The sequence below is a fragment of the Deltaproteobacteria bacterium genome (assembly GCA_029210625.1).
Taxonomy (GTDB): Bacteria; Myxococcota; Myxococcia; order SLRQ01; family SLRQ01; genus JARGFU01.
Genome location: JARGFU010000011.1, coordinates 1 through 56,270 on the forward strand (window position 1 = coordinate 1; position 56,270 = coordinate 56,270).

The 56,270-nt window shown below is 71.2% G+C and carries 50 protein-coding genes (1 of these 50 running past the window's edge); 30 read left to right on the forward strand and 20 right to left on the reverse strand.

The window, feature by feature from the left end; translation table 11 throughout:
- On the reverse strand, positions 1–219 hold a 219-nt coding region (locus tag P1V51_11695), incomplete at its 3' end, for a zinc-ribbon domain-containing protein (GenBank protein MDF1563699.1).
- A gap of 203 nt (positions 220–422) precedes the next feature.
- Between P1V51_11695 and P1V51_11700 the strand changes: the two genes are divergently transcribed.
- Entirely contained in the window at positions 423–1,010 is a 588-nt protein-coding gene (locus P1V51_11700) for a polyhydroxyalkanoate synthesis regulator DNA-binding domain-containing protein (GenBank protein MDF1563700.1), read from the forward strand.
- Between the two features lie 11 nt (positions 1,011–1,021).
- On the opposite strand, the gene P1V51_11705 is transcribed toward P1V51_11700, so the two are convergent.
- Complete coding sequence (locus tag P1V51_11705; protein MDF1563701.1) at positions 1,022–1,783, reverse strand: ParA family protein; 762 nt, start codon at positions 1,781–1,783, stop codon at positions 1,022–1,024.
- A 123-nt stretch (positions 1,784–1,906) separates the two neighbouring features.
- On the opposite strand from P1V51_11705, the gene P1V51_11710 reads away from it, so the two are divergent.
- The 4 genes from P1V51_11710 to P1V51_11725 are packed head-to-tail and all read left to right on the forward strand — an operon-like array spanning position 1,907 to position 6,603.
- The gene (locus tag P1V51_11710) at positions 1,907–2,881 is read left to right on the forward strand and encodes an ArsA-related P-loop ATPase (protein ID MDF1563702.1); all 975 of its coding nucleotides are present in this window, start codon (positions 1,907–1,909) and stop codon (positions 2,879–2,881) included.
- Positions 2,878–4,068 carry an ArsA family ATPase gene (locus P1V51_11715; GenBank protein MDF1563703.1) on the forward strand — a complete coding sequence of 397 codons (1,191 nt, stop codon included), beginning with the start codon at positions 2,878–2,880 and terminating at the stop codon, positions 4,066–4,068. The genes P1V51_11710 and P1V51_11715 overlap by 4 nt, the downstream gene beginning before the upstream one ends.
- Positions 4,065–5,222: a hypothetical protein gene (locus tag P1V51_11720; protein MDF1563704.1), complete on the forward strand. Its 1,158-nt coding sequence runs from the start codon at positions 4,065–4,067 to the stop codon at positions 5,220–5,222. The genes P1V51_11715 and P1V51_11720 overlap by 4 nt, the downstream gene beginning before the upstream one ends.
- Entirely contained in the window at positions 5,206–6,603 is a 1,398-nt protein-coding gene (locus tag P1V51_11725) for a M48 family metalloprotease (protein ID MDF1563705.1), read from the forward strand. Before P1V51_11720 ends, P1V51_11725 begins: the two co-directional genes overlap by 17 nt.
- On the opposite strand, the gene P1V51_11730 is transcribed toward P1V51_11725, so the two are convergent.
- The gene (locus P1V51_11730; protein ID MDF1563706.1) at positions 6,549–7,097 is read right to left on the reverse strand and encodes a hypothetical protein; all 549 of its coding nucleotides are present in this window, start codon (positions 7,095–7,097) and stop codon (positions 6,549–6,551) included. The genes P1V51_11725 and P1V51_11730 overlap by 55 nt on opposite strands.
- A gap of 7 nt (positions 7,098–7,104) precedes the next feature.
- On the reverse strand, positions 7,105–7,911 hold the full coding sequence (locus tag P1V51_11735; protein MDF1563707.1) for a hypothetical protein: 807 nt from the start codon (positions 7,909–7,911) through the stop codon (positions 7,105–7,107).
- Between the two features lie 205 nt (positions 7,912–8,116).
- On the opposite strand from P1V51_11735, the gene ruvX reads away from it, so the two are divergent.
- The 4 genes from ruvX to P1V51_11755 are packed head-to-tail and all read left to right on the forward strand — an operon-like array spanning position 8,117 to position 11,173.
- Positions 8,117–8,554: a Holliday junction resolvase RuvX gene (ruvX, locus tag P1V51_11740; GenBank protein MDF1563708.1), complete on the forward strand. Its 438-nt coding sequence runs from the start codon at positions 8,117–8,119 to the stop codon at positions 8,552–8,554.
- Positions 8,551–9,594 (forward strand): endolytic transglycosylase MltG, encoded by a 1,044-nt coding sequence (gene mltG, locus P1V51_11745; protein MDF1563709.1) that lies wholly within the window; start codon positions 8,551–8,553, stop codon positions 9,592–9,594. The genes ruvX and mltG overlap by 4 nt, the downstream gene beginning before the upstream one ends.
- Entirely contained in the window at positions 9,591–10,358 is a 768-nt protein-coding gene (locus P1V51_11750) for an ABC transporter ATP-binding protein (GenBank protein MDF1563710.1), read from the forward strand. Before mltG ends, P1V51_11750 begins: the two co-directional genes overlap by 4 nt.
- The gene (locus P1V51_11755; GenBank protein ID MDF1563711.1) at positions 10,355–11,173 is read left to right on the forward strand and encodes an ABC transporter permease; all 819 of its coding nucleotides are present in this window, start codon (positions 10,355–10,357) and stop codon (positions 11,171–11,173) included. The genes P1V51_11750 and P1V51_11755 overlap by 4 nt, the downstream gene beginning before the upstream one ends.
- Before the next feature lie 57 nt (positions 11,174–11,230).
- On the opposite strand, the gene P1V51_11760 is transcribed toward P1V51_11755, so the two are convergent.
- The gene (locus P1V51_11760) at positions 11,231–11,851 is read right to left on the reverse strand and encodes a hypothetical protein (protein MDF1563712.1); all 621 of its coding nucleotides are present in this window, start codon (positions 11,849–11,851) and stop codon (positions 11,231–11,233) included.
- Positions 11,852–11,865: 14 nt separating this feature from the next.
- Positions 11,866–12,285 (reverse strand): hypothetical protein, encoded by a 420-nt coding sequence (locus P1V51_11765; protein ID MDF1563713.1) that lies wholly within the window; start codon positions 12,283–12,285, stop codon positions 11,866–11,868.
- A 68-nt stretch (positions 12,286–12,353) separates the two neighbouring features.
- Here P1V51_11765 and P1V51_11770 point away from each other — a divergent pair, with 68 nt between their 5' ends.
- The gene (locus P1V51_11770; protein MDF1563714.1) at positions 12,354–13,601 is read left to right on the forward strand and encodes a hypothetical protein; all 1,248 of its coding nucleotides are present in this window, start codon (positions 12,354–12,356) and stop codon (positions 13,599–13,601) included.
- Between the two features lie 18 nt (positions 13,602–13,619).
- On the opposite strand, the gene P1V51_11775 is transcribed toward P1V51_11770, so the two are convergent.
- From P1V51_11775 to P1V51_11785, 3 genes are all read right to left on the reverse strand, one after another.
- Complete coding sequence (locus P1V51_11775) at positions 13,620–15,167, reverse strand: hypothetical protein (protein ID MDF1563715.1); 1,548 nt, start codon at positions 15,165–15,167, stop codon at positions 13,620–13,622.
- Positions 15,168–15,402: 235 nt separating this feature from the next.
- Positions 15,403–16,074, reverse strand: coding sequence for a hypothetical protein (locus tag P1V51_11780; protein ID MDF1563716.1), 672 nt, complete (start codon positions 16,072–16,074; stop codon positions 15,403–15,405).
- Positions 16,071–17,096 (reverse strand): nucleotidyltransferase domain-containing protein, encoded by a 1,026-nt coding sequence (locus tag P1V51_11785; protein MDF1563717.1) that lies wholly within the window; start codon positions 17,094–17,096, stop codon positions 16,071–16,073. The genes P1V51_11780 and P1V51_11785 overlap by 4 nt, the downstream gene beginning before the upstream one ends.
- Positions 17,097–17,775: 679 nt before the next feature.
- Here P1V51_11785 and P1V51_11790 point away from each other — a divergent pair.
- The 4 genes from P1V51_11790 to P1V51_11805 all read left to right on the forward strand — a co-directional run bounded on the left by P1V51_11790 (position 17,776) and on the right by P1V51_11805 (position 23,091).
- Positions 17,776–18,252 carry a hypothetical protein gene (locus P1V51_11790; GenBank protein MDF1563718.1) on the forward strand — a complete coding sequence of 159 codons (477 nt, stop codon included), beginning with the start codon at positions 17,776–17,778 and terminating at the stop codon, positions 18,250–18,252.
- Positions 18,253–18,471: 219 nt separating this feature from the next.
- Entirely contained in the window at positions 18,472–20,490 is a 2,019-nt protein-coding gene (locus P1V51_11795; GenBank protein ID MDF1563719.1) for a serine protein kinase, read from the forward strand.
- Positions 20,491–20,494: 4 nt separating this feature from the next.
- Entirely contained in the window at positions 20,495–21,601 is a 1,107-nt protein-coding gene (locus tag P1V51_11800; GenBank protein MDF1563720.1) for a DUF444 family protein, read from the forward strand.
- A complete protein-coding gene (locus tag P1V51_11805) occupies positions 21,601–23,091 on the forward strand; it encodes a SpoVR family protein (protein MDF1563721.1) in 1,491 nt (496 codons plus the stop codon). Before P1V51_11800 ends, P1V51_11805 begins: the two co-directional genes overlap by 1 nt.
- Here the strand turns inward: P1V51_11805 and P1V51_11810 are convergent, their stop codons facing one another.
- Positions 23,092–23,436, reverse strand: a complete 345-nt coding sequence (locus P1V51_11810; GenBank protein MDF1563722.1) for a PqqD family protein — start codon at positions 23,434–23,436, stop codon at positions 23,092–23,094.
- Between the two features lie 385 nt (positions 23,437–23,821).
- Here P1V51_11810 and P1V51_11815 point away from each other — a divergent pair, with 385 nt between their 5' ends.
- Together P1V51_11815 and P1V51_11820 are read left to right on the forward strand one after the other, a co-directional pair.
- A complete protein-coding gene (locus tag P1V51_11815; GenBank protein MDF1563723.1) occupies positions 23,822–25,261 on the forward strand; it encodes a peptidoglycan DD-metalloendopeptidase family protein in 1,440 nt (479 codons plus the stop codon).
- 2 nt (positions 25,262–25,263) lie between these two features.
- Complete coding sequence (locus tag P1V51_11820) at positions 25,264–27,174, forward strand: glycoside hydrolase family 3 protein (protein ID MDF1563724.1); 1,911 nt, start codon at positions 25,264–25,266, stop codon at positions 27,172–27,174.
- A 12-nt stretch (positions 27,175–27,186) separates the two neighbouring features.
- On the opposite strand, the gene hutG is transcribed toward P1V51_11820, so the two are convergent.
- The 3 genes from hutG to P1V51_11835 are packed head-to-tail and all read right to left on the reverse strand — an operon-like array spanning position 27,187 to position 31,520.
- A complete protein-coding gene (gene hutG / locus P1V51_11825; protein ID MDF1563725.1) occupies positions 27,187–27,987 on the reverse strand; it encodes an N-formylglutamate deformylase in 801 nt (266 codons plus the stop codon).
- Entirely contained in the window at positions 27,984–29,378 is a 1,395-nt protein-coding gene (locus P1V51_11830; protein ID MDF1563726.1) for a formimidoylglutamate deiminase, read from the reverse strand. Before P1V51_11830 ends, hutG begins: the two co-directional genes overlap by 4 nt.
- A 24-nt stretch (positions 29,379–29,402) precedes the next feature.
- The gene (locus P1V51_11835; protein ID MDF1563727.1) at positions 29,403–31,520 is read right to left on the reverse strand and encodes a DEAD/DEAH box helicase; all 2,118 of its coding nucleotides are present in this window, start codon (positions 31,518–31,520) and stop codon (positions 29,403–29,405) included.
- A 180-nt stretch (positions 31,521–31,700) separates the two neighbouring features.
- On the opposite strand from P1V51_11835, the gene P1V51_11840 reads away from it, so the two are divergent.
- Entirely contained in the window at positions 31,701–32,609 is a 909-nt protein-coding gene (locus P1V51_11840) for an RNA polymerase factor sigma-32 (protein ID MDF1563728.1), read from the forward strand.
- Positions 32,606–33,232, forward strand: a complete 627-nt coding sequence (locus tag P1V51_11845) for a hypothetical protein (protein ID MDF1563729.1) — start codon at positions 32,606–32,608, stop codon at positions 33,230–33,232. Before P1V51_11840 ends, P1V51_11845 begins: the two co-directional genes overlap by 4 nt.
- Before the next feature lie 15 nt (positions 33,233–33,247).
- Here the strand turns inward: P1V51_11845 and P1V51_11850 are convergent, their stop codons facing one another.
- Both P1V51_11850 and P1V51_11855 read right to left on the reverse strand, forming a co-directional pair.
- Positions 33,248–33,934: a hypothetical protein gene (locus P1V51_11850; protein MDF1563730.1), complete on the reverse strand. Its 687-nt coding sequence runs from the start codon at positions 33,932–33,934 to the stop codon at positions 33,248–33,250.
- 2 nt (positions 33,935–33,936) lie between these two features.
- Positions 33,937–34,206: a hypothetical protein gene (locus tag P1V51_11855; GenBank protein MDF1563731.1), complete on the reverse strand. Its 270-nt coding sequence runs from the start codon at positions 34,204–34,206 to the stop codon at positions 33,937–33,939.
- Between the two features lie 87 nt (positions 34,207–34,293).
- On the opposite strand from P1V51_11855, the gene P1V51_11860 reads away from it, so the two are divergent.
- The 5 genes from P1V51_11860 (at position 34,294) to P1V51_11880 (ending at position 39,655) form a co-directional block, all read left to right on the forward strand.
- On the forward strand, positions 34,294–34,533 hold the full coding sequence (locus P1V51_11860; protein ID MDF1563732.1) for a hypothetical protein: 240 nt from the start codon (positions 34,294–34,296) through the stop codon (positions 34,531–34,533).
- Between the two features lie 39 nt (positions 34,534–34,572).
- Positions 34,573–35,418 (forward strand): hypothetical protein, encoded by an 846-nt coding sequence (locus tag P1V51_11865; GenBank protein MDF1563733.1) that lies wholly within the window; start codon positions 34,573–34,575, stop codon positions 35,416–35,418.
- On the forward strand, positions 35,408–36,175 hold the full coding sequence (locus tag P1V51_11870; GenBank protein MDF1563734.1) for a DUF4159 domain-containing protein: 768 nt from the start codon (positions 35,408–35,410) through the stop codon (positions 36,173–36,175). The genes P1V51_11865 and P1V51_11870 overlap by 11 nt, the downstream gene beginning before the upstream one ends.
- Positions 36,175–38,472 (forward strand): glutamine amidotransferase, encoded by a 2,298-nt coding sequence (locus P1V51_11875; GenBank protein MDF1563735.1) that lies wholly within the window; start codon positions 36,175–36,177, stop codon positions 38,470–38,472. The genes P1V51_11870 and P1V51_11875 overlap by 1 nt, the downstream gene beginning before the upstream one ends.
- A gap of 220 nt (positions 38,473–38,692) precedes the next feature.
- Positions 38,693–39,655, forward strand: coding sequence for a hypothetical protein (locus tag P1V51_11880; protein ID MDF1563736.1), 963 nt, complete (start codon positions 38,693–38,695; stop codon positions 39,653–39,655).
- A 402-nt stretch (positions 39,656–40,057) separates the two neighbouring features.
- On the opposite strand, the gene P1V51_11885 is transcribed toward P1V51_11880, so the two are convergent.
- Complete coding sequence (locus tag P1V51_11885) at positions 40,058–40,468, reverse strand: hypothetical protein (GenBank protein MDF1563737.1); 411 nt, start codon at positions 40,466–40,468, stop codon at positions 40,058–40,060.
- A gap of 91 nt (positions 40,469–40,559) precedes the next feature.
- Between P1V51_11885 and P1V51_11890 the strand changes: the two genes are divergently transcribed.
- Both P1V51_11890 and P1V51_11895 read left to right on the forward strand, forming a co-directional pair.
- Positions 40,560–41,165 (forward strand): class I SAM-dependent methyltransferase, encoded by a 606-nt coding sequence (locus tag P1V51_11890; protein ID MDF1563738.1) that lies wholly within the window; start codon positions 40,560–40,562, stop codon positions 41,163–41,165.
- Positions 41,162–42,244, forward strand: coding sequence for an NADH:flavin oxidoreductase (locus P1V51_11895; protein ID MDF1563739.1), 1,083 nt, complete (start codon positions 41,162–41,164; stop codon positions 42,242–42,244). The genes P1V51_11890 and P1V51_11895 overlap by 4 nt, the downstream gene beginning before the upstream one ends.
- Before the next feature lie 16 nt (positions 42,245–42,260).
- On the opposite strand, the gene P1V51_11900 is transcribed toward P1V51_11895, so the two are convergent.
- A complete protein-coding gene (locus P1V51_11900; GenBank protein MDF1563740.1) occupies positions 42,261–43,706 on the reverse strand; it encodes a hypothetical protein in 1,446 nt (481 codons plus the stop codon).
- Positions 43,707–44,133: 427 nt separating this feature from the next.
- On the opposite strand from P1V51_11900, the gene P1V51_11905 reads away from it, so the two are divergent.
- Positions 44,134–45,261 (forward strand): hypothetical protein, encoded by a 1,128-nt coding sequence (locus P1V51_11905; GenBank protein MDF1563741.1) that lies wholly within the window; start codon positions 44,134–44,136, stop codon positions 45,259–45,261.
- Positions 45,262–45,321: 60 nt separating this feature from the next.
- Entirely contained in the window at positions 45,322–47,550 is a 2,229-nt protein-coding gene (locus P1V51_11910; GenBank protein MDF1563742.1) for a PAS domain S-box protein, read from the forward strand.
- Between the two features lie 9 nt (positions 47,551–47,559).
- Here the strand turns inward: P1V51_11910 and P1V51_11915 are convergent, their stop codons facing one another.
- Positions 47,560–47,754 (reverse strand): hypothetical protein, encoded by a 195-nt coding sequence (locus P1V51_11915; GenBank protein ID MDF1563743.1) that lies wholly within the window; start codon positions 47,752–47,754, stop codon positions 47,560–47,562.
- Between the two features lie 55 nt (positions 47,755–47,809).
- On the opposite strand from P1V51_11915, the gene P1V51_11920 reads away from it, so the two are divergent.
- On the forward strand, positions 47,810–50,017 hold the full coding sequence (locus tag P1V51_11920; GenBank protein ID MDF1563744.1) for a M48 family metalloprotease: 2,208 nt from the start codon (positions 47,810–47,812) through the stop codon (positions 50,015–50,017).
- A gap of 158 nt (positions 50,018–50,175) precedes the next feature.
- On the opposite strand, the gene P1V51_11925 is transcribed toward P1V51_11920, so the two are convergent.
- Positions 50,176–50,700 (reverse strand): hypothetical protein, encoded by a 525-nt coding sequence (locus tag P1V51_11925; GenBank protein ID MDF1563745.1) that lies wholly within the window; start codon positions 50,698–50,700, stop codon positions 50,176–50,178.
- 155 nt (positions 50,701–50,855) lie between these two features.
- Positions 50,856–51,818 carry a tRNA-dihydrouridine synthase family protein gene (locus tag P1V51_11930; protein MDF1563746.1) on the reverse strand — a complete coding sequence of 321 codons (963 nt, stop codon included), beginning with the start codon at positions 51,816–51,818 and terminating at the stop codon, positions 50,856–50,858.
- A gap of 145 nt (positions 51,819–51,963) precedes the next feature.
- On the opposite strand from P1V51_11930, the gene P1V51_11935 reads away from it, so the two are divergent.
- The gene (locus tag P1V51_11935; GenBank protein MDF1563747.1) at positions 51,964–53,472 is read left to right on the forward strand and encodes a hypothetical protein; all 1,509 of its coding nucleotides are present in this window, start codon (positions 51,964–51,966) and stop codon (positions 53,470–53,472) included.
- Positions 53,472–56,270: the 5' portion of a hypothetical protein gene (locus P1V51_11940; GenBank protein ID MDF1563748.1), read on the forward strand. 393 nt of this gene lie beyond the right edge of the window; only the first 2,799 of its 3,192 coding nucleotides appear in the window; it begins with the start codon at positions 53,472–53,474; the stop codon falls past the right edge of the window. The genes P1V51_11935 and P1V51_11940 overlap by 1 nt, the downstream gene beginning before the upstream one ends.

Sequence of the window (56,270 nt, forward strand, 5' to 3'; positions counted from 1 at the left end):
CGCGGCGGCCGGGTTGGCGATCAGCGCCGCCAGCTCGGCCTCGGCGGCGGCCTCGGCAGCGGCCCGCTCGGGATCGACCTCGACCTCCTGCTCCTCGATGGCGCGCCGGACCACGAAGGTGTGCTCGCACTTCGTGCACCGGACCCGCACCCCCTTGGGGCTGATCTTGTCGTCGGCGAGCTTGAAGCGCGCCTTGCACTTGTCACACTGAATGATCATGGGGCCTTAGCCGGTGGCCGGAGCGAGTCATTATCCTCGTCACCCCTGGCGCCGATCAAGAACCCCCCGCTCCGGCCCCCCAGAAGCGGCCCGGGCCATTGGCTCTGGCGCATCGCGTCGTAAGTGGCTATGAAGGCGCGGTGAGCAGCAGCAAGGAAAAGAATGGGGCTGGGGCCAGGGACAAGGGCGAGTCCACCGGTTCGGTGAAGATCATCAAGCGGTACACGAACCGGAAGCTCTACGACACCGTGGAGAGCCGCTACGTGACCCTCGAGGAGATCGCCGAGATGATCCGCGCCGGCGGTGACGTCCGGATCATCGACAACCGCACGAAGGAAGACCTGACCAGCGTGACGCTGGCGCAGATCATCTTCGAGCAGGAGAAGAAGAAGGCCCGGATGCCCCTCGACATGCTCAAGGGCATGGTCCGCAGCGGCGGCGACACCCTCCAGGGCTTCATCTCCCGCGAGATCCAGCCCCGGGTCGACGCCATCCGCGAGGAGGCCGAGCACCGCATCCCCCGGCTCTTCCGCAAGGGCCACGAGGGGCAGGATCCCAAGGCCATGGCCGAGGAGATGCTCTCCCAGCTGAAGGCCAACGTCGAGGAGTGGCAGGCCTGGATCGATGGCCGGGTGCACGACGCCACCTCGGCCGTGAACCTGCCGGCCCTCCAGGCCGAGCTCGAGCGGCTGCGCACCCGGGTCGAGGAGATGCGGCTGAAGGTCGTGGCCGGCCGGGGCGAGGCCGACAAGGGCGGCAAGGGCGAAGAGACCGCCAAGAAGGGCGAGTAGCCCCTCCCCCTTCAGGCCACGACGGTCCGCGCGATCGCGTCGAGCATCTGGGCGCCCCGCGACCAGGGGGCGTACTCCCAGATCGTCTGCCCGTGGCTCTGGGCCTCGTCGATCTGCACGTTGAAGCCGAGGGTCGGCGTGACCTGCCCGTCGAAGTAGTCCGCGAGCTTGGCCATCACCTCCTCGGCCAGCCGGGTGCGGCGGTAGAGGGTCGGCACCACGTGGGTGACCCGCAGGTCCTCGTGCCCGTGCTCCTGGCGCAGCGACTCCACCGTCTGCACGACCTCGGCGCAGCCGTCGAGGGCGAGGTAGGTCACCGAGACCGGCACCACGATCTCGTTGGCGGCGAGCATCACGTTGCGGGTGAGCAGGCCCATCGAGGGCGGCGCGTCGAAGACGACGAAGGCGTAGCCCCGGGCGGCCTCGGCGGCCTCGATCACCCTGCGCAGGCGCTCGTAGCGGTCGTCCTGCATCCCCATCCGCTCGGGGAGATCGGCGAGGTCCTTGTTCCCGGGGAGGAGATCGAGCCCCTCCACCCCGGAGGTCACGAGGACCTCGTCCAGGGAGAGGCTCTCGTCCAGGAGGAGATCCCCCACGTTGTGGGAGAGCTCCCGGACGTCGATGCCGAGGGTCTTCCCGGCGTGGCCCTGCATGTCCACGTCCACCAGGAGGGTGCGGTGCCCGTGGTTGGCGAGCCAGGCCGCGGTGTGGACCGCGAGGGTCGTCTTGCAGGTCCCGCCCTTCTCGTTCACGAACGCCAGCCGCCGGGCCATCGCCTCTCCCTTCGTCGCCGTGGGGGAGTCCACCCGGGCGATCACCGCCGCCATGCTACGGCCTGGCCCGGTGGGGTCAAGGGCGGATTGACCCCGATGGAAGCTCTCCGTTACGACATACCGATGCCCTCGCTCTTCGAGCGACGACTCCTGGTCGTCACCGGAAAAGGCGGTGTGGGGAAGTCCACCCTCTCCGCCGCGCTGGCCTCTGCCGCGCACGCGCAGGGCAAGCGAGTGCTGGTCTGCGAGGTCGGGATGACCCGGCGCCTGCCGCCGCTCCTCGGCGCGCCGACGGGTGGCACGGATCGGGACGCGATGCTCGAGGTGCGGCCCGGCCTCTTCACCCAGGCCATCCGCCCCGAGCCGGCGATGCGCGAGTACGCGCTGATGAAGCTCAAGTTCCAGACCATCTACCGGGCGGTCTTCGAGAACCGCCTGGTGCGCGCCTTCCTGCGAATGATCCCCTCGCTGGCCGAGACCGTCGTGCTCGGCAAGGTCTGGTTCGAGGTGCAGGCGCGGGAGGGCTCGGGCTGGCGCTGGGATCTGGTCATCCTCGACGCGCCCGCCACCGGCCACGGCATCTCGCTCCTGCGCGTGCCGCAGACCCTGCTGGAGACGCTGCCCCCGGGCGCCATGCGGGACGACGCCGAGCAGATGCACGCGACGCTCACCGACCCGAAGACGACCTCCCTGCAGATCGTCACCCTCCCCGAGGAGACGCCGGTGGTGGAGGCGATCGAGCTCTTCGGCCAGGTCCGCGACGATCTCCAGATCCCGGTGGGCCAGATCTTCCTCAACAGCTTCCACGAGCAGCGCTTCGACGAGGCCGCCACCGCGCGCTTCGAGGAGGCCCTCGCCGCCGCCGGCCGGAAGATCAGCCCCGCCGCCGCCATCGCCGCGGTGAGCCTGCACCAGATCCGCCGGGCCGAGCGCTCGGCGCAGCTGCGGCAGCGCCTCGAGGTCCAGCTCCCCGGGGTGCCCGTCCACCTCCTCCCCTACCTCGCCCTGCCGACCTGGGGTCCCGAGGCCATCGAGCTCCTGGCCCGCGAGATCCGGCCGGAGCGGGTGCGTGAGTATCCGGAGGTGCCGACCCCATGAGCGATCGCCTCGGCCCGGCCATCGAGGGGCGCTCGGTGGTCGTCTGCGTCGGCTCCGGGGGCGTGGGCAAGACCACCGTCGCCGCCAGCATCGCCCTGCGCGCGGCGCAGGAGGGGAAGCGCGCGCTGGTGGTGACCATCGATCCGGCGCGGCGCCTGGCGAGCAGCATGGGGGTCAGCGCCCTGGGCAACGTCGGGACCCGGATCAGCGCCGAGCGGCTGGCCGTCTCCGGGGTGGAGGCCAGCGGGGAGCTCGAGGCCCTGATGCTGGACGTGAAGCGCACCTGCGACGAGCTGATCCTGCGCCACGCCCCCAGCCGCGATCAGGCCGACGACATCCTTCACAACCGCTTCTACCAGACCGCCTCCACCGTCCTCGCCGGCTCCCAGGAGTACATGGGGATGGAGAAGCTCTACGAGCTGCACTCCTCCGGTGCGTACGACCTCATCGTCCTGGACACGCCGCCCACCACCAACGCCCTGGAGTTCCTCGAGGCCCCCAACCGCCTCCTCGACGCCTTCGGCAACGACGCCCTGAAGTGGATCGCCACCCCGGCGGTCGCCGCGGGCCGGATCGGGATGCAGGCGATGGGGCTGGGGAGCGGCTACCTCGTGAGGCAACTTTCCAAGCTCACCGGTGTCGAGACCCTGCAGGCCCTGGCGGAGTTCCTGCTCTCGATGCGTGGCATGTACGACGGCTTCAAGGATCGCGCGGCCGAAGTGAAGGCCCTCCTCTCCTCGGAGCAGGCGGCCTTCGTGCTGGTGACCTCGCCCAAGCTGATGGTCCTCGACGAGGCCCGCTACTTCTATGGCGTGCTCCACCAGAACGACATCCACGTCCCGGCGATCGTGGTGAACCGGGTGGAGCCCGACTGGACCGGCGCCGCCGGCCTCGACACCTCCGCCGAGGGCTTCTCCGACGCCTCCCTCACCACCCTCTTCGGGGCGCAGTGCGTGGCGCCGATCCGGAAGACCCTCGAGGAGCAGCAGCTGCGCGCCCGCGCCGACGCCGAGCAGGCCCGGGGCCTCTTCGCCGACCTCGAGCAGGACGTCGCCCGGGTGCTGGTCCCCACCCTCCTCGACGACATCCACGACCTCGCCGGCCTGGCCTCCCTGGCCACCTACCTCTTCGACCTCGAGCGGCCCCTCCCGGCCCAGGCCCTCCCGGTCCTGGAAGAGCGCTCATGAGCCTCGCCCGCGCCGCGCTCCTGGCCTCCCTGGGCCTCGCGGCCGGCTGCGCGACGACGACCACCACCGGGCAGGCGCGAGAGCTCGAGCTGCCGGCCGTCGAGGTCCGCGCCGGCTCCCCCGAGCGGGTGGCTCTGGCCGCCCTCAACGTGGAGGAGCTCTTCCAGGTGGGCATGGCCGCCCACACCCGCGGCGACTACGAGCGCGCCGCCATGGCCTTCGAGTCGGTGATCGCCGGGCACCCCGACTCCCCCCGGGTCGCCGACGCGCACTTCAACGCGGGCCTCTCCTGGGAGCGGATGGGCGAGAGCCTCAGGGCGGTCGATCACTTCCTCCTCCTCCTCGGCCACCAGGACGGCAGCGCCTGGGAGGGGGCGGCCCTGCGGGCCTCGGACAACCTCTACCACCTCGAGGCCTACGCCGACGCGGCGGCCCTCCTCCACGAGCTGGCCGAGCGCAGCCGCCACGATCCCGACCTGCGCATCGAGGCCCTGGTGAAGGAGGGCGTCTGCCTCCTGGAGATGGGGCGAGACGTCGACGCCGAGAGCCGCCTGCGCCAGGCCCTCGGCCGCTACCACCTCGAGCGCCGGGAGGACGAGGACAGCCTCGACACCCTCTACCCCGCCCAGGGGCAGTTCTTCCTCGGCGAGGTCTACCGCCTGCGCTTCGAGTCGGGAGAGCTCGACGCCGCCCAGAGCCTCGAGGGGCTCGAGGCCGACCTCACCGCCAAGGGCGCCCTGCTCCTCTCGGCGCAGGGGCACTACCTGCGGGCGATCCGCATGGGCGAGGCGAAGTGGGCGGCCGCCGCCGGCTACGAGCTCGGCCGCCTCTACGAGATCTTCCACCGGCAGATCACCCGGGCGCGCCTCCCCCTGGAGCTGAAGGATCCGGCCGAGCGCCTGGCCTACCAGCAGGTGCTGCAGGCCGAGGTGAGGGCGCTGCTGGAGAAGGCCCTCTCGGCCTACGAGCGCACCCTCGCCACCGCCGAGCGCATCGGCGTGCAGGGTCGCTGGCGGGAGCGGATCGAGGCGGGGCTGGACCGGGTGCGCTCGCTCCTGCTGGAGGAGACCCTCGCCCCCGAGCCCGAGCCCGAGCCGCCGACCGGGACCGTGCCCACCGAGGGCGAGGGCGAGGGTGATGTCCCGGCGGCCTGAAGCACGGCGCCGCGCGCGGCCCGCCCGGCTCCTCTTCCTCCTCGTCGCCGCGCTCCTCCTCCTGCCTCCCCTGGCCGGCGCGCAGGCGAGCGGCCCGGGCTGGCATCCGGATCCGGTGGCGGCCACCGACTACTTCACGGCCGCCGAGGTCGCCGCCTGGAGGGACCACGCCCGCTCCCTGCGCCTGATCTCCCTGGCGCGCACGACCCTCTCCCTCGGCTTCCTCCTCGCCCTCCTCTTCTCCCCTCTGGGCGCCTGGCTCTGGCGAGTGGGTGAGCGCGTCGCCGGCGCCCTGGCCGCCACCGCGGCCGGGCGGGCGGGCGTCTCCCGCCGCCTCGCGGCCCTGGCGGCGCGGGTCTTCGGCCCGGACTGGGGCGCCTCCCTCGCCTACGCCTACGCCTTCCTCTTCCTGCAGCTGCTCCTCTTCCTGCCCCTGCGGATCACCGCCGAGCTGCTGCGCAAGGCCGAGGGGCTCTCGACCTACACCCCCGGCGCCTGGGTCTGGGATCTCGTGAAGGCCGAGCTGCTCTCCGCGCTGGTCTTCGCCTTCCTGATCTTCGGGCTCTTCGGGCTCATCCGCCGGGTGCCCCGCTACTGGTGGCTGCTCCTGGGCCTGCCCACCGGCCTGCTCCTCTTCGGCTACGGGGTGGTCGCCCCCTACCGGGCGCGGGTCTTCAGCGAGTTCTCTCCCCTCGAGGACGCCCGCCTCGCCCGGCGCCTGGAGGCGATGGCCCGGGCCGAGGGCCTGGAGCTCACCGCCATCAAGGTCATCGACGCCAGCCGGACCACCCGGGCCCTGAACGCCTACATCACCGGGGTGGGCCCGAGCCGCGAGCTGGTCCTCTTCGACACCCTGCTCGCGGCGATGACGCCGGAGGAGGTGATGGCGGTCGTCGCCCACGAGCTGGGCCACCACCGGCGGCGCGACGTGCTGCTGCGCTACGGCCTCTCGGCGGGCTTCATCGTCCTGGGCCTGGCCGTGCTGGCGCCCCTCCTGCGCCGGGGCAGCGACCGCTTCGGCCTCCCCGGCCCCGGAGACGTGCGCAACCTCCCCTGGCTGCTCCTCCTCTACGCCCTCTTCAACCTGGCGGTGCGGCCGGCGAGCAACGCCTACGGGAGGCACGAAGAGCAGCTCGCGGACCTCGCGGCGCTCGAGATCCACGGCGACGCGGAGGCCACCGTGGGGATGATGGTGAAGCTCGCCCGGGAGAACCACGCCGACGTGGATCCCCCGGGCTGGGCCGTCTTCTGGTTCGCCTCCCACCCGCCCCTGCTGGAGCGGATCGGGGTCGCCCTGCGGGCCGGGCGGGAGGGGTGGTTTCCCCTTCAGGCCGAGGCGGGCGGCAGGCCGTCGGCCGCGAGCGCCGCCGACGCCCCCTGACGGGCCGCGCCCCGCAGGCGCTCGAGGAGCACCTCGGCCCGGGAGCGGTAGCTCGCCCCCGGGGGCGCGAGGTCGAGGGCCCGCTCGAGGTCGATGACGCCCTCCCCCACCGCGTCCCGCAGCAGGCGCAGCTCTCCGCGCCGGGCGAGCACCCAGGGGTTGCGGGCCTTCAGCCCCAGGCAGAGGTCGTAGTGCGCCTCCGCCTCCTCCCGCCGCTCCTCCCGCTCGGCGATGGCCCCGAGGATCTGGTGGGGATAGGGATCGAGGGGGTTCAGCGCGCACATCCCCTCGAAGAGCACGCGGGCGTCGTGGAGCCGGCCGCGGCGGAAGAGCTCGTGGCCCAGATCGGCCAGGCGCCGCGCCTCGCGCTCGCCGAGGCCCTCGAGCTGGGCGAAGGTGAGCTCGCCCCGGACGAAGCGGCGCAGCAGGCCCTTCTCGTCGGCGTCGAAGGCGGGCGACGCGAGAGGGCGCAGGCGGGTGGTCTTGGTCTCCATGGTGACCTCAGCGGATGTTGGCGATGGTCTGCATCGCCGACTGGTGGCTCATGCCCAGGATGTTCGAGAGCAGCGACTGCATCTGGCTGCGCCGCTGCATCAGGATCTGCAGCTCGGAGGAGAGGCGGCTGATGTCCGCCGCGCTCGCCTCACCGCCCTTCGCCGGCTTGCCCTTCGCGCCCGACTCCGAGCGCTCCTTGGCCGCCTGCTTGTCGTGGAGGGCGTCCATCTTGCCCTCGATCTCGCCGTCGAGCCCGCCGAGGAGCTCGCCGAAGATCAGGGCGATCTTGTCCTCGAGGGAGAGGGAGGGATCGTTCAGGATGGCCCCGAGCTTCGCCGCGAGGCTCTCGCGCGCCCCGGAGGCCGCACCGGTGGGCTCGCTCCAGCCGGTGCGCACCTCGACCTCCACGTCGACCTCCACGCCGCCGCGGGGCTGCACCGTGACGTCGACGTCGACGGCCGGCATCCGGTCGAAGCGGGACTCGAGCTCCGCCGCGGCCTCCCGGGCGGCGCTCTCCGCCACCCGGGCCGTCTCGCTGAAGGGCGAGGGCTCGCCCTGCCGGACGGTGACCTCCACCTCGACCTCGGCCTGCGCCTCCTCGTAGGTGGGGCAGGCCTCGGCGGGGTGGTTGGCCTGCTGCTGCAGGTCGTCGATGAGCTGCATCCCCTCCTCGATGGCCCCGATGTAGTTGCCGGTGGCCATGTTCACGACCAGCCCGGCGGCGTCGCCGAGGACCTCGCTGCCGGTCAGCCCGGTCACCAGATCGTCCACGGCCCGGCCCACGAAGTTCACCACACCCATCACGTCGGTCATCTCGCTCTCCTCTCCCCCTCGGGGATCTCTGGTTGGTTGGATGCCGGGTCCGGAGTGCGGACTGCGTGCCAGCCGGCGGATCCCCCGGATCCCGGGGGCTTCGCCGCCAGGCCCGCGGGGGCCCGGGCCGACCCCCGGCCACCGGTCCAGGGACCGGACCACGGAATTCACCCGCTCCCCCACTTGGTTTAGGGTCTCGCAGCCCATGCGCGCCCTCGGCCTCGACATCGGAGAGAAGACCATCGGCGTGGCGGTGACCGACGAGCTCGGCATCACCGCCCACGGCGTGACGGTCATCCGCCGCAAGGGCGGGCTCCACGACCTTGAGGCCCTGGCCCGGGTGGCCCGGGAGACCGGGGCCGACCGGCTGGTCTACGGCTACCCCCTCCAGGAGGACGGGCAGGAGGGGCCGAGCGCCCGCCGCGCCCGGATCTTCGCCGAGAAGGCCGGCGCCCACCTGGGCCTGCCCATCGAGCCCCACGACGAGAGCCACTCCACGGTCGCCGCGGAGGCGGCCCTCCTGGAGGCGGACGTCTCGCGCAAGAAGCGAAAGCAGGTCATCGATCAGGTGGCCGCGGTGGTGATCCTGCGCGACTGGCTGGCCTGTCGCGAGGCGACCCGTCCCGAGGAGGACGAAACGTGAAGAAGATCCTGCGCCTCTTTCTCGTGCTGACCTTCCTGGCGGGGCTGGCCGCGGCCTACGGCTCCTGGACGGTGATGACCTTCGTCGACGGCGAGGTCACGCCCCCCGGCGGGCGGGCCGAGCTCACCATCGCCCCGGGCAGCTCCCTGCGGACGATCGCCAAGGACCTCGACGCCGCCGGCGTGATCGAGGACACCCGGATGCCCGGCGTCGGCTCGGTCTTCCACCTCTGGGCCCACCGCCTCGAGCGGGCCGGCCCGAAGGTGAAGGCCGGCGAGTACCTCTTCGAGGGGCCCGCCTCCCCCCGGAAGGTCCTGGAGATCATCACCAAGGGGCAGGTGCGCACCTACCAGGTGACCATCCCCGAGGGCCTGCGCCTCGACGAGATCATGCCCCTCTTCGAGGCCGCGGGCCTCGGCAAGGCCGACGCGCTGCTGGCCGTCGCCCGGGACCGCGACTTCGTGCGCTCCCTCGGCATCCCGGCCGACGACCTCGAGGGCTACGTCTACCCGGAGACCTACACCTTCGCGAAGGGCGTCTCGGCGAAGAAGATCCTCGCCCGCACGGTCGAGCGCTTCGACGCCGCCTACGAGCGGGCCGCCGCCGGGGCCAACCCGCCGGTGAAGCTCGACCGGCACGAGATGGTCACCCTGGCCTCGATCGTCGAGAAGGAGACCGGCGCCCCCGAGGAGCGCCCCCGGATCGCCTGCGTCTTCTACAACCGCCTGCAGCAGGACTGGAAGCTGCAGACCGATCCCACCGTGATCTACGCCAAGATCCTCTGGAGCGGCGGCACCTGGGACGGCAACCTCTCCCGCGCCGACCTCGAGCGCGACCACCCCTACAGCACCTACGCCCGCAAGGGGCTGCCCCCGGGGCCCATCGCCTCGCCGGGCGGGAAGGCCCTCGAGGCGGTGATGAACCCGATGAAGTGCAAGGACATGTTCTTCGTCGCGAAGGGCGGCGGCCTCCACGAGTTCTGCGTGGACTACGCCTGCCACCTCAAGGCCATCGACCGCTACCAGAAGCTGGGCAAGTGAGCGCCGGCGGGGCGATCGAGGTTCGCGGCCTCGGCAAGACCTTCACCCGCCGCCGCCCGCTGATCCGCGCCCTGCGAGCGCCCCTGGCCCGGGACCGCCTCGCCGCCCTGAAGGGGCTCGATCTGCGGGTCGGGCCCGGAGAGGTCTGCGGGATCATCGGGCCCAACGGCGCGGGCAAGACCACCCTCCTGAAGATCCTCGCCGGGCTGATCCTCCCGGAGGAGGGCGAGGTCCGGATCGCCGGCCACGCCGCCGGCAGCCGCGACGCCCGGGCCGCGCTGGGGCTGGTGACCACCGAGGAGCGCTCCTTCTACTGGCGCCTCTCGGCCCGCGAGAACCTGCGCTTCTTCGGCGCCCTCCACGACCTCGACGCCGACACCCTCGCCGGGCGCATCGAGGCGCTGGCCGGGGTCTTCTCCCTCGGCGAGGTCCTCGACCGGCCGGTGCGGGAGCTCTCGAGCGGCAACCGCGGACGCCTGGCCCTGGCCCGGGGCCTGCTCCACCGGCCGCGGGTGCTCCTCCTCGACGAGGTGGCGCGCAGCCTCGACCCCGGCGCGGCGCGGAAGCTGCGGACCCACCTGCGCAAGCTGGTCGAGGAGGAGGGCCTGGCCGCCGTCTACGCCTCCCACGACCTCGCCGAGGTCGAGCGGCTCTGCCACCGGGTGGTGCTCCTCTCGGGGGGCGTGCCCGTCGCCGCCGGCACCTGGGAGGAGGTCCGCCCCGAGGCCGAGCGGATCTTCGAGCTGGAGGAGGAGGCAGCGTGAGGGCGCTCTCGCGGTGGGCTCGCTGGAGCCTGGCCTTCTACCGGAGGGATCTGCTCACCGAGCTCTCCTACCGGACCAACTTCTTCTTCGGCCTCGCCGGCGGGCTCTTCTCGATCCTGACCTTCTACTTCCTCTCCTTCGTCGTCGAGTCGGGGGCCCCCGGCCTCTCCCGCTTCCGGGGCGGCTACTTCGCCTTCGTCCTCCTGGGCCTGGCCGCCTCGGCGCTGCTGCGCGAGGCCCTCGGCGGCTTCGCCGCGCGCGTGCGGCAGGCCCAGCTCACCGGCACCCTCGAGGTGGTGCTGGCCACGCCCATCTCGCCGGCGGCGGTGATCCTCTGCGCCTCGATCTACCCGCTCTGGTCGGCCTCCCTGCGCGCCGGCCTCTACCTCGTCTTCGGCTGGGCCCTCTTCTCGGCCGAGCTCTCCCTGGCCCACTGGCCCGCGGCCCTCGCCGCCCTGGCGCTGGGGGTCACCAGCTTCGCCGCCATCGGGATCCTCTCGGCCAGCGCGACGATGATCCTCAAGCGGGGCGATCCGGTCGCCTGGTCGGTGGGCGCCCTCTCGCTGCTCCTGGGCGGCGTCTACTACCCGGTCGAGATCCTCCCCGAGCCCCTGCGCTCCCTGGCGGACTGGCTGCCCATCACCCACACCCTCACTGCCCTGCGCGAGGCCCTCCTGGGCCAGGCGGGACCGGCCCTGCCCCGGGCGCTGCTGCTGCTCGCCCTCTTCTGCGTCGTCCTGCTGCCGGTGGCGCTGGTGGCGTTCACGCTGGCGGTGCGGCGGGCGCGGCGGGAGGGGTCGCTGACGCACTTCTGAGCTACGAGCTGCGAGCTACGAGCTGCGAGCTACGAGCTGCGAGCTACGAGCTGCGAGCTACGAGGCTTCGGCGAGGAGGTGGTCGAGGGCGCGGGAGGGCTGGCCGAAGCGGTGGAGGAAAGCCTGCTCCGAGGTGACCAGAGCGCGGGCGATCTCGGCCATCGTGATCACGCCGTGGGCGAGGGCCTCGCGGGCCCCCTCGACGTGAGCCCGGTCCTCGTCCCTCGCCTCCACCCGCCGCAGGCCGCCGCGGCCCTCCTCCAGCCAGGCGTCCCGGCGCACGTGGGAGAGGTCGTGGAAGGCCCAGAAAGACGAGCCCTCGGAGACGTAGCGGGCGCGGGCGGGCCCGCCGGCGGCGGCGAGGAGCGCCAGGATCATGATGCTGGTGTCGGCGTCCTGCAGCTCGACCCAGGGCTCTCCGCTCTCGAGGGCGTCGTCGATCTCGTCCCAGAGCGGCTTGCCGAGGTGCTCCCCGCCGACCTCGGCGTAGAGGTGCCGGAACTCTCCGGGGACCACCCGCCGCAGCGCGTCGATCGGGAAGGACCAGAAGCCCAGGCGGGTGAGATCCCCGGCCGAGCGCTGCTCGCTGCCGCAGCGCAGCTCGAGCTCGAGGGTGGCCCCGCCGAGCTCGAGGGTGATGATCCGCTCCAGGGACATGGCCCGGCCAGGATCGCCCATCCGCACGGGCGGCGTCAGCCCGCCGGCTGCCCCGCCGCCCCGGAGAGATCCGAGAGGGCCCGCTTCACCAGCGCGTGCTCCCGCCGCTCGTGGCCGCGCAGCTCGTTCCCCAGCTCGAGGGTGGCCGCGTGGATCAGCGGCGAGCGGGGCCGGTCGAGCGACTCGATGGCCTCGGCCACCGTCGCGATCGCGTCCCGCAGCCGCTCGTGATCGGCGAGGACCGCCCGGGCGCCCCGCAGGTGGAGGCCGAGGCTCTCGTAGAGGCCGCCGGGCCCCTCCTCCTGCCGGAAGTGCTTCTCGAGCTCCGTCTGCAGGTGCCAGAGCGCGGTGAGGGCCGAGAGCTGGTCCTCGGCGGCCTCCAGGACGTTGAAGAGGAGGCGGATCTTGCGGTGCCCGCCCTCGAGCTCGGTCCAGGCCTGGTACAGAGGTGACATGCGTCAGAAGATGGGTACTCCTGGCCCATCGTGCCAGTGAGCCCCGCACCGGCCCCCACAGGAGCGAGATGCTCGACATCACCAGCTACCTCCATCGCCAAGAGCTGACCGAGATCCTGAGCCGGTGGATGGTCGACCACCCGGAGCCGGGCGACGTCCGGCGCCTCAAGACGATCGTCAACTTCAACGTCTACGGCGCGCGGCTCTGGATCGACCGGTTGGTGCGGGACCTGATCACGGGCCTGCACGGAGAGGCGCCCGCCTCGGTCGTGCTGCGCACCAAGGGCCAGCTGAAGGACTTCAGCGCCGATCACCTGCCCTTCACCAACCCGAACATCGAGCGGATGGTCGCCCACTACCGGCGCTTCCCCGAGGACTACTACCGGGAGACCCCGGTGGACGGCGTCTACTACACCCTGCAGAGGGCGGGCGGGGAGCCGTGGCTGGCCGGCCTCTCCCGCATCAAGCGCTTCCGGCGCATCGCCGAGAAGGGCTCCCGGCGGATCGTCGACTTCATGCTCGCGCGCATCCGCACGGCGGCCGAGGAGCTGGCCAGCGAGCGCGCCGCCAGGCTCGGGATCCCCGCCCACCTGCTGGTGACGGGCCCCGAGCAGATGGCCGCCGAGTTCGCCCACGCCGAGCGGCGGGTGATCAAGAGCATCAAGCAGGGGACGATCCGCGAGGCCCTGCCCGCCCTGGAGATCCCGGACGCGGTGGGGATGAAGCTGATCCTGGAGCGCGACCGGCTCGAGGAGCTCCTGGGCCTGCTCGAGGCCCACCCGGCCTGCACGCTCACCGAGGTCGAGGAGCACACGGGGGCCTACGCCGCCACCAACCTCCACGTGAGCCTCGAGCTGCCCTTCGAGCTGCTGCGGGCCCACCCCCCCACCGGCCGCTACCTGCAGGTCCTCGTCTCCCGGGGCTTCGACCCGGCGGCGGTGCCGGGCGAGTGGGCGCGCTTCCTCGAGGAGAGCGAGGGCCGCGCCAGCTTCGAGATCATCGTGGCGGGCTTCGAGGCCTACCTGGAGTCGGAGATCGGCCAGACGATGCACGAGGCGCGCATCCTCTCGCAGCGGGCGAGCCCGGACTACCACGGCCCGCTGGCGACGAACGTCCGCTACCTCGTGAACTACGTCTTCGCCCTCTGCCGGGCGCCCCGGATGGAGGACTACGAGAGCCTGCCGATCAAGCTCTGGTCCCGCTACATGCCCGACACCGTCGGCTACCTGGTGCGGGCGCTGACGGTCTCGGAGGATCTCTCCTTCGACGCCGCCCCCGAGGTGGAGGCGATCGGAGTCGCGGCCGGCGAGCCCTGAAGCCCGGGGGCCGCCCCCCTACTGGTGCTCGAGGCGCAGGATGCCGTCCCGGTCGACGACGATCCGCAGGTGCTCGAGCTTCGGGGGGACCTTCCGGTCGAGCGCCCTGAGGCGCAGCACCAGGTTGATGTGGTAGACGCGCGGCAGGCGCAGGGTCTCGAGCTGACCCGTCTCTCCGTTCAGCCAGTGGGCGCTCTTGCCGGGATCGTCGCAGCGGGCGAGCCACCCGCCCAGACCGAGGCGGATGATGTCGTTGACGTCGCTCAGGCGCCGCCGGCCGCCGTCGACCGCCTCGCCCCGGATGTTCACGACCTTCCGGTAGTGGAGGACCGACTCGTGCTTGCTCTTGCGCTCGGTGGCGCTCGTCGCCCGGGCGTGGCGCTTCGCCATCACCTCGTGCGGCACCGCCCGCTCCGGCAGGAAGGAGACCCCCTCCCGGCAGTGGCCGATGGAGTGGCCGGTGAGCGGGTCGTGGATCTTCACGCTGTAGTCCGCGAGGAAGGGCGCCAGCCTCGAGGCGAAGAACTGCCGCAGCCACTCCTTGAGCCGGTCCTTGACCATGTAGGCGGCGACCAGCGCGAGGACGAAGGGGAGCGTGTTCAGGCCGTAGAGCTGCTGCGCCAGGATGGCGGCGACCGTCGCCACGACCATCGCGACCGCGGCGGCGCCCGCCGCCGCGACGTCACCGGCCCGCCGCCCCTCCTTCTCCTTCTTCACCTCGAGGTAGAGGACGCTGTTCACGAACTTCTTGAGCAGCCCCCGGCGGTACTCCAGATGCTCGTTGGAGCCCCCGGGCTCCACCACCGTCTCGTAGCCCGCCGAGCGCCGGTGCGCCTGCTCCCGCCGGATGGCGGCCGCGAGCCGCCCCCGCACCTCGGCCAGCCCCTCCCCGGGGAGGGTCGCGCCGTCGAGCGCCGCGACCAGGCGGGTGAGGTACTCCTCGGTCATCAGGCTCAGGTACTCGTCGGTGAAGGTGTAGGCCTCCCGGAACCAGCCCGGGAGATCCTGCCGGGCGTAGTCCGGGCGCAGGGCCCGGAAGGCCTCCAGCACCGCCCGCGTGTCGTCGTCGAGGGAGCGCACGCCCTCGAGGAAGTCGCCCAGCACCAGGTCCGGGACGGAGGTCCGCCCCGAGAGCGCGCCGATCTTCTCGATCAACAGATTGGAGCGGTCGCGGATGCGCACCCGCACCAGGCAGCCGAAGAGGCGCATCTCCTCGGTGATGGCGTTCGTCCGCCGCCGGTCCCCGGTCCAGGCCGCCACCTCGCGCTTCCACTTCTGGAGGCGGGTGAGGGGTGAGATCTCGTTCGCCGGATCCAGCATCGCCGGCATCGTCTGCTCCGGCGTCTTGAAGCGGATGTGAGCCTGGACGTCCTCGTAGAAGTGGTCCCGCGAGTAGGTGTCCGAGGTGATCCCCAGCGAGCGCGGGATGAAGAAGAAGGCGTCGACCCGGTAGCGGTTGCGCCGCCGCTGCGGATCCACCGCGTAGTCGAGCTTGACCTCGACCCGGTAGCGGTCATGAACGCCCGCGCGTCCCTCGATGAGCTCTTCGATGTCCAGCGTGTCCAAGGTGGGCGACGAGACTGCCACTCCGGCCGGATCCCGTCGAGCCCGTTCCTTCACCCTCGGACGCGCCGGCGCCCTAAACCAGAAATCACGATTCCCGATCACGCCTGGCTTGCAGGCCGCACCCGTCTGCAGCGTCAGGCCTCGGTCACCTAGCTAAGGCTAGGCTCCCTCACCCTTCCTCGCATCCGGGCACGTCCGCGGCGCCATCCGCTGTTCGGGAATCATGATCTCTGGTTTAGAAGCCCGGGCTCCGCCGGTAGCGGCTGCCGGAGCGGTCGCGGCCGACCTCGGTGATCACCTCCAGGGCCCGGAGGCAGTAGACCATCCGCTGGGCCACCGCCCGCGGGGCGCCCAGCCGGGCCGCCAGGGAGGAGGTGGTGAACTCCCGGGGCAGGTCGGCGGGCAGGAGGGCCGCCAGGTCTCCGGCGCCCCCGAAGTGGTGGGTCTCCAGGATCTCCCGGAGCTCGCGGTCGACGGTCCGGAAGCCCCCCCGACCGCGCCGCGCCCGCGCGTCGGGCACCTGCACCTGGGTGACCGACACCAGCACCACGTCCAGGGAGAGGTTCGGGTGATCCAGGAGCGTGGGGATGCTGACCAGCTCCTCGAAGAGGTCGTAGAGGGAGCCCCGCTTCGGCGACCGGCGCTCCCGCTGGCCCGGGCGCCTCAGATAGGTGCGGAGGGCGATGGGGTGGACCAGGAGGATGCGGTGCTCCTCCAGGAGCCGGTCGAACTTGCGGCCCATCGCCCCGAAGGAGCCGGTCTGGATCTCCACCAGCTGCCCGGGCCGGCGAATGTCGATGACGAAGCCCTCGAGGGGGACCTCGAACTCGTCCCCCGGCCGGGCATAGTGGTCCTTCAGGGCCGCGTGGAGCGCGCCTTCGTTCAGGGTTCCGATCTTGGGAGTCATCGAAGTGCGTCGCCCAAGGCCCGGATCCGGTCAGGAAGCGCCTCCAGGGCCGGGTCGTCGAAGGAGAGCTGGAGGTAGTGGTCGCAGAGGGCTGCGACCGCCCGGGCCTGGGCAAGGTCGCGGCTGCTCTTCACCGGATCCCGGGACGGCCGCTGCGAAACCCAGACCTTGTGCAGGGCGAAGGCTCGGGGATCGACGGTGACGATGCGCACCGGATGACCGTCGTCCGCCACGGCCACCACGTCCAGCCGCGGTGCATTGATCAGCCACTGCAATCCCTCGATCGGGGCGCCGTGGAGGTCGTCGCCTCGATCCCCGATCGTCCGCCGAGAGTGCGGTGCGGCGAGACGCTCGTCTTCCTCGCGGATGAGATCCACGAAGAAACCATCGGCGTTGAAGGCCCGGAAGTCTCGCGGCCCCCGCAGCTGGAACGAGCGGTCGAGCTTCTGGAGGAGGCCGAGGATCCCCTCGGCCCGGACGGCATCATCGAGGAGCTCGATTCCCTGGCGCGCGTCCCAGAGCAGGTCGGCGTCGCCCGTCGCGAGCAGGTCGGACTCCAGGTGGCCACCGGCCCGGGCCTCGTAGGCGAAGAGGGCGTTGGTGCCCACCAGCAACAGGTGGGTGCCCAGGAGCCCCTCCCGATCGAGGCGGCGGAGGATGCGGGCGGTCAGGGTGGGCACCCGCCCGAGCTCGAGCGCCCGGTTGACCGGCGCCATCTGGTCGAGCCTCGCCTCGAGCCGTTTCAGATCCGCACGCGCTGCCTCCCGCCCGGTGAGGAAGGCCTCGTAGATCGCCTCGGTCTCCGGCGAGCGAGGGCCGAGCGAGCGCTCCCGGTTGCCCCGCTTGCGGTGGAGATAGTCGCGCCCTCGACGGGTCAGCCAGCGCATGCTCCCGGAGAAGTCCTGCCCCAGCCGCTGCTCCACGGTCCTGTGAGCCTCGTGGACCTGCCGGAGGTCGACCAGCTGCCTGCGCTGCTCGGCGCGCAGTTCGACGAAGCGCAGGTCGTTCCCACTCTCACTCATGATTTCCAATCATAGAGTGGGAATCGCAATAAATACAGTAAGTTGTTTGGAGAGATGGAAAGGTCCAACGGGCTCCATCGTGGCGCCACGCTTGCATCCTCGTACGCCGAGATGGCGAGGAGCGGAGATTCCGGGTCAGAAGGTGACGGTTTCCGTCATCTGGCTGACGGAATGCAGCAAGGTGAGGAGAGAGGTGCGGAGCCGGGCCTGGTGCCCGGGCGGGCCTTCCTCTTGCTGGCCTGGCGGCTGGTCGTCGTCGCGTGGCTTGGATTCTGGGCGGCGAGATCGGCCGGCCTGCCGAGGTGGTTCGTCTCCTGGTGGTCCGAGCACGACCCACAGCTCTACTTCTCGGTGGCCCTACCGCTGATCCTCCTCGGTGGCGGGATGGTCGCCGCCGGGATCATCTGTGTGCGCCGGGGAGTGCCGCTGCGGCGAGCCCTCTCACGAGGGCTGCAGGAGGGCGTGTTCCTCATCCTGGCCGGCCCTCTCTTCGGCTTCCTCGCCCAGTACAAGGAGCCCTCCTGGATCTGGTCCACCTTCACGTCCATCGTCCTCGGAGGCGCCCTCCTCTTTACGCCGCTCCACCGGGGGGCCCCCGCCTGGAGCCTCGGTCACTGGCTCGGCGTCTTCCCCGGGACGTTCCGCCCGAGCCAGGCCGCCATGGATGAAGCGGGGGCTGATGGCTTCTTCCGCTTCAACCAGGAGGTCCATCGCTTCGAGCTTCGGGTCGGCCGCTCGGCCCGGGCCCGTTGCCAGCGACTCCGCGCGCTGGCCGCCGAGCTCCACGGCCGAGTCCTTCCTGGAGACCCGCCTGCTCTGGGCGGACGACGCGGAGGGCCTGCGGACCCTCTCGCACCTCGTGCGGGAGATGCACTGGTCGAGCATCGCCGGGTACCCCGATCACCTGCAGATCATCAACCAGCGCAAGGGCGATCCAGACGGGATCCGGCTCTATCACTTCCTGCACGAGACCCGTGACGGCGCCGGCTGCGGCCCCGCCGCCGAGGAGGCCGGCCTCGCGGCGATCGAGGCTCGCTACGCCCGGGACTCCTGGAGCGGACTGCCGGTGGTGACCGACTGGCTGGAGAGGCGGCGGGCAGCGCCACGAGATCGCTGGGGTCCGATCAGCTGCCTCGACGACCCGGTCTGCGAATAGGACCGCGAACGTACACGTTCACGTACACGTCCACGGCTTTTCCCGGGTGTCCTCCCTTGCGCCCGGCCCGAAGGTTCTGGGGTATGATCGAGCCAAGAGGGGCCAGCGGAAACATTCCGCGAAGCTCCCCTGTTCTCGATCGCGAACACCAAGCCGAGGGAAGGCGCCATGAGCCCACCGACCGACGACACCCGCTCGCTGGTCACTGCCATCGCGAAGATGCAGGACCTGGACGACTACGAGGCCCAGCACTGGGAGGGGAGCCTCGAGGACTACCTCGGCATCGTCAGGGAGCGGCCGGCGGTGACCCGCACGGCCTACCAGCGCCTCTACGACATGGTCCTCTCCCACGGGAAGAGCGAGTACGTCGACAACAAGAAGAGGCTGGTCCACTACCGCTTCTTCGATGACCCCCTGGGCAAGGGGAAGGACGCCATCTACGGCCTCGACGTCCCGCTGATGAAGCTGGTGAACGTCTTCCGCTCGGCCGCCGAGAAGTACGGCACCGAGAAGCGCGTCATCCTCCTCCACGGTCCGGTGGGCTCCTCGAAGTCGACCATCGCCCGCCTGCTGAAGAAGGGCCTGGAGCACTACTCCCGCACCGACGAGGGCGCCCTCTACACCTTCCGCTGGAAGTTCGATCGCAAGCGCGTGGACGGCGTGATGGTGGAAGAGGAGATGCCCTGCCCGATGCACGAGGAGCCCCTCCACCTCATCCCCGAGGACCTGCGCGGCAAGGTCTTCCGGGACCTGCTGCCCCCCGACAGCAACCAGGGGCTGCAGGTGACCGGCGACCTCTGCCCGGCCTGCCGCTTCGTCTACAACGACCTGATGGAGCGCTACCGGGGCGACTGGGCCAAGGTGATGAGCCACGTCACCGTCACCCGGCTCATCCTCTCGGAGAAGAACCGGATCGGCATCGGCACCTTCCAGCCCAAGGACGAGAAGAACCAGGACTCGACCGAGCTCACCGGCGACATCAACTACCGGAAGATCGCCGAGTACGGGTCGGACTCCGACCCCCGCGCCTTCAACTTCGACGGCGAGTTCAACATCGCCAACCGCGGCCTGGTCGAGTTCATCGAGGTCCTCAAGCTGGACGTCGCCTTCCTCTACGACCTCCTGGGCGCCTCCCAGGAGCACAAGATCAAGCCGAAGAAGTTCCCCCAGACCGACATCGACGAGGTCATCATCGGGCACACCAACGAGCCCGAGTACCGCAAGCTCCAGAACAACGAGTTCATGGAGGCGCTGCGCGACCGGACCGTGAAGCTCGACGTCCCCTACATCACCCGCCTCTCCGAGGAGGTGAAGATCTACGAGAAGGACTACAACTCCGGCTCGATCAAGGGGAAGCACATCGCGCCGCACACCATCGAGATGGCCGCGATGTGGGCCGTGCTCACCCGCCTGGAAGAGCCCAAGAACCAGAGCCTGACCACCCTGCAGAAGCTCAAGCTCTACAACGGCAAGACCCTGCCCGGCTTCACCGAGGACAGCATCAAGGAGCTGCGCAAGACCGCCACCCGCGAGGGCCTCGACGGGATCTCGCCCCGCTACGTGCAGGACAAGATCAGCAACGCCCTGGTGAGCGACAAGTCGGAGGGCTGCATCAACCCCTTCCTGGTGCTCAACGAGCTGGACGCGGGCCTGCGCACCCACTCGCTGATCAGCAGCGAGGAGCAGCGCAAGACCTTCCGCGAGCTGCTCTCGGTGGTGAAGCAGGAGTACGAGGACGTCGTGAAGAACGAGGTCCAGCGCGCCATCAGCGCCGACGACGACGCCATCGACAAGCTCTGCGCCAACTACATCGACAACGTGAAGGCCTACACCCAGAAGGAGAAGGTCAAGAACCGCTACACCGGCCAGGACGAGGAGCCGGACGAGCGGCTGATGCGCAGCATCGAGGAGAAGATCGACATCCCCGAGTCCCGCAAGGACGACTTCCGCCGGGAGATCATGAACTACATCGGCGCCCTGGCCGTCGAGGGCAAGCAGTTCAACTTCCGGACCAACGAGCGCCTGCAGAAGGCCCTCGAGCTGAAGCTCTTCGAGGATCAGAAGGACTCGATCAAGCTCAAGAACCTCATCTCCAACGTCGTCGACAAGGACACCCAGGAGAAGATCGACGTCGTGAAGCAGCGCATGATCGAAGATCACGGCTACTGCGAGATCTGCAGCACCGACGTCCTCAACTTCGTGGCCAGCATCTTCGCCCGGGGTGACGCGAAGGACTGATCCCTTGTCGAGCTCGATCAAACAGGACCACGCCCGCTTCCGGGAGATCGTCCGCGGACGGATCAAGCAGAACCTCCGCAAGTACATCTCCAAGGGCGAGCTCATCGGCCGCCAGGGCAAGGATCTGATCTCGATCCCCCTGCCCCAGATCGACGTCCCGCGCTTCCGCTTCGGGCAGAAGCAACAGGGGGGCGTCGGCTCGGGTGAGGGCGAGCCCGGGGACACGATGGGCCAGGGCGAGCCGCAGCCCGGCAGCGGCGAGGCGGGCGAGGGCGAGGGGCAGCACGTCCTGGAGATGGACGTCAGCCTCGACGAGCTGGCCTCCATCCTGGGAGAGGATCTCGAGCTCCCCCGCATCGAGCCGAAGGGCAAGAAGAGCATCGAGTCGGTGAAGCTGCGCTACAGCGGCATCCACCACGTCGGCCCCAACGCCCTGCGGCACTTCCGGCGCAGCTTCAAGCAGGCCCTCAAGCGCTCGATCGCGGCGGGCACCTACGACGCGAAGAACCCGATCATCATCCCGATCCGCGACGACCTGCGCTTCCGCTCCTGGAAGGAGATCCGGCAGCCCGAGTCGAACGCGGTGATCATCCTGATGATGGACGTGTCGGGCTCGATGGGAGACGACCAGAAGGAGCTCGTGCGGATCGAGACCTTCTGGATCGACACCTGGCTGCGCAGCCAGTACGAGGGCATCGAGACCCGATACATCATCCACGACGCCGTCGCCCGAGAGGTCGACCGGGACACCTTCTTCCACACCCGCGAGTCGGGCGGGACGATGATCTCGAGCGCCTACAAGCTCTGCAAGGAGATCATCGAGGCCGAGTACGACCCGGAGAGCTGGAACATCTACCCCTTCCACTTCTCCGACGGTGACAACTGGTCCGCCGAGGACTCGCGCCTCTGCCTCTCGCTCCTCAAGGAGTCGCTGGTCCCCTGGTCCAACATGTTCTGCTACGGCCAGGTCGACAGCCCGTACGGCTCCGGGCAGTTCATCAAGGACCTCAAGGAGGCCTTCCCCCAGGAGGAGAAGGTCATCTGGTCCGAGATCCCCGACCGGGACGGCATCTACCGCAGCATCAAGGACTTCCTGGGGAAGGGGAAGTAATGCCCAAGCGCCTCACCCCACGCCTCACCGAGCTGCAGGTGGAGATCGAGGGCTACGCCCGGGACTACGGCCTCGAGCCCTTCTCGCAGATCTTCGAGGTCGTCACCTACGAGGAGATGAACATGGTGGCCGCCTACGGCGGCTTCCCCAAGCGCTACCCTCACTGGCGCTTCGGCATGGAGTACGAGCGGCTCTCGAAGAGCTACGCCTACGGGCTCTCGAAGATCTACGAGCTCGTGATCAACAACGACCCCTGCTACGCCTACCTCCTCGACACCAACTCGGACGTCGACTCGAAGACGGTGATGGCCCACGTCTACGGCCACAACGACTTCTTCAAGAACAACTTCTCCTTCGCGCACACCAACCGGAAGATGCTCGACGCGATGGGTAACCACTCGACCCGGGTGCGGCGCCTCATCGACAAGCACGGCATCGAGGCGGTGGAGACCTTCATCGACCGCTGCTACTCCCTCGAGAACCTCATCGACCCCCACTCCCCCTTCATCCGGCGGGTGGCCGCGGAGTCCGACGAGACCGAGGCCAGCCCCCGCGACCCGATCCACAAGCTGAAGGTCGAGCGGGAGTACATGAGCGGGTACATCAACCCGGAAGCGTTCATCGCCGAGCAGCGCGAGCGGGCCAAGGTCGAGCGAGAGCAGGCCCGGCGCTTCCCGCCCGAGCCGCGCCGGGACGTGCTGCACTTCCTGCTCGCGCACGCCCCCCTCGAGCCCTGGGAGCTCGACCTGCTCGAGATCATCCGCGAGGAGGCCTACTACTTCGCGCCACAGGGCCAGACCAAGATCCTCAACGAGGGCTGGGCCACCTACTGGCACTCGAAGATCATGACCCAGCGGGCCGTCCGCGACGACGAGATCATCGACTACGCCAACGCCCACGCCGGGGTGCTCGCGACCTCGGGCCGCCAGCTCAACCCCTACAAGCTCGGCCTCGAGCTCCTGCGCGACATCGAGCACCGCTGGGACACCGGCCGCTTCGGCAAGGAGTTCGACGAGTGCCGCGACATGGCCGAGCGGCGCAACTGGAACCGCCAGCTGGGGCTGGGCCGGGAGAAGCTCTTCGAGGTCCGGAAGCACTACAACGACGTCACCTTCATCGACGCCTTCCTCACGCCCGAGTTCTGCATCGACCAGAAGCTCTTCACCTTCGAGTGGAAGGAGAAGGGCGACCGCTGGGAGATCGTCACCCGGGCCTTCCGGGAGGTGAAGCAGAAGCTCCTGGGGATGCTCACCAACTTCGGGCAGCCCATCATCGAGGTGCTCGACGGCAACCACGAGAACCGGGGCGAGCTGCTCCTCGTGCACCGCCACGAGGGCGTGGACCTCAAGCAGGACCACGCCCACGACACCCTCGAGAACCTCGCGGCCCTCTGGCGCCGGCCAGTGCACCTCCACACCCTCGTCGACGAGAAGGGCATGCTCCTCTCCTTCGACGGCCGGGAGCACGCCGAGAAGGCGCTGGAGTTCTAGCTAGGTCCGCAGGACGCCGGCCCGCAGGAGGGTGAGCACCGCCCCGGCGACCTCGGGCAGGACCCGCCCCGGGGGCTCGTCGTAGCGCTCGCTCAGGTGAGCGGCGATCTCGGCCACCGTCCGGCTCCCGTCGCAGTGCTCCAGGATCTCCCGGGCCGTCGGGTTGAGGGCGAGCCGGGCCCCCTCGGCGGTGCGGACCTCGATCTCGGCCGCCCCGGGCCTCACCTCGAAGGCCAGCCCGGCCCGGAGCCGCGGCCGGCGCGAGGCGAGGCGTCGGGGCTCCCAGCCGGTGCCGAGGACCACCGCCAGGCCCCCGAGGCCACGCAGCAGGGCCCGCCGGCTCACGCGCCCGCGTGCCGGGGCTCGGCGCCCTCCTGTGACCTCTCGCTTCACCCTGATGCCCTCTCCTTCGGGGTCCTCCAGGCCTCGTGGAGCACCCCCAGGGCCGGAAGAGAGCAAGATCGCTGCCAGTCGCCCGATCTGGGGGGGTAAGCGCCGGCAAGCGCCGGATCCGGCCGATCCCGGGAGATCCGACCCGGCGGGGCAATCCCGGATCCGGCACTGACCGTCCGGCCGACCGGATCCGTCCTCCCTTCAGGAGATCCCTGCCGGAGCCCCATCAGAGGGCCAGAAAACGGGTGCTAAGTTTTTGGCGCCCGCCGGGGCCGCTGGTATACAGCCCCTGTATCGCCCTGTTGCGGCCTGTACCACCGGGAGCCCCACCACCTCCATGTCCTCCGAGCCCGACTCCACCCTGCAGCTCGTCGACGAGGAGGCGCCTTCCGGTCAGCACCGGGCGCGTCTGATCCTCGCGGCCGGCCTGGCGCTCTTCACCGGCGTGAACCTCGCGGTGATCGTGCTGCGCCCGCCGGCCGACGCCGGGGCGCCCGTGGTGAGCGAGCCCGAGGCCGTCGAGGCCGCGCCGCCCGCCCTGGCCGGCGTGGAGGCCGTCCCCGAGGCGCCGGCCCCGACGCTGACCCTGGCTTCCTCCGTGCCCGCGCCCTCGCCCTCGGGGGAGGCCGCGTCGCGGCTCGGCTCGAACCCCGCGGATCAGGTCGTCTCCCACCGGGTGATCACCGGCCGCCTCGAGGGCCGGGAGACGGTGGGCGGCGCCCTCGCCCGGGCCTCGCTCTCCTACGAGCAGGTCGACTCCATCGTGAAGGCGCTGAAGGGCGTCTTCGACTTCCGCTACGCCCGCGCCGGTGACGCCTGGCGGGTGAAGCTCGATCCGGACGGCGGCCTCCTCTTCTTCGAGTACGAGCGCTCGCTGCTCGAGAGCTACTGCGTCTCCCGAGAGGGAGAAGAGCTCATCGGCTACCGCAAGGAGGTGCCGGTGCAGTCCGAGGTGGCCATGGTCACCGGACAGGTCGAGAGCTCGCTCTACGAGAGCATGATCGACGCCGGCGAGAGCCCGGGGCTGGCCCTGATGCTGGCCGAGGTGCTCGCCTGGGACATCGACTTCTACCGGGACCCCCGCGCCGGCGACACCTTCAAGATCATCGTCGAGAAGGAGCGCTACAAGTCGCAGACCCTGCGCTACGGCAAGATCCTCGCGGCGGAGTACGCCGGCGGTGTCGGGCGCTACCGGGTCTTCCGCTACACCTCCCCCACCGGGGGTGAGACCTTCTACGACGAGAACGGCCAGAGCGCGCAGAAGGCGCTGCTCAAGTCGCCGATGAAGTTCGCCCACATCACCAGCACCTACGGGAATCGGCGCCACCCCATCCTCGGTTACAACCGCATGCACCAGGGCGTGGACTACGGCGCGCCGACCGGCACGCCGGTCTGGGCGGTGGGCGACGGCACCGTCGTCTGGGCGGCCCGCAAGGGCGCCAGCGGCAACCTCGTCGGCCTGCGCCACACCAACGGCTACACCAGCTGGTACGCCCACCTCTCGAAGATCAAGGTGCGCCAGGGGCAGCGGGTCCACCAGAAGGACGTCGTCGGCCTGGTGGGCTCCACGGGCCGCAGCACCGGCCCCCACCTGCACTACAGCGTGAAGAAGGACGGCACCTTCATGGATCCCCTGAAGATCAAGCTGCCGCCCCGCCGCCCCCTGCCCCAGTCCACGCTGCCGGACTACCAGAAGCACATCGAACCACTGCAGCGCTGGCTGGACACCCAGGGCGAGGTGGCGATGCTCCACACCATCGACACGGAACCGCTCTGATCGTGAAGCTCGCCCGCCGCCTGCCCCTCCTCGCCCTGCTCCTGACGCTGGCGAGCACCTCCCCGAGCGCCGCCGACTCCGGCCGAGCCCTGGTCGCGGGCGCCGGCAGCACCCTCGCCTCCACCGGTGAGGCGCCGGCCAGCTGGGAGAGCCTCGGCGCCCCGAGGCCGGCAGCGCCGCCGCCGGTCGATCCGGCCTGGCAGCAGCTGGGCGCCCCCGCCCACAAGATCCGGCGCCCCCTGCAGCGCGACCCGGTGGTCGAGCGGCGCATCGACGACCTCCTCGCGAAGATGAGCGTCGAGGACAAGGTGGGCCAGCTCCTCTTCGTGGGCTTCGGTGGCACCGAGGTCGAGCAGGGCGGCGCCATCGAGCAGCTGGTGAAGGGCAAGAAGGTGGGCGGCGTCGCGCTCTTCTCCCGCAACGTGAAGTCGATCCCCCAGGTGGGCCGCTTCACCCGCGAGCTGCGCGACCTGCTCCCCGAGCTGCCCCCCTTCATCGCGGTCGATCAGGAGGGCGGCAACGTCGTGCGGCTGCGCGAGCCGACCACCGTGCTGCCCTCGAACATGGCGCTGGGCGCCGCGCGCGACCTCGATCTCACCCGCCGGGCCGCGGCCTCCCTCGGCCACGACCTCTGGCTGCTGGGCTTCAACATGAACCTGGCGCCGGTGCTGGACGTGAACAGCAACCCGGCCAACCCGGTCATCGGCATCCGCTCCTTCGGTGAGGATCCGAACCTCGTCGGCGGTCAGGGCGGCGCCTACGTGCAGGGCCTGCAGTCGGCGGACGTCTCGGCGGTGGCCAAGCACTTCCCCGGTCACGGCGACACGGGCAGCGACTCGCACTACGACATGCCCTCCCTGCCCCACGACACGGCCCGCCTCCTCTCGGTGGAGCTGGTCCCCTTCCAGCAGGCCATCGACGCGAACCTCGACGCGGTGATGACCGCCCACATCGCGCTGCCGGCGGTGGAGGGCGTCCCGGGGGTGCCCGCGACGGTCTCCCACCGGGTGCTCACCGGCCTCCTGCGCGAGACCCTGGGCTTCGAGGGGATCATCATCACCGACGGCCTGGAGATGAAGGGCATCGTCGACGCCTATGGCTCGGGCCCCGCCGCGGTGAAGGCCGTGCAGTCGGGCGCCGACATGGTCCTGATCCTCTGGACCAAGGAGAAGAAGGAGGAGGTCCACCAGCACCTCCTCACCGCCGTGCGCGAGGGAACGATCTCGCGTGAGCGCCTCGACCTCTCGGTGCGCCGCATCCTGCGGGCCAAGATCGCCCGGGGCGTCCTCGACCGGCCGCCGCCGGGCCTCGACGCCGCCCTGGCCGAGCTCGGCACCGGCGAGCGCGGCCGCAAGATCGCCCAGGAGGTCGCCGACCGCTCCCTCACCCTGGTGCGCAAGAAGGAGGGCCTCACGCCCATCGACCGCACGCGCTACCGCAAGATCGTGCTGCTCTCGGGCGACGGCACCCTGGCCACCGAGCTCTCGCGCCGTCTGCCGGAGCTCTCGGTGGTGCGCACCCGCTCGGTGCCCAACCGCGCCCGCAAGCAGCAGGACGTCGAGCGCACCATCGCCCTGTGCAAGGGCGCCGACCTGCTCATCGTCGGGGTGCTGAACCGCTACCACACCGAGATGCTCCGGGAGGTGCGCTCGGCCTGCTCGAAGCCCACGGTGGTGGTCTCCCTCGGCTCGCCCTATCTCCTCGGCGAGATCCAGGACGTCGACGCCTACCTGACGACCTACTCCTACCGGGAGACGGCGGCGAAGGCGGCGGCGCGCTTCCTCGCCGGCGAGATCCCTGCGCCCGGCGTGCTTCCGGTCTCCCTCCCCGGCCTCTACCCGGTGGGGCACACCGCCGAGGCCCAGCCGGCCGCGACCGCGCCCGGCCGCAAGACCGCCCTCGCCTCGCCCTGAAGCGGGCGCGGCCTAGGCCGAGACGAAGGCGGTGAGCGCCGCCCCGAGGTGGGCCCGCAGGATCTTGGCCCTCCCCTCGTCGTAGGGCCAGGGGGCCGCCTCCTCGAGGAGGTAGTTCGAGGTGCGCATCTCCAGCTGGAGGGCGTGGACGCCCCCCTCCGGATCGCCGAAGTGGCGGGTGATGTAGCCGCCCCGGAAGGGCTGGTTGTGGGCCACCTGCCGGCCGGCGGCGACGAGCGCCTCGCGGAAGTCCTCGCTGCGCTCGGGCGCGCAGGCCGCGCCGGCGGCGTCGCCGACGACGCACTCGGGGAGGGTCCCCTCGAAGAGGGCGGGCACCTCGGCCTTGATCGAGTGGGCCTCGAAGAGGCAGACGAAGCCGAAGCGCTCCTTCAGGGCGGCCAGCTCCTCGGCCAGGCGGTCGTGGTAGGGCTGCCAGTAGCGGGCCCGCCGCTCGGCGATCTCACCGGCGTCCGGCGCCTGCCCCTCCCGGTAGAGCGGGCGGCGGTCGAAGGTCTCGGTGGGGCAGAGGCCCGTCTCGAAGCGGCCGGGGTAGAGGGGCCGGCTCTCGGGGTCGCGGTTCAGGTCGATGACGTAACGAGAGAAGCGCGCGGTGAGCAGGGTGCCGCCGAGGGCGGGCACGAAGTCGTAGAGGCGCTGGAGGTGCCAGTCGGTGTCGGGCAGGTCGCGCAGCACCTCGGGATCGAGGCGTGGCTCCAGCTCGAGGGGGATGCCGGTGCCGCAATGGGGGACGCTCACCAGCAGGGGCAGGGCCTCCCGCTCGGGCGGCCGCAGGTCGAGGACGGGGGGGCTCATGCTCTCTCCTTCAGGCGGCGCATCGCCCGGGCGAAGCCTTGCGCGTGACGCTCACGCTCCCGGTGCCGGCCCTGGTGGACGACCCAGCGGCCCTGGCAGAGCACCTCGCTCACGGCGCCCTCCCCGCCCCCGAGGAGGAAGGCCGAGAGCACGCTCTCCCGGTCGTGACCGAGGAGGCGGGGGTGGTCGGGATCGAGGGCGACGAGATCGGCCGGGCGCCCCACCGCGAGGTGCCCTCCCTGACCCAGCGCCCGGGCGCCGCCCTCCACCGCCCTCTGCCAGAGGGCCTGCCCCACCCTCCCCTCGGCGGCGGGGAGGCCTGCCGCGAGCAGGCAGCGCCGGCCGGCCTTCAGGCGGGCGCCCCACTCGAGGAGGCGCAGCTCACCGGCGGCCGAGGCGCCCACCTGGGAGTCGGAGCCGATCCCGAAGCGCCCGCCGGCGGCCAGGTAGTCCTCGGCGGGGAAGAAGCCGTCGCCCAGCGAGGCCTCGGTGCTCGGACAGAGGCCCGCCACCGCGCCGCTCGCGGCCAGGCGCCGGGTCTCGTCCGCGTCCAGCCAGGTGGCGTGCACCAGGCACCAGCGCTCATCCACGGGCTGGTGGTCGAGGAGCCAGGCGACCGGCCGCGCGCCCAGGGCCTCCTGGCAGCCCTCGACCTCGGCGGGCTGCTCGGCGGCGTGGAGGTGCTTCAGGGTCGCCGGGTCCAGGGCCTCGACCAGCGCGGAGAGGCTCTCCGGGTCCACCGCCCGCAGGGAGTGCGGCGCGGCGCCCAGGAGGACCTCCGGGTGGTCCCGCAGCCGCGCCTCGAGCGCCTGCCAGTAGCCGAGGTAGGCCTCGACCCCCGGGAAGACGAAGCGCCGCTGCTCGGCCAGGGCCGGCCTCCCGAAGCCCCCGTGGAGGTAGAGCACCGGCAGGAGGGTCAGCCCCATGCCGGTGCCCTCGGAGGCCGCGACGATCCCGCCGGCCAGCTCGGTGGGGTCCTCGTAGGGCCGGCCGTCGGGGGCGTGGTGGAGGTAGTGGAACTCGCCGAGGCGGGTGTAGCCCCCCTCCAGGAGCTCGACCTGCAGCCAGGCGGCGATCGCCTCGAGCTCGTCGGGCTCGATGCGCAGCGCCACCCGGTACATGGCCTCTCGCCAGCTCCAGAAGTCGTCCCGCGCGCCGGCGGCGGCGACCTCGCCCAGGCCGGTCATCGCCCGCTGGAAGGCGTGGCTGTGCAGATCGGGCATGCCGGGCAGGACCCAGCCCGGCAGGTGCTCGGCCTCGCCCTCGGGCGCGGCGCCCTCACCCAGCGCCTCGATGAAGCCCTGCGCGTCGAGCTTCAGCCAGGCCGGACCGCGCCAGCCCTCCTCGAGGAGGAGGTGGTCGACGGTGATCAGCCGGGGGCGAGGAAACATCGCCCCCGACTATAGGGTGAGATGCTAGCGGCGGCGACGGCGGCGGCGCGCCTTGGCCTTCTCGACCTTGAGGGCGTGGCCGCCGTGCTCGGTGCCGTCGAGGGCGAGCAGCGCCTCGAGCACCTCGTCCGCCTCGACGTGGAGGAAGCTGGCCCGGGCGGTCACGTCGATGTTGCCGAGCTTCCCGGCCTCGAGGGAGGTCGCCTCGGCCAGGAGGGAGCGCACGGCGTCCTCGTCCAGCCCGGACTCCTCGCCGAGGCCCACGTAGACCCGGTTGCCCGGCTCCTCGCTCTCGCTCCGATCGTCGTCGCGCTCGCGGCGCTCACCCCGCGGCGGCTTCGAGCGGGCCCGCTCCACCTTGAGGGTGTGGCCTTCCTGCTCGGTGCCGTCGAGGGCGAGGAGGGCCTCGAGGACCGACTCCTCGGGCTCGAGGAAGCTCGCCCGGGGGGTCACGTCGATGCTGCCGAGGCTCTCGGGCTCGAGGGAGGCGGCGGCGGCCAGCAGGGCGCGCACGGCCCCCTCGTCCAGCCCGGACTCCTCGCCGAGGCCCACGTAGACCCGGTTGCCCGGCTCGTCGCGCCGGCCCCGGTCGCGATCCCGGCCACGGCCGCGATCCCGATCCCGGTCCCGATCCCGGCCGCGGTCCCGGTCCCGGCCGCGATCCCGATCCCGATCACCGCGCTCCCGCCGACCGCGCCCGCGGTCGTCGTCCCCGCGCTCCCGGGCCGCGCGGGTCGGCTTGCCGCTGGGCACCCGCTGGGCGCGGCGGCCGACCGAGAAGTAGGCCTTGAGGGCGAAGGCGATCAGGTGGAGGCCGTCGGGCCGCTCCATCAGCTCGCGGGCCAGGGGCAGGTAGGCCTCGAAGACGCTGCCGTCCATGCCCTCCTGCAGCTCGGCGATGTGCCGCTCGGCCCAGTGCTTGCGGGCCTCCTCGGCGTCCGGCAGGTCGCGGCGATCGAAGTCGACGCCGTACTGATCGGTGAGGGCCTTGAGGGTGTGCAGGTCGCGCCCGCTGAAGAGCGAGATGGCCTTGCCCTCGCGGCCGATCCGGCCGGTGCGGCCGACCCGGTGCATGTAGATGGCCGGGTCCTCGGGCAGGGAGTAGTTGATGACGTGGGTGAGGCCCGAGATGTCGATGCCGCGGGCGGCCAGGTCGGTGGCGACCATGAAGCGCAGCTCGCCGCTCTTGATCTTGCCCATCACCCGCTCGCGGTCGCTCTGGGAGAGGTCGCTGTTGATCCGCTCGGCGTCGAGGCCGTGCTTGTTGAGCATGGCCGTGACCATCGAGGTGTCGTCCCGGGTGTTGCAGAAGATCAGGGCCGCCGGCGGGTTCTCCTTCTCCACCAGGTGCAGCAGGCTGCGCGGCTTCGGCGTGTCCTCGCGGGTCTCGTAGAGGATGTTCTCGATGCCCTCGACGCTGAACTCGTCACCGGAGAGCAGGATGGTCTCGGGGTCGGTGGTGAAGCCGCCGATGATCGTCTCGATGTCGGGGGAGACGGTCGCCGAGAAGAGGAGGGTCTGGGCGTCGTCGGGGGTGTGCTTGAGGATCGCCATCACCTCCTCGAAGAAGCCCATCGAGAGCATCTCGTCGGCCTCGTCGAGGGTGCGGATCTTCACGCCGGAGAGATCGAGGTTGCCCCGCCGGATGTGGTCGAGGACCCGGCCGGGGGTGCCCACCACGAGGGTGGCGCCGGACTTCAGGCCGTCGATCTGCTTCTGCATCGAGGCGCCGCCGTAGATGGCGACCACCTCGTGGCCGCTCTCGCCGCCCAGGGCGGTGAGCTCGTCGGCCACCTGGAGGGCCAGCTCCCGGGTGGGGCAGAGGACGAGGCCCTGGGGCGCGCCGGCGCCGCCGTCGAGCTTCTCGACCATGGGGATGCCGAAGGCCGCGGTCTTGCCGGTGCCGGTCTTGGAGCGGACGATGAGGTCGCCGCCGGCCAGGGCGGGCTCGACGACCCGGGCCTGAACGGCGGTGGGGTGCTGGTAGCCCTTCTTCGCGATCCCGGCCAGGGTGGCCTCGGAGAGCTCGAAGTCGGTGAAGAGGGTGTCGGTCAGGACGGTGCCGCCCTCGGAGGGGGCGTCGGTGGTGGTGTCGGCCTCGGGGGCCTCGTGCTCGTCGTTCATGGTCTCGGGGTCGCTCATCGGTGCTCCGGATGGGGGGGCGAGGTTGCGCTTCGCCAGATCGTGCGCACTCTGCGGGGAGTGCAAGGAGGGGCAGTCGGGACGGGGCGGACGTACGTCAGTGGCGCCTGGTCCCACCTGCTGCTAGGAACGCGATGGATAGACCATCTGGGTCTCCCTGTCACTACCGTACTGATCTCCATGTCCGAGGAATCCAAGCGGCCTCCGGCCTCCAGCGGCGCCCTCGCCCGCGTCGATCCCCTCACCCGCTATCTCAACGAGATAGGGCGGCACCAGCTGCTCACACGGGAAGAGGAGCACGAGCTGGCCGTCCGCTACCAGGAGCAGGGGGACGTGGACGCCGCCTACAAGCTGGTCACGGCCAACCTGCGGCTGGTGGTGAAGATCGCCAACGAGTACCGCCGGGCCGCCTTCAACCTCCTGGACCTGATCCAGGAGGGCAACGTCGGCCTGATGCTGGCGGTGAAGAAGTTCGACCCCTACAAGGGCGTGAAGCTCTCCACCTACGCCGCCTGGTGGATCCGCGCGTACATCATCCGCTACGTGATGGACAACTGGCGGATGGTGAAGCTCGGCACCACCCAGGCCCAGCGCAAGCTCTTCTTCAACCTGCGCAAGGAGAAGCGGCGGCTGGAGAACCTCGGCTTCAAGCCCGAGGCCAAGCTGCTGGCCGCCAACCTCGACGTCACCGAGAAGGAGGTCGTCGAGATGGAGCAGCGCCTGGGCGCCAGCGAGCCCTCGATCGACACCCCCTACGGGGACGAGGAGGGCGGACAGACCCTGGGCGACCGCCTCACCCTGGACGGCGAGGGGGCCGACGAGGTGCTCGGCGACCGGGAGCTGAAGGCCATCTTCCGGGAGAAGCTGGCCGAGTTCGAGGAGAGCCTCGACGACGAGCGCGAGCGCTTCATCTTCGAGAAGCGCCTCGTCTCCGAGGAGCCGATGACCCTGCAGGACATCGGCGCAAAGTTCGGCGTGAGCCGCGAGCGCGCGCGTCAGCTGGAGGCCCGGCTGGTGAAGCGGCTGCGTGAGTACATGGAGAGCCAGCTCCCCGACTTCGGGATGCTGGTGGTGGAGGGGATGGAATGAAGTGGCGCTACGTCCTGCTGGCGGCGGTCCTGGTGGTGCAGATCCCGCTCTTGCACCAGGCCTGCTGGTCGGCGCCGCCCGCCAGCCAGTCCCTCCCCTTCGCCGACGACTTCGAGCGCGCGGAGCTGGGGCCGGCCTACGGCACCTTCTTCCACGCCGCGCGGCCGAAGATCGAGGCCGGGCGCCTCTGGACCGGCGAGGTGAAGAACAACCCCATCTGGCTGGACCTCGAGCTGCCCGAGGACGTGGTCGTCACCTTCGACGTCCAGGCCACCGCCCGGGCGGGTGACGTGAAGTGGGAGCTCTTCGGCAACGGCCGCGACCACGAGAGCGGCTACGTCTTCGTCTTCGGCGGCTGGACCAACACCATCTCGATCATCGCCCGCCTCGACGAGCACGGCAGCGACCGCAAGGAGCGCAAGGACTTCCGGGTCGATCCCGCCCGCGTCTACCAGATGCGCGTCGAGCGGAAGGCCGGCCACCTCAAGTGGTACGTGGACGGCACCCTCTTCCTGGAGTGGAAGGACGAGAGCCCCCTCACCGGCACGGGCCACGACCGCTTCGGCTTCTCGGCCTGGGAGACCCCGGCCTACTTCGACAACCTGCGGATCGAGGCGCTCTAGGGGCCTCCGCGCCGCTCACTCGAGGTACTTCGCCCAGCGCTCCTTCTGCTCGGCGTCGTCCCGGGCCTTCTGCCGCTCCTCCTTCTCCTTGGCGCGGCGGGTCCGGTTCTCCTCGGGGTCACCCTGGGCCAGCTGGGCGACCATCCCGGCGAGGGCCACGATGCCGATGAGGGAGAGGGAGACCAGGGGCCTCCCGGGCAGGCCCTGGAGGAAGGGCAGGATGGCCACCAGGCCGGTGTAGACCAGGAAGGCGCCGACCACCGCCGTGAGGGCCACGCTCATCACCTTGATGAGCATCACCGCCAGCAGGCCGCCGAGGACGAAGCCGGCCACCGCGCCCCAGAGGACCATCTCCCGGTCGCCGGCCGCCCCGGAGAGGCCCTCGGCACCGATCACCGCGCCGACCCCTCCCCCGAGGACGAAGACCCCGATCTGCCAGGCCGGCCAGGCCAGGCCCGCCAGGACCAGGCTCACCGGCAGGGCGATGTACATGGGGGTGATGCCGAAGTGGACCCCGGTGATCCGGCCCAGCTCCCAGCCCGCGGCGGCCCCCACCCCCACGATGAGCAGGCGGAAGATCCGCCGCCCGAAGAAGCAGTAGGCCGCCCCCACCCCCAGCAGGATGGCCCCGGCCACCAGGGGGAGCCCCCGGCCCAGGGTCAGCAGGGTGGGCAGCGAGAGGGAGTCGAGGAACTGCTGCATGCTCATCCGTGCCGGAGCACGACCCCCAGCAGGAAGACCACGGCCCAGAGGCCCAGGGCGGCGAAGAAGATGCCCAGGGCGAAGGGCTCGAGGCGCAGCGAGCGGCGGGTCGCCTCCAGGAGGGCCCGATCCGCCTCGTCCACGCTGCCCGCCGCGGCGGCCTCGACCCGCTCGGCCAGGGCGACCAGGTCCCCGGCGGCCCGCAGGCCCTCCAGCTCCACGGCCAGGTCACTCAGGGCCTCTCCGGACCGATCTTCCTGCGCCTTCCCCATGGGTGATTTCTACCCCGGTCTCGCCAGCGTTGCCCAGCCGGGCCGCCGCGTGGTAAACGCCGCCCCTTCAGCCGTAAAGGAGACGACATGTCCGACGAGACCCAGCAGATCGAAGAGACCGAGAAGACCGAGACCCCGGCCGCCGTCGCCGAGGCGCCCGCCAAGGCCGCCGCCCCCATCGAGGAGCAGGCCGAGGAGAAGAAGGACGTCGAGATGACCATGTGCATGGTCAGCAAGCAGATGGTGCCCCTCGAGGAGACCATCGAGCTCGAGCGCAAGAAGGGTGAGGTGCTCCGCATCCACTCGCGCTACAAGAAGTTCAACTAGGCCTTCCAGTTCCTCTCGAAGATGGCTGCCTGGCGCCTGGTGGCTGCCACAGCCATCCTCCCTGCGCTCCTCGCCGCCTGCGCTGGCGGGGAGCCGCGGCCCCCCACGGATCCTCCCGGGTCCGAGACGCTCGAGCTGCGCCTGGCGCTCCTGCTCCCTCCCGAGCTGGAGGAGGACGCCGCCGAGGGCTTCGCCCGCAGCGTGACCGTGGTGATCGAGAACCGGGGCGAGCTGCCGGCCGTCGTCCTCTCCCTCGCGGCGGAGGGGATGGGCAGCGGCGAGCGAGCGCTCTTCGTCCCGGGCCCCGAGGGCAGCGGGACGCTGCGGGCCTTCGGCTTCCTCCCCCCCGGCGAGAGCGTCCGCTACCGGCTGGGGGTGAGCTACCCCCGCGCCGGCTCGGGCCCCCTGCGCCTCTCGGCCCGGATCCGGCCCCTGTCCGCCGGGACCCCCGGAAAGGTGATGGAGGAGGTGATCCTCCCGGTGGAGGGCGAGGAGACGGGCCTCTCGGCGAGCGCGTCGATCAGCGTCGCGCCCCGCAGCTTCGACCTGGCGGCGGCCCGCGCCCGGGCCCGCGCGGCGGCGGGAGAGGAGCCCACCGAGGCGGCATACAGCCGCACCCTGGGGGGTTGGGTCCTCCTGATGCCCTCCGCCACCCTCCTGTGCACCCCGGGCGAGACCCGGGAGCTGACCGGTCTTTCCCTGGCCGCCGTCCACCTGATGGACCAAACTGGAGAGACCGTCCCGGTCCTCGACGGCGAGGGCCGGCTGCGGTCGGTTCCCAAGGGGCCGCTCCTGCTGCTCCTCCTGGAGGAGGCGCGGCGGGACGGCAAGACGATCAGCACCGGTGAGTACGCGGAAGGAAAGGAGGCCCTCGTTGTCGAATGAACGCTCGCGCCTCCTCCTGCGCCGCGACCTCCTGCGCCTGGGCCTCGCCTCCCTCGCCGGCCTGCTCCTCCCCGGAAGGGCCGAGGCCTTCGGCGCCTCGAGCAAGCTGATCTTCGCCCTCCTCGATCACGGCAGCGATCCCGATCCGAGGCCGACGGCCCTGCGCCGCCTGGCCTGGGAGATCGTGAAGCGCACCAGCATCGACTGCGAGCTGGACACGGTGCGGCTGAAGGCGAACTCCCCGGCCCTCTTCAAGCACCCCCTCCTGGTCCTCACTGGGCGGCAGGGGCTCCCTCCCCTCTCGGCGAGCGAGGCCGCCTCCCTGCGCCGCTACCTCACCTACGGGGGCACCCTCTTCGTGGACAGCACCGAGGGCGGCCCGGGCTCGGCCTTCGACCGCTCGGTGCGCGAGCTGCTCCTCGAGGTCTTCCCGAAGCAGCGGCTCGCGCCCATCGAGCGCGACCACGTCCTCTACAAGAGCTTCTACCTCCTCGAGAGCGCCGGCGGCCGCGTCGTGCGGCGCCCCTACCTCGAGGGGATCCAGCACGATGACCGCTACGCGGTGATCTACAGCCAGAACGACTACCTGGGCGCCTGGGCCCGGGACGACCTGGGCACCTGGGAGATGGAGATGGACGCGCGGCGGCGCGAGCTCTCCTTCCGCTTCGGGGTCAACCTGGTGATGTACGCCCTCTGCCTCGACTACAAGGACGACCAGGTCCACCTCCCCTTCATCCTCAAGCGGCGGAAGACCTGATGCCTCCCGCCCCTCCCGAGTTCAACGACTGGACGGTGGCCCTGGGCACCTCCCTGCCCGGCTGGGCGCTGGCCCTGCTGATCGCGGGGCTGGGCGTCGCCTTCTATCGCGCCTCGCGGGGCCTCGCCCGCGAGCCCCGCCCCTGGCGGCGGCGCCTGCTCCTCTCCCTGCGCCTCTCGGCCTCGGTGCTCGTCGCCCTGCTCCTGCTGGAGCCCGCGATCCAGCTCCTCCAGGTGCGGCGGGTTAAGAACCGGGTGGCGGTGCTGGTGGACGTCTCCGAGAGCATGGGGCTGCCGGCCCGCGCCGGAGGGCCCTCCCGCCTCGACGACGTCCGGGCGCTCTTCCAGCAGGCGCGGCCGGCCCTCGACGCGCTGGCCGAGGGCTTCGTCTTCGAGTTCTTCACCTTCGCCGAGCGCGCCACTCCCGGCACCCCGGCGGTCCTCGACACGGCGGCCGCCGACGGGCGCCGCAGCGACCTGGTCGGCGCCCTCGAGGCCGCCGCGGAAGGGGGCGCCGCCGGCCGCAAGCTGGCCGGCCTGCTGGTCTTCTCCGACGGCGCCGACACCGAGGCCCTCCAGGAGGGGCTCACCCCCGAGGTCCGGGATCGCCTCGAGGCCCTCGACGCCCCGGTCCACACCTTCCTGGCCGGCAGCGCTGACGCCCTGCAGGACCTGGCCGTCACCCGGGTGCAGGCCGACGCCTTCGCCTTCGTCCGCAACGCCCTCGAGGTCGACGCGACGATCCGCTCCCACGGCCTGCGCGAGCAGGAGGTGCCGGTGGTGCTGCGGCGGGAGGGCCGCATCGTCGCGCAGACCACCGCGAAGATCGGCGCCGGAGAGGACGCGACCGTCACCTTCCGCTTCACTCCGGACACCACCGGGAAGTTCATCTACAGCGTCTCGGTGCCGGTGCTGGCCGGGGAGTCCCTCACCACCAACAACCAGCGCACCTTCATGCTGAAGGTGATCCGCGACCGGATCCGGGTGCTGCAGGTGGCCGGGCGCCCCTCCTGGGACGAGCGCTTCCTCCGGGGCCTCTTCAAGCGGGACCCCAACGTCGACCTGATCTCCTTCTTCATCCTGCGCACGAAGCAGGACGACACGACGGTGGCGAACTCCGAGCTCTCGCTCATCCCCTTCCCCACCGACGAGCTCTTCACCAAGCAGCTGAAGACCTTCGACCTCGTGATCTTCCAGAACTTCGACTACTACCCCTACGAGGTCGCCCGCTACCTGCGGAACGTCGCCGACTACGTGCGGGACGGCGGCGCCTTCGTGATGATCGGCGGCGAGAAGAGCTTCGGCGCCGGCGAGTACCAGGGCACCTACATCGAGGACATCCTCCCGGTGCTGGTGCCCGGCCGCGGCGCGCTCTCCGAGGATCCGAACCCCTTCGTCCCCCGCCTCACCGACGAGGGCCGCCGTCACCCCATCACCCAGCTGGCCCGCCACGCCGCGGGCACCGAGCAGGTGCTGGCCTCGCTGCCCGAGCTGGAGGGGATGAACCTGGTGCGCAGCTTGCGCCCCGAGGCCCAGGTGCTGCTCGCCCACCCCTTCCTCCAGGTCGACGGCCAGCCGGCCCCGGTGGTGGCGGTCAGCCAGATCGGCCGCGGCCGCTCGATGGCCGTGACCAGCGACTCCACCTGGTTCTGGTCCTTGCCCGCCGCGGGCCAGGGCTCCGACCGGCGGGTCTACGACCGCTTCTGGACCAACGCCCTGCGCTGGCTGGTGCGGGATCCCGATCTCACCACCCTGCGCGTGCGCAGCCGCAAGGACGTCTACCAGCCGGGCGAGAAGGTCGAGCTGGAGGTCGCGGTGCGCGACCAGGACTACGGCGCCGCCCGCGGCGCCCGGGTGAAGGCCGAGGTCCTCGCCACGGACGGCAGCCGCGTCGCCCTCCTCGAGGGCACCGCCGGCGAGGACGGCGTCGCCACCCTGGAGACCACGCCCCCGACGCCGGGCGCCTACAAGGTCATCGCCTCGGCCTCCATGGCCGAGCGCCCCGACACCTCCCTGGGCCAGGAGGTGGGGGTCTTCGCCGTGCGCCGCACGAGCGTCGAGCTCCTGGATCCCGCGCCCCGGCCGGCCATCCTGGAGGCCATCGCCGAGGCCACGAAGGGCTCGCATCACGCCCTGCCCCTCTCGAACCTGCCCGAGCTCGACCTGGTCGATCCCGAGATCGTCGAGGTCGGCCGGAAGAAGAGCGTCGACCTCTGGGATCGCTGGGGCTTCATCGCCCTGATCCTCGGCCTGCTCTCGACGGAGTGGTGGTTCCGCCGGCGCTGGGGTCACCTCTGAGAAGTTCTCCGACCTGCGACTGTTCCCTACATCTCCTACAGCGACAGGGCGATCCCCGATCGCCTAGACTGATCCGCGAGTGGGCGGGGGGCTCGATCACACGCAACCCACACCGACCTGCCGCGCTCCTTTCGGTTTGCTCCCCCGAGTAGAGAGGACGGTGTCGGCATGGTGAAGGCCCCCCCCGGTTCTAGCCGCTCTGATCGTCTGCAGTGGGGCCTTGCTTCCGGCTGAGACCGAGGCGGCGCTCGGCTGTCCCGCAGGCAAGGTCGAGGTGATCACCGACTGCTCGGCCTCGCTCCTCGATGAGGGCTGGTCGCCCGACCTCCGGCAGGCGCCCTGGTCGGTGAGTTCCGACGGCAGCCACTGCATCGTCGAGGCAGACGCGGGCGGGCGCATCGGGATCTCTCGTTTCGATTCCATCACCGGACTCGCAGAACTCTACCGGGTAGCGTTCCGGGTACGGGTAGAGGACCTGGTGCCCACCGCACAGGGTGGAGTCACCTTGCTGGGAACCTCCCAGGACAAGCAGATCCGCCTGGACGTCAACGGCCCCAACGGCAGCAGCAGCACCATCTACCTGGTGGGGGACCCGGTGCCCTTCTCCCTCGACGTCCGGGTGGAGCACGACTTCGAGCTCCTGGCCGAGCGGGACGGAGTGGTGACCCTCCACGTGGACGGGGCCCCTGCGAAGTCCATGCCCTGGGCGAACCTCCTGGACGAGACCGCGGTGCCCGCCGACCAGATTCTGTCGCGGATCCTGGTGGTGGACGCCACGGCAACCTACGACTTCATCGATATCGAAGCCTGCGAACCGGGCCCCGCGGAAAACCTCCAGATCTCGATCCGCACGAGCATCGACCCCGGGGCCGAGAACACCCCCCTGCGAGGCGGCACGGGTCAGACCCTGGCCGGGATGGAGCGGCTCTACGGCACGGCCGAGCGCACGGAACTGTACCTACGCAGCGATCCCGGTAACCCGACCACGGAGCGCATCGTGACAGTCTCGCAAGTGCCCGAGCTGGTGATCCTGGCAACGACGGTTGCCGACGACTCGGTCCGACCGCTGCTGGCCTACGACACCCCGGAGGGCTGGCTGACCGAGATGCGGGTGGTGCTCACGGACCTCTGGATAGACATCGACGGCGAGACCCATCCGGGATTCCAACGGAGCAGTAGTTGACTGCGAATCCCGCTTTCAGACGCTACCGAATCAGCCACCGCCCACGCAGGAGTGGGGTGATGAGTTCCAAGTCTACTGCCCCACCGATATGGACCTCGCGTGGATTACCATGAGCCCAGCTCCGATGGCGGGCTCGGTGGCAGCCTCGTTTCCCATTCCCGGCGAACGGACCCGTCTGGAGCCATGGACCATAGACGAAGAGTTCGGAGGAGAGGGCTGGTATCCCGTACGAACGGAGTTCCCTGACGGGATTCGCTCGAACTCCGGCGCCGCAGGTTGCGAGAGCGTGAGCTCTCGTGGGTCTCGTGCTGCCTTTCTGATGCTGTTCTTGATCCCCGTGTTCTTCCGGCGCCTCATTCAATTGGAACCGGGCAGGCAGCAAGAACACCCGGAAGCAAGGGCCTACAGACCGGCCAGGAGGCAGAGGGCGGCGGCGGCGAGCCCGGCGAGGGCGAGGAGGAAGCCGAGGCAGCCGCAGCCCAGGCAGCCCCCCTTCCTCTCCAGGGTCGCCCGGAAGAAGGCCCGGCCGGCGGACTGCCCGATGAGGGGGAGCGCCGCGATGGCGACCTGACCGGCGGTCCGGCGCCAGCGCTCGCGCTCCTCCTGCTCCAGCTTCTTCTGGAGGATCGCCTTCTGCACCGCCACCCGCTCCCGGTACTTCATCTCCTCCCGCGTGCGGACCACCTCCAGCTCGCCCTCCTCGGGCAGGAAGCGCAGGTGGGCGCCGCAGTACTCGCAGAGGGCCTCGACCTCGCCCAGGGGCAGCTCGAGGGGGGCGGCGCAGTTGGCGCAGTTGCGGGTCTCGGTGGTCATGGGCCGCCCCAATCTACCTCCGGGAGGCGCGAGGGAGCAGCCCCTCGCACCGGGGCTGGCCTCAACGGGCCACCGGTCTAGACTCGCCGCCATGACGGATCACTTCCAGGACAAGGCGGCCGACTGGGACGCGCGGGACACCGTGCGCGAGCTCTCGCGGGCGGTGGGGGCGGCCATCCTCGAGCGCGCGCCCCTCGCCGCCGGACAGCGGGTCCTCGACTTCGGCGCCGGCACCGGCCTCATCGCCGCGCAGGTGGCCGCCCGGGTCGAGCGGGTCACGGCGGTGGACGTCTCCCGGGCGATGCTCGACGCCCTGCTCGCCAAGCCCGAGCTCGAGGGGAAGGTCGAGGCGGTCTGCCAGGACATCCTCGAGGCGCCCCTCGGCCGCAGCTTCGACGGCATCGTCAGCGCGATGGCGATGCACCACGTCGAGGACACGGGGCGGATGATCCGCAGCTTCGCCGACCACCTCGCCCCCGGCGGCTTCGTCGCCCTCGCCGACCTCGACCTCGAGGACGGCACCTTCCACCCGGCGGACGTCGAGGGGGTCTTCCACCAGGGCTTCGACCGCGCCGCCCTCGGCGCGACCCTCGAGGCGAGCGGCTTCGTGGACGTCGACTTCGCCACCGCCCACACCGTCGAGAAGGAGGGCGGGAGCTACCCCGTCTTCCTCGTCCTCGCGCGCAAGGCCTCATGAGCGCGGCGAGGCCCTTCGAGCCCCTGACGCTGCGGCACGGCCCGGACTGGCCCAACCGCTTCATGCTGGCGCCGCTGACCAACCGCCAGAGCCACGCCGATGGCACGCTGGGCGAGGACGAGCTCACCTGGCTCGCCCGGCGGGCCGAGGGCGGCTTCGGGCTGACCATGACCTGCGCGGCCCACGTCCGCGAGCGCGGGGTGGGCTTCCAGGGCCAGCTCGGCATCTGGAGCGACCGCCACCTCGAGGGCCTGAAGCGGCTCGCCGATGCGCTCGCCCGGACGGGGACTCACTCGGCGGTGCAGCTCCACCACGCCGGGCTGCGCACCCCGCCCGACCTGATCGAGGGCGCCCCCGAGGCCCCCTCCGACGACCCGGAGACCGGCGCCCGCGCCCTCGACGCCGACGAGCTCGAGCGGGTGAAGGACGACTTCGTCGCCGCGGCGAGGCGGGCCGAGCGCGCGGGCTTCCACGGGGTGGAGCTCCACGGCGCGCACGGCTACCTCCTCTCCCAGTTCCTCAGCCCGGAGCAGAACCACCGCCAGGACCAGCACGGCGGATCGCTGGAGAACCGCTCCCGCCTCCTCTTCGAGCTCGTCGACCGCATCCGGGACGAGTGCGGGGCCGGCTTCAGCCTCGGCGTCCGGCTCTCCCCCGAGCGCTTCGGCCTGCGCCTGGAGGAGATGAAGGAGGTCGCCCGCCGGCTCCTCGGCGAGGGCAAGATCGACTACCTCGACCTCTCGCTCTGGGACGTCTTCAAGCTGCCCGAGGAGGACCCCCACGGTGACCGGACCCTCCTGGAGCACTTCACCTCCCTGGAGCGCGGCGAGGTGAAGCTCGGCGCCGCCGGCAAGATCCTCACCGGCGGGGACGTCCGCCGCGCCCTGGCGCTGGGGCTGGACTTCCTGGTGATCGGACGGGCCGGGATCCTGCACCACGACTACCCCCGCCGGGTGGAGGCCGATCCGGACTTCGAACCCGTCGCCCTGCCGGTGAGCGTCGACCACCTGCGCTCCGAGGGGGTCGGCGAGGCCTTCGTGGACTACCTGCGCCTGAGGGAGGGCTTCGTCGCGCCCTAGCGAGTCGCCCCGCGCCTCACTCGCAGACCTCCGCGACGCAGGTGCCCGGCTCCACCCGCAGCCGGCAGGTGAAGCCGGCCGCGCACTCGAAGAGGCAGGCCTCCCCCTGTGCGGGGATGAGGACACAGGTGAGGTCGTTGCCGCTCGCGTTGACGCAGGCGAGGCCGGGGCCGCACTCGTTGCCGCCCGGGCAGGGATCCCCCGCGCCCCGCCACGCCGCGCAGGTCTGCCCCGCGCCGTGGTCGCAGAAACCGTCCCGGCAGAGGTAGCCGCTCTGGCAGGGCTCACCCACGCCGGGGCTCGCCTGGCAGGTGCCGCCCACGCAGCCGTGACCGGGCTGGCAGTTGACGTCCGCCGCGCAGGCCTCGCCGGCGCCCACCGGGGCGCCGCAGGTGCCCTCCCCCTTGGCGAAGGAGAAGCAGGTCAGCGGTGGGGCGCACTGGGCCGTGCCCATCAGGCAGGGCTCGCCCTCGCCCGGCAGCGGCTGGCAGGTGCCCCCGGTGGGATCGCAGCCGAAGCCGGCGGCGCAGTCGCTGGCGAAGGTGCAGGGCTCGCCCGCGCCCGCGCCGGGCAGGCACCGCTCGGCCGAGAGATCGCAGCGCAGGCCGTCCGCGCACTGGGCGGTGTCGAGGCAGGGCTCGTAGGCCTGCGCCTTCTCGCCGCAGGTGCCCGCGAGGCGCTTGCCCTCGCAGCGCAGGCCCTCGGCGCAGTGGGGGTTACCGAGGCAGGCCTGGTCGGCGCCGACCCGGGCGACGCAGGTCTGGAGGTCCAGGTTACAGGCCGCCCCCTCGGCGCAGCTCCCCGGCAGGGTGCAGGCGCTCCCCTCGGGGATCCCCGCGGCACAGGTGCCGCCCGCCTCGCAGAAGAGCCCCTCGGTGCAGTGCCCGGCGGCGGTGCAGGCGCCCCCCTCTCCGCGCGGCGCGCCGCAGACCGGGCTGGCCCCGGGCAGGCAGACCAGCGCGTCGGCGCAGGGCAGGGTCGCGGCGCAGACCTCTCCCGCCCCGGAGGGAAGGGTGCAGGTGGAGACCCCGGTGACGCCGGGGGTGCAGACGCCCTCGCCGCCGGCGCAGGGAGCGCCCGCGCTCACCTCGGCGCAGGGCTCACCGGCCGCGGCGGTGTCCCGGAGGGGCTCGCAGGCCTGGCCGGGCGCCGGCTGGCGGCAGCCCTGCCCGGCGTCGGCGATCGCCTGCTCGCAGGCCGCGAGGCCCTCCGCGTCGAGCTTCACGGCGCCGGAGTCGAGGGCGTCCACCAGCGCCTCGGCGTCCTCCCGGCACGCGGCGCTTTCGCGCTCCACGCAGCTGGCGTCGGCCCCGCAGCAGCTCGCCTGGACCTCGCAGCGGGCGGTGGCCAGGCGGGTGCACAGCTCGTCCACCTGCTTCTTGCCGTCCGAGCAGCCGAGGACCCCCAGGAGCAGGGCCAGGCCCAGGATCGGCTCGACGGGATGGTTCCTGCGACGCAGCATGCTTCCTCCGCGGACATTGGAAACACAAAGCCCGGGTCCCTGGAAGTCGAGCGGCGCTCTCGGGCTGCTAGACTTCGGCCATGCTTCGCCTCCTGCCCCTCGCCCTCGGCCTGCTCCTCCTCTCGGCCTGCGCGGGGGATCCGCCGGGCACCGTTCGCGGTTTTCCGGTCCACCCGCCCGAGCTGGCCGAGCAGGCCAGGGACGGTCGGCTGAAGTTCGAGTTCGCCAGCCGGAAGGAGGGCGACGAGGCCCGGGAGCAGATGGCCAGGCAGGCCGAGGCCTCCGGCTGGACGCGGGTGGAGGAGGACTCCTACAAGGACGGCGGCAGCAAGGTCATCGTCTGGCGCAAGGGCTCGGGACCCCGCACCTCCTGCAGCGTCGGCCTCCGACTTCGGCTATGGTCGTTCCCCGGCAAAGGAGGACGGCCATGGGCGAGAGGATCCACGAGGAGCTGGTCTACGAGTACTGGGACTGCGCCTACTGCGACTCGAAGGCGATCCGGGGGGATCAGGAGTCCTGCACCACCTGCGGTCACGCCCGGGACCAGGACATCACCTTCTACCGGCTCGAGGACCGCGAGGAGCAGGTGGAGGCCGAGAAGCAGGCCCGCCACCAGGCGGGCGCGGACTGGATCTGCTCCTTCTGCAACACCCTGAACGCGGCGACCCTGGAGGCCTGCCGCAACTGCTCCGCCAGCAAGGAGCAGTCCGAGAAGAACTTCCTCGAGCACCAGGCGGCCAAGGAGGCCCAGCGCGCCCCGAAGCCCTCGGCCGCGCCCCCGCCTCCGCCGAAGAAGAAGTCCCGCCTGGGCCTCTGGCTGGGCCTCGGCGCGGCGGCCGCCCTGATCATCGGCGGCATCACCTGGGCCACCCGGACCGTGCCGGTGACCTACGAGGTCACCTCCGTACGCTGGGAGCGCAGCATCCCCGTCGAGCGCTACCAGTGGGTGAAGGCCACCAACTGGGAGGACGAGATGGTCGGCGACGACATCCGCCGCCTCGCCCAGCGGGAGAAGCTCCACCACACCGAGCGCCGACAGGTCGGCACCCGCGAGGAGACCTACACCGAGACCCAGAAGGTGAAGACGGGCACCCGGGAAGAGTGCAGCACCTCCTACAAGTCCACCGGCTCGGGCGCCTCGAAGAAGGTGACCAAGTGCCGGGACGTGCCGGTCTACACCGACAAGCAGGTCACCAAGACCCGGACGGTGCCGATCCACAAGGACTTCCCGATCATGAAGACCGAGGTGGACTACCAGTCCAAGCGCTACGCCCCCCGCGACGTGGCCCGGGCCTCGGGCAACGACAACGCGCCGCAGTGGCCGGAGGCGAAGCTCGGCACCGGAGAAGACGGCAAGCCGGATCGGGAGGGCAAGCGCGAGGCCCTCTACCTGGTGAACCTGAAGCGGGCGGCCGGCGACAAGGGGCCCGACACGGTGGAGCTCTCGACCACCGAGCAGCGCTTCACCGACGTCTGGAAGCCGGGCGTGCAGCGCCCGATCGGCGTCTCCAACCTCGGCGGGCTCTCCCTCGAGCCGGGCGACGAGACGCGCTGAATCCAGGCGATCCGGGGCGGTTCTGACGCGGCTCCTCGCGGGTGCTAGGTTTAGGGGGCCTTGGACGACGCACGCGACGACAGCGCGGGGTGGGGCCGTCCCCCAGGTGCGCTCCTCGGCCTTCTCCTGGGGGCCGGCGTACTGGTGATCGGCCTGCTGGCCGGGACGGCGCTCGGTGACCCCCACTTCCACCTCCCGGTGAGCGCAGAGCTCTCTCCGGAGCTGCACGAGCAGTTCGAGGAGAGCTACCACTCCGAGCACTCCCGGCAGCTCGCCCTCGGCGGCGCGGCGCTCATCCTCCTCGCCCTGGCCGGCGCCGGGATGCTGGTCTTCCAGCGCACGACCCGCTCCCATATCGAGCGCCTGGAGCAGGCGCGGCGCCAGGCCGCCCGGGGAGAGGCTCGCTACCGCTCCCTGGTCGACAACATCGATCTCGGGGTGACCCTGATCGACAACGACTACCGGGTCGTGATGTCCAACGTCGCGCAGGGCCGCCTCCTGAACCGCGAGCCCGGGAGCTTCGTCGGCGAGTCCTGCTTCCATGCCTTCGAGCAGCGGGAGTCCCCCTGCTCCCACTGCCCGGGGACGCGAGCCATGGCGAGCGGCCAGCCCCAGTCGGTGGTGACCACGGGCAGGAACCCGGCGGGAGAGCCGATCGAGGTCCAGCTCCGCGCCTTTCCGGTGCTGGACGGCGCGGGCAGCCCCCAGGGCTTCATCGAGATCGTCGAGGACATCACCTGGAAGAAGGACCAGGAGGCGAGGCTGCAGATGGCCCGCTTCTCGGTCGACCACGCCGCCGAGAGCATCTTCTGGGTGCGCATCGACGGCACCTTCGCCGACGTCAACGAGCAGGCCTGCCGCTCCCTGGGCCTCGGGCGCGAGGCCCTGCTCGAGCGCTCCCTCTTCGACATCGCCCCGGAGACCCTGGCGTCGGACTGGCAGACCCGCTGGGAGCAGCTGCGCAGCTCCGGCTCCCTCACCTTCGAGTCCCTCCACCGGCGGGCAGACGGCACCACCTTTCCGGTGGAGCTCATGATGAGCCACCTGGAGAGCGAGGGGCAGGAGCTGGCCTGCATCTTCGCCCGGGATCTCTCCGGGCGCCTCGAGGCCGAGGAGGAGCGGCTCCACCTCGAGCGGCAGGTGCAGCACGCCCAGAAGCTGGAGAGCCTGGGCGTGATGGCCGGGGGCATCGCCCACGACTTCAACAACCTGCTGATGGGGGTGCTGGGGAACGCCGAGCTCCTGCGGATGCGCCTCCCCAAGGAGGAGGTGTTCCTCGGCCACCTGGACGGGATCGAGACCTCCGCCACCCGGGCCGCCGAGCTCTCCCGCCAGATGCTGGCCTTCTCCGGCAAGAGCCTGGTGAAGGTCGACCGCCTCGATCTCAACCAGCTCATCGAGGAGATGATCCACCTCTTCGAGGCCGCGATCTCCCGGAAGGCCGTCCTCCAGCTCGAGCTCGCGCCGGACCTGCCGGAGGTCGAGGCGGACTCCACCCAGATCCGCCAGGTGATCCTGAACCTGATCACCAACGCCTCCGAGGCCGTGGAGGACGGCATGGGCGTCATCCGGGTGAAGACCTCCCGCATCCACGCGGACGAGGCGCTCCTGGCCAACACCTACCTCGACGAGAAGCTCGAGCCGGGCTGCTACTCGGTGATCGAGGTCTCCGACACCGGCTGCGGCATGGACCTGGAGACCCGGGAGCGGATCTTCGATCCCTTCTTCACCACCAAGTTCACCGGCCGGGGCCTGGGCCTGGCCGCGGTGCTGGGGATCGTCCGGGCGCACCGCGGCGCCATCCAGATCGAGAGCGAGCGCGGCCAGGGCACGACCATCCGGGCCCTCCTGCCCTGCCTGGAGGCCGCGGAGCAGGCCGCCGAGGCGCCGCCCTCACAGCTCGATCTGGACGCCTGGCGGGGCCAAGGGACGATCCTCGTCGTCGACGACGAGCCGACCATCCGCTCCATCTCCCGCATCGGTCTGGAGATGAAGGGCTTCGAGGTCCTCCTGGCCGAGGACGGCCACCGGGCGATCGATGTCTACGAGGCGAACGCCGACGCGATCGTCCTCGTGGTCCTCGACATGACCATGCCCCGGATGGACGGCCCCGAGACCCACCGGCAGTTCCTCGCCCGCGGCCTGAAGGTCCCGGTGATCCTCGCGAGCGGCTACAGCGAGGCCGAGGCCACCGAGCGCTTCTCCGCCGCGGGCCTGGCTGGCTTCCTCCCCAAGCCCTTCGCCCCCGCGGAGCTCGTGGCGCAGGTCCGCAAGGCGCTCGAGGGCTAGAGGACCTCCCTAGTTCGCGTCGAGCTCCTCCTCGGCGATCAGCCTCTCGAGGAGCCGCTCGAGGAAGAGCTGCTTCTCCTTGAGCCGGTCACGGAAGGCCGCCCGGTCGGTGTGGGAGATCTCCATCCGCAGGTCGGCGAGGTAGCTCTCCAGCACGCCCTCCAGGACCAGGACCTCATCCAGGTTCATCTCGATCTGGGGCATGACATCACCTCCGGCTCCAATCTAGGCACCGCGCCCGTAGTAGGCTGGAGGCCGGATGGAAGAGCGCAGCGCGATCCGGGCCCAGGCCCTCTCGTCCCTGGGGGATCCCCTCCCCCCCATCCCGACCTCCCCGCTCTACCAGGGAGCGCTGCTGGTGGTGGGCGTGGCGATGGTGCTCCTGCCCCTCGTCTACGTCTCGCTCATCCTCGCCACCGCCTACGGGGTCCTCCTCTACGGCCTGCGCGGCACCGCCGTCTTCGAGGGCATGGAGGGGCGCAGCATGCTCCTGGCCCTCCTGGTCTACGTCGGCCCGCTGGTCGCCGGCGTGATCCTGATCCTCTTCATGGTGAAGCCCCTCTTCGCGCGGCCGGCGATGGAGGAGGGCTGGCTCGAGCTCGATCGGGAGAGCGAGCCCTTTCTCTTCGCCTTCGTCGAGCGGCTCTGCAAGACGGTGGGCGCCCGCCCGCCGAAGATCATCCGGATCGACAACCAGGTGAACGCCTCGGCCAGCTTCCACCGGGGCTGGATCGGCCTCCTCAGCGGGGACCTGGTGCTCACCCTCGGCCTGCCCCTCGTGGCCGGCATGTCCCTGCGCCAGCTCACCGGGGTGCTCTCCCACGAGCTGGGCCACTTCGCGCAGTCGGCCGGCATGCGCCTGACCTACGTCATCCGCTCGGTGAACGGCTGGTTCCACCGGGTGGTGCACGAGCGCGACGCCTGGGACGAGTGGCTGCGGCGCTCGAGCGAAGAGTGGGACTTCCGGGTCGGCATCATCCTCTACCTGGCCCGCTTCTGCGTCTGGCTCACCCGCCTTCTGCTGACCGTGCTGATGTACGTCGGCCACGCCATCTCCAGCTTCATGCTCCGGCAGATGGAGTTCGACGCCGACCGCTACGAGGCGAGGGTGGCCGGCTCCCCGACCTTCGAGAAGACCGCCCGGCGCCTGACCGAGCTCTCGATCTGGATGCACGGCGCCCGGGCCGACGCCCAGATGGCCGCCCGGGACGGTCGCCTGCCGGATGATCTCTCCCTGCTGCTGCTGGCCCAGGAGAGCGAGGTCGACCCCAGCCTGATCGAGGCGCTGCAACAGGAGCAGCTCGAGCGGAAGACCCACTGGGCCGACACCCACCCCTGCGACGCCCGGCGGATCGCCTCGGCGCGCGCGGAGGAGGCGCCCGGGGTCTTCCAGGTCGAGGCCCCGGCCCGGCTGCTCTTCCAGGACTTCGCTGCCCGCGCGCGGCGCCTCACCCTCGCCGACTACGAGCGAGAGCTGGGGGCCGAGACCGTCGGCGCCCTGGCTCTGATCCCGACCTCCGTCGTCATCGCCGGCCGGGAGCTGGAGAACGCGGCCCGCAAGGCCGCCGACCGCTTCTTCCAGGGGCAGCTCCAGATGCTGCGCCCCCTGACGCTCCAGCTCCCGGAGGCCGCCGGTGAGCGCGAAGCCGTCCTGGCCCGGCTGGAGACCCTGCGCGAGGCGCTGCTCGCGCGCAGCGAGAGCTACGCGGCCGCCTTCGCCCGCTACGACGAGGCCGACACCGCCCGCCTGGAGGCGCACCGGGGCGAGGCGCTGGTCGAGGCCGGCTTCCGGCTGGAGCCGGGGCAGTTCGGGTTGACCGCGTCGACCACCGAGGAGGCCACCGCCAGCATCTCCCAGGCGCGCGCCCGCATGCGCACCCTCTCCCCCGAGCTGGAGACCTACGAGCAGCTCGGCCGGGAGCGCCTCGAGGCGGCCCTCGGACTGCTCCTGCACGACCCCGCCCTCCTCGCCCGGCTCGAGGAGGGTGAGGCCCGGGCGGCCCAGGCGCGCCTGCTCCTGCCCCTCTGCCACACCCTGGTGGAGGCCACCCCGCTCATCGAGGAGCTGCAGGAGCGCTTCGTCGCCAGCCTGATCCTCGCCGAGCAGATCCAGGCCGGGGGCGGCGACGAGAAGACCTACTCGGTCCTGCGGAGCCGCACTATCACCATGCGCGGCAAGCTCAAGGAGCTGCGGTCCGCGCTCGGCGACGTCCTCTACCCCTTCGTCACCGGCGCCGGGATCGCGCCGGGCACCTCGACCGTCGCCGAGCTCACCTTCCCCCGGCTGCCCGCGGCCGACGACATCGGAGAGGTCCTCGATCTCTGCGCCGAGGTGCTCACCAAGCTCTCCCCGCTCAACTACCGGGTCGTCGCCCACCTCGCCGCGCTCGCCGAGGCCGTGGAGGAGGCCCTCGGGCTGCCTCCCCTGGACACCCCGCCCCCGCTGCCGCCGCCCGCGACGGACTAAACCAGAGATCATGATTCCCGAACAGCGGATGGCGCCGCGGACGTGCCCGAATGCGAGGAAGGGCGAGGGAGCCTAGCCTTAGCTAGGTGACCGAGGCCTGACGCGGCAGGCGGGTGCGGCCTGCAAGCCAGACGTGATCGGGAATCGTGATTTCTGGTTTAGGGCGCCTCGGGGGAGCCGTTGAGGTGCCGGCCCTGCACGTTGGTGGTCCCGCAGAGCCGCACCTCGTGGGTGGCGCCGGGGAAGGCGTTGCAGGTGGTCACCGGCTCGGCGGGGAAGGCGCTCGCCAGGGCGAGGGTGAAGCGCGCCGCAAAGGTGCCCGCGCGGCCGGCGAGGTCGGTGCCGTCCGAGACGCTGGCCCCGTCCTGCGAGGTGCCGTGGAGCGAGGCCACCCGCAGGTCGGGCTCGGCCTCGGTCAGGCCTCGGTGGAGAGCGTGGAAGCTGCTCGCCACCTCGTGGGCCGGATCCGAGATCGGATAGGGCTGGTCGCCTCCGCCGCAGACGGTGGTGGTGCCGTCGCAGGCGCTGGGGGTGTCGCTGGCGCAGCGGTGGCTGCCGGAGACCAGCACTCCTCTCAGGTCGTGGGTCTCGAAGCCCTCCCTCGCCTGATCGAGGGTGCCGAGATCGTAGGCAGAGCTCGTAGGTCGCCGCGCGCGCGGCCCCCAGCGCCGCCTCCGGATCACCGGCGAGGTAGGCCTCGACCGAGTGGCGCAGAGCGCTCGCCGCCGGGGCGCCGAGATCCTCGAAGGCGCCGCTGCCCGCGGCCGGGGGCTGGATCCGGGCGGGCTGGAGGGCGGCGCCGAGCAGGGCTGTCGCTGACGTTCGCATCCCCTCCATTCTAGCCACCCGAGCGCAGCCGCTCCCGGAAGCGCGCGAGGGTCTTCACCCGGCAGAGCTTACCGACCCAGCGCTGCAGCTCGGGATCGTCCACCTGCCGCACCGCCTCCTTGAGCTTGGAGACGATCTGCACCTCACCCTGGAACATCCCGGCGTAGACCTCGAGGAGGGCCTCGAGGTGCGAGGCGACCTCCTCATGGCGGGCCTGGCCGGTGGGGCGCGCCGGGGCCCGCCCCCGGATCCGCTCGAAGAGGAGCGGATCGGAGATCGCGCCGCGGCCGATCATCAGGCCGGCCGCGCCGGTCTCCTCGAGCACCCGCCGGGCGTCCCCGGGGCTGCGCACGTCCCCGTTGGCGATCACCGGCAGGGAGGTGGCCTCGACCAGCCGCCGGGTGATCGCGTGGTCGGCCTCGCCCTCGTAGCGCTGCGCCACCGTGCGCGGGTGGAGGATCAGGAAGTCCGCCCCGCCCTCCTCGAAGAGGGGCACCAGGGCGAGGATCTGCTCGGGGTCGTCGAGGCCCGCCCGGGTCTTCACCGAGAGGGAGCCCGGGACGAGCGGCCGCAGGGCCGAGAGGAGGGGCAGCACCGTGCCGGGATGGCAGAACATCCCGCCGCCGGCGAGCTCGGACTTCATCCTCCCGAAGGGGCAGCCCATGTTCAGGTTCAGGTGCTCGATGCCCAGCTCCACCAGCTCCCGGGCGGCCTCCACCACGCTCTCGTCCAGCTTGCCGATGAGCTGCACCACCAGGGGGATGCCCTCGTGCGCGGTGGTGGCCTCCGCCAGATCGCTCGCGGCGATGAGCTGCCTCGCCCCGGGGCGCACCCGCACGAACTCGGTGAAGAGCAGATCCGGCCGCCCGAGCCGGGCCTGGACCCCGCGCAGACCCCGGTTGGTCAGCCCCTGCATCGGGGCCAGCATCAGGGGCGTCTGGCCCTCGGGCCAGGGCAGGCGGCGCTCGCTCATGGCCGGGGACGCTACCGCCTCCGGGGCGGGGGCTGCCACCCGCGAAGGGCGCCCGGCGCTTACCTTCCCCGCCCTGAATCGCTTCGGGCGGTCCCATCCGGTAGATTGCGGGCCGGCTTCCTTCGGAATGGAGCGACGAGAACCGATGCGAACGACTGCCCTCCTCCCCGCCCTCCTCCTCGGCCTCGCCCTGCCCGGGCCGGCCTCGGCCGGAGACTCGAGCCTCGAGACCCGGGCCCGCCTCGACCTGCGCGGCGGCAGCACCGACACCTACGCCCTCGACGAGGGTGAGAGCGGCGGCGGCTCGGTCTTCGGCGCCCGCCTGCGCCTGGACGCGAGCTACGCCATCGATCCCGCCCTGAAGATCCTGGCCCAGGTCGACCTGACCTCCTTCGACCTCTACACCGCCATGCCCGAGATGGAGGGGCTGGGCTGGACCGACGCCCACCCGGGCTTCGGCGGCCGCAGCCTGCGCTTCGATCCCCGCCACCTCTACGCGGTCTGGACCACCTCGAAGGGTCAGCTGCGGGTCGGCGCTCAGAGCAGCCAGTGGGGCCTGGGCCTGGTGGCCAGCAGCGGGGACAGCGAGCCCATCTGGGGCGTGGCCCGCAACGGCGACCTGGTCTTCCGCGCCCTCTTCATCACCCGGCCCCTCGAGTTCCTCTCCGACGGGCAGCTGGGGAAGGAGCTCTACCTGGGGGTCGGCGGCGACCTGGTCCACCGGGACGAGAACGCCGAGCTCTTCTCCGGAGACCGCGCCCTGCAGGCCGTCGGCAGCCTGATCTGGCGCCACCGGCCCGGGCAGCAGGAGGTGGGCATCTACCTGGCCTACCGCGCCCAGAAGGACCGGGCCGACACCGCGGGCCTGCGGGCCGACCTGAACGTGCTGGTCGCCGACGCCTACGGCCGCTGGCAGGGGCAGCTCTTCGATGGGCTCTCCGGCCTGGCCGAGGGCGAGCTCGCCCTGCTGACCGGCCACACCACCCGCCTGCGCCCGGAGGCCTCCCCCGACGGGGTCGACGTGCTGGCGCTGGGCTGGGCCGCCCACGGCGAGCTGAAGCTCGACGAGGCCGGGGTCTCGGCCGGGCTCTGGGCCGTCTACGCCAGCGGGGATCAGAACACCGAGGACGACCAGCTGCGCCGGATGCGCCTCGACCCCGACTTCAAGCCCTCGCTCATCCTCTTCGAGCGGGTCCTCGCCGACTCCAGCGCCCGCAACCGGGCCCGGATCGCCGATCCCAGCCGCACCAACATCCCGCAGGCCGGCAGCCAGTTCCTCCCCACCGGCGGCAGCGTCTCGGGCGCCTTCCTCGTGGGCCCGGTCATCTCCTACGACACGCCGCTGGCGGGCCTCTCGGTGAAGGCCGGCCTGATGTGGGCCCGGGCCACCGCCGACCTCGAGGATCCCTATGCCTCCTTCGCCACCGGCGGGACGCCGGTGAACCTGCAGGGGGGCAAGCCCGACCGGGAGCTCGGCCTCGAGCTCGACCTGGGCCTGCGCTACGAGCGCCAGCTCACCGACACCCTCTCCCTCGTCGCCCTCGCGGAAGGCGGCTACTTCCTCCCCGGCGCCGCCTTCGCCGGAGTGGACACCACGATGGACCCGATCCTGGCCGGCTACCTCGCAGGCCGCCTGCAGTGGAGGCTCCCCTGATGTCGTCGCGCAAGCTCTCCTCCCTCCTCTTCGCGCTCCTGCTCTCGGGCACCGCCTGCCTCTCCCCGGGTGAATCCCCCGAGGGCATCGGCCGGACCCTCCAGACCCTCGGGCCGAAGGTGACCTGGGACCTCGACGCCAAGCCCCTGCCCGAGATCCCCTTCCCCAACGACATCGCCACCCGCCTGGACCCCACCTCTCCGACGGGGCGGCGGGTGAACATCAGCCTCGACGCGCCGACCCGCTTCGAGCGCGAGCTGCGGGAGAAGGCCGCCGACCTCACCGGCTTCGCCGGCTTCTCGCCGATCACCGTGGGCTTCGATCAGCCCCTCGACCTCTGCAACATCGCCCGCAAGCACCACTTCGACGACGACCTGACCAACGACGTCGCCTACATCATCAACGTCACCGAGGGCCCGGACTTCGGCGAGATCGTCCCCATCGACATGAGCCGGGGCTTCTTCCCCACCCTCCTCGAGGATCGCAACGACTACTTCGACGGCGATCCGGGGACGGGGACCAACCTCCTGCTGGCCGACCACCCCTACCCGCCGGCGGCCTGCCCCGAGCTCTTCGAGTACGACCTCAACACCTTCTACGAGCACGAGACCAACACCCTCCTGCTGCAGCCCATGTATCCGCTGCAGCAGAAGGCCACCCACGCCATCGTCCTGACCCGCAACCTGATCGGTGAGAACGGCCACGTCATCCAGTCGCCCTTCGAGTGGGTGAACCACGTCCGGCAGACCGCCGCCCTCTCGGCGCTCGAGGACGCGGTCGCCGCCGGTCACCTCCCGGACGGCACCGTCGTGGACATCGGCCTCGAGCTCGACGACATCGCCTTCGCCTGGACCCTCACCACCCAGGACGCCTCGGGGGACCTCCTCGACATCCGGCGCGGCCTCTACGGCCACGGGCCCTTCGCGGCCCTGGCCGACGAGTACCCCATCGACGCCGAGACCGTGCAGTTCATGCAGCTGGCCCGCGACTTCGCCCCCCCGGGCGAGTCGCCGGTGATCCTGAAGATGGAGAAGCTCCTCGACACCCTCGGCGACGTGCTCGGCCCCCTCCTCGAGGGCACCGCCGACGTCGGCCCGCTGCTCGAGACCCTCGACAACATCGACTACATGGTGAGCGGCAAGGTGAAGGTGCCCTACTTCATGGGCGACCGGGACGGTATCCGCACCGAGGACAGCCCCGGCTGCCGCGAGCCGCGCGGCGACGGTTGGAACTGCGTCCGAGGCATCATGGGCGACGAGGACGAGAGCTTCGACGTGAACCAGCACACCGGTGAGATGGTGCAGGAGCCGGCCGAGGCCCACTTCTGGTGCTTCGTCCCCAAGCAGCACCTCAACAAGAACCCGGGCCAGCCCTTCCCGGTGATCAACTACAGCCACGGCTACTCCTCGGCCCGGGTCGAGGCGCTGGCCTTCGGCGGCACCCAGGCCGGCTTCGGCCTGGCCACCTGCACGGTCGCGGCCCACGCCCACGGCGTCGGCCTGGACAACCCCCTGCCCGGCCTCATCTGGTCGCTCTTCGACGAGAGCGATCTGGCGCCGGTGTGGGAGGACCTCGCCCCGGACAAGGCCCGGGATCTGAACAACGACGGCGTCCCCGACGTGGGCGGCGACTTCTTCACCTCCGACGCCTTCCACACCCGGGACGTGGTCCGGCAGACCGTCGTCTACCACCTGATGGTCATGAAGATGCTGCGCAGCTTCGACGGCCGGATGGGGCCCGACGTCAGCGGAGACGGGCAGCCCGACGTGCTCGGAGACTTCGACGGGGACGGCAAGCCCGACCTGGGCGGCCCGGACAACGACTACTTCGCCTGGGGCACCTCGATGGGCGGCCTCCACTCCTCGATCGTCGCCGCGGTCGAGCCCGCGATCACCGCCGCCGCCCCCAACGCCGGCGCCGCGGGCCTCTTCGACGTGGCCGTGCGCTCCTCGCTGGGCGCGGTCGTGGACGCGGTCTGGCTGCCCCTGATGGGCCCGGTCTTCCACGGCCGCCTCGAGGGCGACGGGACCTTCAGCCTCCAGACCATCGTCTCGGACGTGAACAAGGACGCGAAGATCCCCATCGCAGTGCGCACCGGCGTGGAGATCGGCGACGAGATCCTCCTGGAGAACCTCACCAACGGCGAGACCGACATCGGGGTGGTGCGCGAGGACGGCCACTTCCGCCGCTCGCTCCCCTGCGACGCGGTCTCCGGCTGGGAGAAGCGGGCCGCCATGGGCTTCGACGTCCTCGACGTCGAGTCCGAGGACTACGGAAAGGATCCCCTCCCGATCGTCGAGGACGGCACCCGCTTCGGCGACGCCCTGCGGATCCGCGGCTGCGTGGGCCCCTGCGTCTTCGACGAGGCCGGCAACCTGACGAACGAGCGCTTCGTCGTCGATCAGTTCGAGGAGGGCGTCGACAAGCCCCACGCGGACGCCGACGGGAGCGTCGTGGGCGTGAAGTTCCAGGGCACGATCTACCCGAATGGCAGCCCCCTGGCCGCGGTCTCCGAGGGCTTCGGTCACGAGCGCCAGAGCCCCGACCTGCGCCGCCTGCGGATCATCGCCGGCTTCATCCAGGAGCCGGGCGATCCGGTGGCCTACAGCCGCTACTACCTGAAGGAGAAGGACAAGATGGAGGCCCGCTGGGCCGGCGCCGAGCCCGACGTCGAGTTCGGCACCCGGGTGATGACCGTGGTCACCCTCGGCGACACCACCGTGCCGGTGAACGGCGGGGTGATGCTCAACTGGACCTCCGGCTTCTTCGGCACCTACGCCGAGGGCCTGCCGAAGCTG

What these genes read in the sequence shown, in the direction of transcription:
- P1V51_11885 (MDF1563737.1), bottom strand. Translation starts at nt 40,468, where the DNA reads ATGACCACCGAGACCCGCAACTGCGCCAACTGCGCCGCCCCCCTCGAG.
- P1V51_11855 (MDF1563731.1), bottom strand. Translation starts at nt 34,206, where the DNA reads ATGGGGAAGGCGCAGGAAGATCGGTCCGGAGAGGCCCTGAGTGACCTG.
- P1V51_11905 (MDF1563741.1), top strand. Translation starts at nt 44,134, where the DNA reads ATGGGCGAGAGGATCCACGAGGAGCTGGTCTACGAGTACTGGGACTGC.
- P1V51_11735 (MDF1563707.1), bottom strand. Translation starts at nt 7,911, where the DNA reads ATGACCGACGTGATGGGTGTGGTGAACTTCGTGGGCCGGGCCGTGGAC.
- P1V51_11890 (MDF1563738.1), top strand. Translation starts at nt 40,560, where the DNA reads ATGACGGATCACTTCCAGGACAAGGCGGCCGACTGGGACGCGCGGGAC.
- P1V51_11730 (MDF1563706.1), bottom strand. Translation starts at nt 7,097, where the DNA reads ATGGAGACCAAGACCACCCGCCTGCGCCCTCTCGCGTCGCCCGCCTTC.
- P1V51_11765 (MDF1563713.1), bottom strand. Translation starts at nt 12,285, where the DNA reads ATGTCACCTCTGTACCAGGCCTGGACCGAGCTCGAGGGCGGGCACCGC.
- P1V51_11835 (MDF1563727.1), bottom strand. Translation starts at nt 31,520, where the DNA reads ATGAGCGACCCCGAGACCATGAACGACGAGCACGAGGCCCCCGAGGCC.
- ruvX (MDF1563708.1), top strand. Translation starts at nt 8,117, where the DNA reads ATGCGCGCCCTCGGCCTCGACATCGGAGAGAAGACCATCGGCGTGGCG.
- P1V51_11705 (MDF1563701.1), bottom strand. Translation starts at nt 1,783, where the DNA reads ATGGCCCGGCGGCTGGCGTTCGTGAACGAGAAGGGCGGGACCTGCAAG.
- P1V51_11920 (MDF1563744.1), top strand. Translation starts at nt 47,810, where the DNA reads ATGGAAGAGCGCAGCGCGATCCGGGCCCAGGCCCTCTCGTCCCTGGGG.
- P1V51_11715 (MDF1563703.1), top strand. Translation starts at nt 2,878, where the DNA reads ATGAGCGATCGCCTCGGCCCGGCCATCGAGGGGCGCTCGGTGGTCGTC.
- P1V51_11840 (MDF1563728.1), top strand. Translation starts at nt 31,701, where the DNA reads ATGTCCGAGGAATCCAAGCGGCCTCCGGCCTCCAGCGGCGCCCTCGCC.
- P1V51_11785 (MDF1563717.1), bottom strand. Translation starts at nt 17,096, where the DNA reads ATGAGTGAGAGTGGGAACGACCTGCGCTTCGTCGAACTGCGCGCCGAG.
- P1V51_11720 (MDF1563704.1), top strand. Translation starts at nt 4,065, where the DNA reads ATGAGCCTCGCCCGCGCCGCGCTCCTGGCCTCCCTGGGCCTCGCGGCC.
- P1V51_11860 (MDF1563732.1), top strand. Translation starts at nt 34,294, where the DNA reads ATGTCCGACGAGACCCAGCAGATCGAAGAGACCGAGAAGACCGAGACC.
- P1V51_11770 (MDF1563714.1), top strand. Translation starts at nt 12,354, where the DNA reads ATGCTCGACATCACCAGCTACCTCCATCGCCAAGAGCTGACCGAGATC.
- P1V51_11725 (MDF1563705.1), top strand. Translation starts at nt 5,206, where the DNA reads ATGTCCCGGCGGCCTGAAGCACGGCGCCGCGCGCGGCCCGCCCGGCTC.
- P1V51_11845 (MDF1563729.1), top strand. Translation starts at nt 32,606, where the DNA reads ATGAAGTGGCGCTACGTCCTGCTGGCGGCGGTCCTGGTGGTGCAGATC.
- hutG (MDF1563725.1), bottom strand. Translation starts at nt 27,987, where the DNA reads ATGAGCCCCCCCGTCCTCGACCTGCGGCCGCCCGAGCGGGAGGCCCTG.
- P1V51_11780 (MDF1563716.1), bottom strand. Translation starts at nt 16,074, where the DNA reads ATGACTCCCAAGATCGGAACCCTGAACGAAGGCGCGCTCCACGCGGCC.
- P1V51_11915 (MDF1563743.1), bottom strand. Translation starts at nt 47,754, where the DNA reads ATGCCCCAGATCGAGATGAACCTGGATGAGGTCCTGGTCCTGGAGGGC.
- P1V51_11795 (MDF1563719.1), top strand. Translation starts at nt 18,472, where the DNA reads ATGCAGGACCTGGACGACTACGAGGCCCAGCACTGGGAGGGGAGCCTC.
- P1V51_11760 (MDF1563712.1), bottom strand. Translation starts at nt 11,851, where the DNA reads ATGGGCGATCCTGGCCGGGCCATGTCCCTGGAGCGGATCATCACCCTC.
- P1V51_11935 (MDF1563747.1), top strand. Translation starts at nt 51,964, where the DNA reads ATGCGAACGACTGCCCTCCTCCCCGCCCTCCTCCTCGGCCTCGCCCTG.
- P1V51_11710 (MDF1563702.1), top strand. Translation starts at nt 1,907, where the DNA reads ATGCCCTCGCTCTTCGAGCGACGACTCCTGGTCGTCACCGGAAAAGGC.
- P1V51_11875 (MDF1563735.1), top strand. Translation starts at nt 36,175, where the DNA reads ATGCCTCCCGCCCCTCCCGAGTTCAACGACTGGACGGTGGCCCTGGGC.
- P1V51_11850 (MDF1563730.1), bottom strand. Translation starts at nt 33,934, where the DNA reads ATGCAGCAGTTCCTCGACTCCCTCTCGCTGCCCACCCTGCTGACCCTG.
- P1V51_11930 (MDF1563746.1), bottom strand. Translation starts at nt 51,818, where the DNA reads ATGAGCGAGCGCCGCCTGCCCTGGCCCGAGGGCCAGACGCCCCTGATG.
- P1V51_11830 (MDF1563726.1), bottom strand. Translation starts at nt 29,378, where the DNA reads ATGTTTCCTCGCCCCCGGCTGATCACCGTCGACCACCTCCTCCTCGAG.
- P1V51_11895 (MDF1563739.1), top strand. Translation starts at nt 41,162, where the DNA reads ATGAGCGCGGCGAGGCCCTTCGAGCCCCTGACGCTGCGGCACGGCCCG.
- P1V51_11790 (MDF1563718.1), top strand. Translation starts at nt 17,776, where the DNA reads ATGGCTTCTTCCGCTTCAACCAGGAGGTCCATCGCTTCGAGCTTCGGG.
- P1V51_11815 (MDF1563723.1), top strand. Translation starts at nt 23,822, where the DNA reads ATGTCCTCCGAGCCCGACTCCACCCTGCAGCTCGTCGACGAGGAGGCG.
- P1V51_11805 (MDF1563721.1), top strand. Translation starts at nt 21,601, where the DNA reads ATGCCCAAGCGCCTCACCCCACGCCTCACCGAGCTGCAGGTGGAGATC.
- P1V51_11900 (MDF1563740.1), bottom strand. Translation starts at nt 43,706, where the DNA reads ATGCTGCGTCGCAGGAACCATCCCGTCGAGCCGATCCTGGGCCTGGCC.